47 protein-coding genes (1 of these 47 cut by a window edge) are annotated in these 57,671 nt (G+C 70.6%); 15 read left to right on the top strand and 32 right to left on the bottom strand.

Going from position 1 to position 57,671, the window contains the following annotated elements; genetic code table 11:
* On the bottom strand, positions 1-274 hold the beginning of the coding sequence (locus LRS74_RS13215) for an MFS transporter (RefSeq protein WP_347178196.1). Its footprint begins 1,205 nt before the window's first position; the window shows 274 of its 1,479 coding nt (coding positions 1-274); its start codon is at positions 272-274; its stop codon lies off the left edge, out of view.
* Positions 275-412: 138 nt separating this feature from the next.
* Here LRS74_RS13215 and LRS74_RS13220 point away from each other — a divergent pair, with 138 nt between their 5' ends.
* The 4 genes from LRS74_RS13220 to LRS74_RS13235 all read left to right on the top strand — a co-directional run bounded on the left by LRS74_RS13220 (position 413) and on the right by LRS74_RS13235 (position 4,742).
* The gene (locus tag LRS74_RS13220) at positions 413-1,273 is read left to right on the top strand and encodes a TetR/AcrR family transcriptional regulator (RefSeq protein ID WP_277741201.1); all 861 of its coding nucleotides are present in this window, start codon (positions 413-415) and stop codon (positions 1,271-1,273) included.
* A gap of 126 nt (positions 1,274-1,399) precedes the next feature.
* Positions 1,400-1,804 carry a hypothetical protein gene (locus tag LRS74_RS13225; RefSeq protein WP_277741202.1) on the top strand — a complete coding sequence of 135 codons (405 nt, stop codon included), beginning with the start codon at positions 1,400-1,402 and terminating at the stop codon, positions 1,802-1,804.
* 11 nt (positions 1,805-1,815) lie between these two features.
* Positions 1,816-4,122, top strand: a complete 2,307-nt coding sequence (locus LRS74_RS13230; RefSeq protein ID WP_277741203.1) for a DUF6571 family protein — start codon at positions 1,816-1,818, stop codon at positions 4,120-4,122.
* 26 nt (positions 4,123-4,148) lie between these two features.
* A complete protein-coding gene (locus LRS74_RS13235) occupies positions 4,149-4,742 on the top strand; it encodes a hypothetical protein (RefSeq protein WP_277741204.1) in 594 nt (197 codons plus the stop codon).
* Between the two features lie 489 nt (positions 4,743-5,231).
* Here the strand turns inward: LRS74_RS13235 and LRS74_RS13240 are convergent, their stop codons facing one another.
* Positions 5,232-5,867, bottom strand: a complete 636-nt coding sequence (locus LRS74_RS13240) for a hypothetical protein (RefSeq protein ID WP_277741205.1) — start codon at positions 5,865-5,867, stop codon at positions 5,232-5,234.
* A gap of 475 nt (positions 5,868-6,342) precedes the next feature.
* Here LRS74_RS13240 and LRS74_RS13245 point away from each other — a divergent pair, with 475 nt between their 5' ends.
* Both LRS74_RS13245 and LRS74_RS13250 read left to right on the top strand, forming a co-directional pair.
* The gene (locus LRS74_RS13245) at positions 6,343-7,536 is read left to right on the top strand and encodes an XRE family transcriptional regulator (protein WP_277741206.1); all 1,194 of its coding nucleotides are present in this window, start codon (positions 6,343-6,345) and stop codon (positions 7,534-7,536) included.
* A 31-nt stretch (positions 7,537-7,567) separates the two neighbouring features.
* A complete protein-coding gene (locus tag LRS74_RS13250) occupies positions 7,568-8,470 on the top strand; it encodes a phosphotransferase (protein ID WP_277741207.1) in 903 nt (300 codons plus the stop codon).
* A gap of 277 nt (positions 8,471-8,747) precedes the next feature.
* On the opposite strand, the gene LRS74_RS13255 is transcribed toward LRS74_RS13250, so the two are convergent.
* From LRS74_RS13255 to tsaB, 7 genes are all read right to left on the bottom strand, one after another.
* Positions 8,748-10,190, bottom strand: a complete 1,443-nt coding sequence (locus tag LRS74_RS13255; RefSeq protein ID WP_277741208.1) for a hypothetical protein — start codon at positions 10,188-10,190, stop codon at positions 8,748-8,750.
* A gap of 332 nt (positions 10,191-10,522) precedes the next feature.
* The gene (locus LRS74_RS13260; RefSeq protein ID WP_277741209.1) at positions 10,523-11,041 is read right to left on the bottom strand and encodes a DUF2716 domain-containing protein; all 519 of its coding nucleotides are present in this window, start codon (positions 11,039-11,041) and stop codon (positions 10,523-10,525) included.
* 55 nt (positions 11,042-11,096) lie between these two features.
* Entirely contained in the window at positions 11,097-11,930 is an 834-nt protein-coding gene (locus tag LRS74_RS13265) for a hypothetical protein (RefSeq protein WP_277741210.1), read from the bottom strand.
* A gap of 1 nt (position 11,931) precedes the next feature.
* Entirely contained in the window at positions 11,932-12,204 is a 273-nt protein-coding gene (locus LRS74_RS13270) for a hypothetical protein (protein ID WP_277741211.1), read from the bottom strand.
* Complete coding sequence (gene tsaD / locus LRS74_RS13275; protein WP_277741212.1) at positions 12,201-13,379, bottom strand: tRNA (adenosine(37)-N6)-threonylcarbamoyltransferase complex transferase subunit TsaD; 1,179 nt, start codon at positions 13,377-13,379, stop codon at positions 12,201-12,203. Before tsaD ends, LRS74_RS13270 begins: the two co-directional genes overlap by 4 nt.
* Complete coding sequence (gene rimI, locus LRS74_RS13280) at positions 13,372-13,881, bottom strand: ribosomal protein S18-alanine N-acetyltransferase (protein WP_277744738.1); 510 nt, start codon at positions 13,879-13,881, stop codon at positions 13,372-13,374. The genes tsaD and rimI overlap by 8 nt, the downstream gene beginning before the upstream one ends.
* 23 nt (positions 13,882-13,904) lie before the next feature.
* Positions 13,905-14,588 carry a tRNA (adenosine(37)-N6)-threonylcarbamoyltransferase complex dimerization subunit type 1 TsaB gene (gene tsaB, locus LRS74_RS13285; protein WP_277741213.1) on the bottom strand — a complete coding sequence of 228 codons (684 nt, stop codon included), beginning with the start codon at positions 14,586-14,588 and terminating at the stop codon, positions 13,905-13,907.
* Positions 14,589-14,853: 265 nt separating this feature from the next.
* Here tsaB and LRS74_RS13290 point away from each other — a divergent pair, with 265 nt between their 5' ends.
* A complete protein-coding gene (locus LRS74_RS13290) occupies positions 14,854-15,420 on the top strand; it encodes a hypothetical protein (RefSeq protein ID WP_277741214.1) in 567 nt (188 codons plus the stop codon).
* A gap of 389 nt (positions 15,421-15,809) precedes the next feature.
* Here the strand turns inward: LRS74_RS13290 and LRS74_RS13295 are convergent, their stop codons facing one another.
* The 4 genes from LRS74_RS13295 to alr form a co-directional block, all read right to left on the bottom strand.
* Positions 15,810-16,016 (bottom strand): hypothetical protein, encoded by a 207-nt coding sequence (locus LRS74_RS13295; protein ID WP_277741215.1) that lies wholly within the window; start codon positions 16,014-16,016, stop codon positions 15,810-15,812.
* Between the two features lie 329 nt (positions 16,017-16,345).
* The gene (gene tsaE, locus LRS74_RS13300) at positions 16,346-16,882 is read right to left on the bottom strand and encodes a tRNA (adenosine(37)-N6)-threonylcarbamoyltransferase complex ATPase subunit type 1 TsaE (RefSeq protein WP_277741216.1); all 537 of its coding nucleotides are present in this window, start codon (positions 16,880-16,882) and stop codon (positions 16,346-16,348) included.
* A 328-nt stretch (positions 16,883-17,210) separates the two neighbouring features.
* Positions 17,211-18,509 carry an alpha/beta hydrolase gene (locus LRS74_RS13305; protein ID WP_277741217.1) on the bottom strand — a complete coding sequence of 433 codons (1,299 nt, stop codon included), beginning with the start codon at positions 18,507-18,509 and terminating at the stop codon, positions 17,211-17,213.
* A gap of 32 nt (positions 18,510-18,541) precedes the next feature.
* Entirely contained in the window at positions 18,542-19,714 is a 1,173-nt protein-coding gene (alr, locus tag LRS74_RS13310; protein ID WP_277741218.1) for an alanine racemase, read from the bottom strand.
* Between the two features lie 1,046 nt (positions 19,715-20,760).
* Between alr and LRS74_RS13315 the strand changes: the two genes are divergently transcribed.
* Positions 20,761-22,203: an NAD(P)H-hydrate dehydratase gene (locus LRS74_RS13315; RefSeq protein ID WP_277741219.1), complete on the top strand. Its 1,443-nt coding sequence runs from the start codon at positions 20,761-20,763 to the stop codon at positions 22,201-22,203.
* A 213-nt stretch (positions 22,204-22,416) separates the two neighbouring features.
* Here LRS74_RS13315 and LRS74_RS13320 read toward each other — a convergent pair whose 3' ends face one another.
* Both LRS74_RS13320 and glmS read right to left on the bottom strand, forming a co-directional pair.
* Positions 22,417-22,785, bottom strand: a complete 369-nt coding sequence (locus LRS74_RS13320) for a holo-ACP synthase (protein WP_144380986.1) — start codon at positions 22,783-22,785, stop codon at positions 22,417-22,419.
* 49 nt (positions 22,786-22,834) lie between these two features.
* The gene (gene glmS, locus LRS74_RS13325) at positions 22,835-24,682 is read right to left on the bottom strand and encodes a glutamine--fructose-6-phosphate transaminase (isomerizing) (protein WP_277741220.1); all 1,848 of its coding nucleotides are present in this window, start codon (positions 24,680-24,682) and stop codon (positions 22,835-22,837) included.
* A gap of 181 nt (positions 24,683-24,863) precedes the next feature.
* Here glmS and LRS74_RS13330 point away from each other — a divergent pair, with 181 nt between their 5' ends.
* The 3 genes from LRS74_RS13330 to LRS74_RS13340 all read left to right on the top strand — a co-directional run bounded on the left by LRS74_RS13330 (position 24,864) and on the right by LRS74_RS13340 (position 27,914).
* Positions 24,864-25,838 carry an LppX_LprAFG lipoprotein gene (locus LRS74_RS13330; protein ID WP_277741221.1) on the top strand — a complete coding sequence of 325 codons (975 nt, stop codon included), beginning with the start codon at positions 24,864-24,866 and terminating at the stop codon, positions 25,836-25,838.
* A gap of 116 nt (positions 25,839-25,954) precedes the next feature.
* Positions 25,955-26,947, top strand: a complete 993-nt coding sequence (gene coaA / locus LRS74_RS13335; protein WP_277741222.1) for a type I pantothenate kinase — start codon at positions 25,955-25,957, stop codon at positions 26,945-26,947.
* Between the two features lie 28 nt (positions 26,948-26,975).
* Positions 26,976-27,914 (top strand): DUF389 domain-containing protein, encoded by a 939-nt coding sequence (locus tag LRS74_RS13340; RefSeq protein ID WP_277741223.1) that lies wholly within the window; start codon positions 26,976-26,978, stop codon positions 27,912-27,914.
* A 119-nt stretch (positions 27,915-28,033) separates the two neighbouring features.
* Here the strand turns inward: LRS74_RS13340 and glmM are convergent, their stop codons facing one another.
* The 4 genes from glmM to LRS74_RS13360 all read right to left on the bottom strand — a co-directional run bounded on the left by glmM (position 28,034) and on the right by LRS74_RS13360 (position 32,642).
* Positions 28,034-29,392: a phosphoglucosamine mutase gene (gene glmM, locus LRS74_RS13345; protein ID WP_277741224.1), complete on the bottom strand. Its 1,359-nt coding sequence runs from the start codon at positions 29,390-29,392 to the stop codon at positions 28,034-28,036.
* A 232-nt stretch (positions 29,393-29,624) separates the two neighbouring features.
* Positions 29,625-30,134, bottom strand: a complete 510-nt coding sequence (rpsI, locus tag LRS74_RS13350) for a 30S ribosomal protein S9 (protein WP_277741225.1) — start codon at positions 30,132-30,134, stop codon at positions 29,625-29,627.
* A 41-nt stretch (positions 30,135-30,175) separates the two neighbouring features.
* Positions 30,176-30,619, bottom strand: coding sequence for a 50S ribosomal protein L13 (rplM, locus tag LRS74_RS13355; RefSeq protein WP_144380975.1), 444 nt, complete (start codon positions 30,617-30,619; stop codon positions 30,176-30,178).
* Positions 30,620-31,022: 403 nt separating this feature from the next.
* Positions 31,023-32,642: an ATP-binding cassette domain-containing protein gene (locus tag LRS74_RS13360; protein ID WP_277741226.1), complete on the bottom strand. Its 1,620-nt coding sequence runs from the start codon at positions 32,640-32,642 to the stop codon at positions 31,023-31,025.
* Positions 32,643-32,919: 277 nt separating this feature from the next.
* Between LRS74_RS13360 and LRS74_RS13365 the strand changes: the two genes are divergently transcribed.
* Positions 32,920-33,636 (top strand): hypothetical protein, encoded by a 717-nt coding sequence (locus LRS74_RS13365; RefSeq protein ID WP_347178130.1) that lies wholly within the window; start codon positions 32,920-32,922, stop codon positions 33,634-33,636.
* 106 nt (positions 33,637-33,742) lie between these two features.
* Here LRS74_RS13365 and LRS74_RS13370 read toward each other — a convergent pair whose 3' ends face one another.
* The 3 genes from LRS74_RS13370 to LRS74_RS13380 form a co-directional block, all read right to left on the bottom strand.
* The gene (locus tag LRS74_RS13370) at positions 33,743-34,018 is read right to left on the bottom strand and encodes a hypothetical protein (RefSeq protein WP_277741228.1); all 276 of its coding nucleotides are present in this window, start codon (positions 34,016-34,018) and stop codon (positions 33,743-33,745) included.
* Complete coding sequence (locus LRS74_RS13375; protein ID WP_277744739.1) at positions 34,011-34,352, bottom strand: hypothetical protein; 342 nt, start codon at positions 34,350-34,352, stop codon at positions 34,011-34,013. Before LRS74_RS13375 ends, LRS74_RS13370 begins: the two co-directional genes overlap by 8 nt.
* 155 nt (positions 34,353-34,507) lie before the next feature.
* Complete coding sequence (locus tag LRS74_RS13380) at positions 34,508-35,755, bottom strand: helix-turn-helix transcriptional regulator (RefSeq protein WP_277741229.1); 1,248 nt, start codon at positions 35,753-35,755, stop codon at positions 34,508-34,510.
* A 168-nt stretch (positions 35,756-35,923) separates the two neighbouring features.
* Between LRS74_RS13380 and LRS74_RS13385 the strand changes: the two genes are divergently transcribed.
* Entirely contained in the window at positions 35,924-36,073 is a 150-nt protein-coding gene (locus LRS74_RS13385; protein ID WP_277741230.1) for an integrase, read from the top strand.
* A 436-nt stretch (positions 36,074-36,509) separates the two neighbouring features.
* Here the strand turns inward: LRS74_RS13385 and LRS74_RS13390 are convergent, their stop codons facing one another.
* The 3 genes from LRS74_RS13390 to LRS74_RS13400 all read right to left on the bottom strand — a co-directional run bounded on the left by LRS74_RS13390 (position 36,510) and on the right by LRS74_RS13400 (position 48,310).
* The gene (locus LRS74_RS13390) at positions 36,510-36,932 is read right to left on the bottom strand and encodes a hypothetical protein (RefSeq protein ID WP_277741231.1); all 423 of its coding nucleotides are present in this window, start codon (positions 36,930-36,932) and stop codon (positions 36,510-36,512) included.
* 12 nt (positions 36,933-36,944) lie between these two features.
* Positions 36,945-43,409: a polymorphic toxin-type HINT domain-containing protein gene (locus tag LRS74_RS13395; RefSeq protein ID WP_277741232.1), complete on the bottom strand. Its 6,465-nt coding sequence runs from the start codon at positions 43,407-43,409 to the stop codon at positions 36,945-36,947.
* Positions 43,410-43,966: 557 nt separating this feature from the next.
* On the bottom strand, positions 43,967-48,310 hold the full coding sequence (locus LRS74_RS13400; RefSeq protein WP_347178131.1) for a LamG-like jellyroll fold domain-containing protein: 4,344 nt from the start codon (positions 48,308-48,310) through the stop codon (positions 43,967-43,969).
* 455 nt (positions 48,311-48,765) lie between these two features.
* Between LRS74_RS13400 and LRS74_RS13405 the strand changes: the two genes are divergently transcribed.
* Together LRS74_RS13405 and LRS74_RS13410 are read left to right on the top strand one after the other, a co-directional pair.
* Entirely contained in the window at positions 48,766-50,907 is a 2,142-nt protein-coding gene (locus tag LRS74_RS13405) for a glycosyltransferase (RefSeq protein ID WP_277741234.1), read from the top strand.
* Positions 50,908-51,181: 274 nt separating this feature from the next.
* Positions 51,182-53,386 (top strand): glycosyltransferase family 4 protein, encoded by a 2,205-nt coding sequence (locus LRS74_RS13410; RefSeq protein ID WP_277741235.1) that lies wholly within the window; start codon positions 51,182-51,184, stop codon positions 53,384-53,386.
* Between the two features lie 61 nt (positions 53,387-53,447).
* Here the strand turns inward: LRS74_RS13410 and truA are convergent, their stop codons facing one another.
* The 7 genes from truA to infA form a co-directional block, all read right to left on the bottom strand.
* Positions 53,448-54,323, bottom strand: coding sequence for a tRNA pseudouridine(38-40) synthase TruA (gene truA / locus LRS74_RS13415; RefSeq protein ID WP_277741236.1), 876 nt, complete (start codon positions 54,321-54,323; stop codon positions 53,448-53,450).
* A gap of 87 nt (positions 54,324-54,410) precedes the next feature.
* Entirely contained in the window at positions 54,411-54,908 is a 498-nt protein-coding gene (rplQ, locus tag LRS74_RS13420) for a 50S ribosomal protein L17 (RefSeq protein ID WP_144380963.1), read from the bottom strand.
* A gap of 95 nt (positions 54,909-55,003) precedes the next feature.
* Positions 55,004-56,026, bottom strand: coding sequence for a DNA-directed RNA polymerase subunit alpha (locus LRS74_RS13425; RefSeq protein ID WP_277741237.1), 1,023 nt, complete (start codon positions 56,024-56,026; stop codon positions 55,004-55,006).
* A gap of 130 nt (positions 56,027-56,156) precedes the next feature.
* Positions 56,157-56,561, bottom strand: coding sequence for a 30S ribosomal protein S11 (gene rpsK, locus LRS74_RS13430; protein ID WP_003948617.1), 405 nt, complete (start codon positions 56,559-56,561; stop codon positions 56,157-56,159).
* Between the two features lie 68 nt (positions 56,562-56,629).
* Positions 56,630-57,010: a 30S ribosomal protein S13 gene (gene rpsM / locus LRS74_RS13435; protein ID WP_144380960.1), complete on the bottom strand. Its 381-nt coding sequence runs from the start codon at positions 57,008-57,010 to the stop codon at positions 56,630-56,632.
* Between the two features lie 186 nt (positions 57,011-57,196).
* Positions 57,197-57,310, bottom strand: a complete 114-nt coding sequence (gene rpmJ / locus LRS74_RS13440; RefSeq protein ID WP_003956441.1) for a 50S ribosomal protein L36 — start codon at positions 57,308-57,310, stop codon at positions 57,197-57,199.
* A gap of 28 nt (positions 57,311-57,338) precedes the next feature.
* Complete coding sequence (gene infA / locus LRS74_RS13445; RefSeq protein ID WP_003956442.1) at positions 57,339-57,560, bottom strand: translation initiation factor IF-1; 222 nt, start codon at positions 57,558-57,560, stop codon at positions 57,339-57,341.
* Positions 57,561-57,671: the final 111 nt, after the last annotated feature.

Raw genomic sequence — 57,671 nt, forward strand, 5'->3', positions numbered from 1 at the left:
CGCCCACCCCCTGCAGCGCCCGGGCGGCGACCAGGCCGCTCGCCGCATCCACCAGTCCGCCGACCAGGCTGGCTCCGCCGAAGATCACCAGCCCGCCGACCAGGGTGCGGCGACGGCCGATGATGTCCGCCAGCCGCCCGCCGAGCATCAGCAGCCCGCCGAAGGCGAGCGCGTAGGCGTTGACCACCCACAGCAGGCTCTCCTCGCTGAAGCCGAGGTCCGCGCGGATGTCGGGCAGCGCGACGTTCACCACCGACATGTCCAGCGCCACCATGAACTGCACGGTGAGCGCCACCGCCAGCAGCCAACGCGCCTGTTTCACCTGGTCGTTCACGGGTTTCGCATCCCCTCTCCGCCATTTGTGTACGCGTACACCAAGAAAGTGTACGCGTACACAAACGACAATGGGGCGGTGACGACGAAGACTGAGGGCGCGCCGGACAGGCGGCGAGGGCGAAGCGGGACGGGTGGCGCGGGCGCGACCGCGGGATCGGGCAGGTCGCCGGGCGGGCGGCCGGCGCGCCTGGAGCTGGAGACGATCGTCGACACCGCGCGCCGCATCCTCGAGACGGAGGGCGTCGAGGCCCTGAGCATGCGGCGGCTGGCCAAGGAGGTCGGCTCCACGCCGATGGCGCTCTACCGCCACGTCCGCGACAAGGACGAGCTGCTCGCCCGCGTGCTGTCCGGAACGGCCGCCGCGCTCCCCCGGCCCGAACTGCCCCGGGACCCGCGCGAGCGACTGCTCGCGGTCTGCCTGCACATGCACGACCTCCTCAAGGCGCAGCCGTGGGTGGTGCAGGTGCTCAGCCTCGGCGACCTCACCGACAAGGGCGCGCTGTGGATGACGGAGGAGATCATCGACACCTCGATGGCCTGCGGGCTGAGCGAGCGCGACGCGCTGCACGCCTACCGCACCATCTGGCACTACGTGCTCGGCACCCTGATCTACCAGGCCGCCGTGGCCCGCCGCGCCGAGGACCCCGAGCGGCACCGCGCCTACCTGGACATGCTCGCGGGGGTGGACCCGGCCGAGATGCCACGGATGGCCGCGCTCGGCGGCCGCTGGGAGGAGCTGGCCGCGTCCTACGACGTCGCGAGCGGGCTGCGGGCGGTGATCGCGGGACTGCTGGCACAGGGAGGGGCTCGGGCGCAGGGAGAGGCTCTGGCACCGGGAGAGGCTCTGGCACAGGGAGAGGCTCTGGCACCGGGAGAGGCTCTGGCACCGGGTGCCGACACACCGGCGCGAAAGGCCGCACCGAGAGGCCACCCGTAGTAGTTTCACTCCCCACCGAGAGCCAGCCAACCAGCTTTTCCTATGGGGCAGTTGAGGCCCCGGGATGGGGTGAACGTGTCGTTGGACGCGCGATGGTCCGGCCGTCGGACCGAATCCGATCCTCGTATGCGCCTCAACCACGCCGATGGGGTGACGGCGGGCGGCGGCTCGGAAGGGTTGGTGGTGTACCAGGACGACCTGGGACAGGTCGGCCACGAGGCCCACACGCTGCACACCCGGCTCAGGAAGGCCGGCGACGTCGCCCAGGGATCCGAGGGCGACGGCTCGACGGCGAAGGCGGCGGCGACGCTGACCTCGCACGGCTTCGCGATGGGCGGCGCCCTGACCACCACCGCCTTCGTGTGGCGGCGCCAGGTCGAGACCCTGCTTCAGGCGTGCGCCCACATCTCCAACCACCTGGACTACACGAAGCAGTCGACGGCGCGGGAGGACGCGAAGATCGCCGCCTCCCTTCGCTACCGCGACGGCAGCACCGAGCCCGTCTCCGAGATCCTCACCCACTTCCGATAAGGGACCGTGCCATGACGGGACTGACCTTCGACAGCCTCTACCACGTCTCCTTATCCAGCCTCGCCTCCTCGGTCCATGACTGGCAGGCGATGATGAAGCAGCTCGACACCCTCGCGACCGACGCCTCCGAAGGGATGGCACGAAAGGCGGAGGCCGCCCGCTGGGAGGGCGTGAACTCCGATGTCACCAGGCCCTTCATCCGCAAGACGGCCAAGGAGTTCCGCGACGCCCACACCGAGGCGACCAGCATCTGGGCCGTCCTCAGGGACGCGCACGCCGACCTCGCGGAACTCCAGAAGACGCTGAAGAAGCTCATCGACGAGGACGCGAAGACGGCCGGCATCCGCGTGATCGGCAGGGACGACGGCACCGTGTCGTGCGCCCTGCTGCGCGAGGCCGGGCAGAACGACGACCCCAGCCCGGCGGACCGCGACAAGCTGGGGCAGTGGGAAGGCCGCATCAACCGCCTGATCGCCGAGGCCCAGGAGATCGACGACTCCGTGGTGCGGGCTCTCAGGAAGAGCCATGGCCGCGACAACCACAACTTCGGCCACGCGAGGTACGACTCCCTGGACGACGCCCAGGCGGAGCAGGCGATCCACCTCGCCAGGAAGAGCCTCGCCGCATACGAGAACGGCGAGAAACCCACCCGGAAAGAGCTCACCCGACTCCGGGACCTGCTCGCCCACAACCACGACGACCCCGAGTTCGCGGTCGACTTCTACAAGACCCTCGGCCCCAGGGACGCCCTGCTCTTCGAAGCCCAGATCGCCAGCGACGCCTCGGCCCACGGCGACGCGACACAGCTCAAGCTGGCGCGAAGCATCCAGGACGGCATGGGCGAAACCCTCGCGACCGCCACCCGACCGCACACGGAGGACAGGAGCACGTCCTTCCGCGAGAGCAAGGACTACCTCGGCAGGCCCTGGCTGACCGAACTCCAGCGCGTCGGCCGCGAACGACTCAACCCGGCCGTCTGGCACGGCCAGGCCAGGGTCACGGGCTACCAGGTCCTGGCGACGCTGCTGCGGCACGGCGAGTACGACAAGCGATTCCTCGTCCCCCTCGGCCGGGACATGGTCACGTTCGAACGCGAACAGGACGGCCGATGGCCCGTCCCCGACAGCAACTCCGGCGGCCGAACCCGCTTCGACCTCAACCTCGACAAGGAGGGTGGCCCCGGCTGGGACCCGATGACCGGCCTCCTGGAAGCGCTCGGCCACAGCCCCGAGGCGTCGACCGCCTTCTTCCACGGCTCCACCGGCGGAGGCGACAGCGACCTCGAAAAGATCAGCAACCTCGACTACTTCCTGGGCGACGCCGACGGGGAGGGCGGGCGCGACTGGATCTCGGACAAGTTCAACGGCCTGCAACAGCCGGACGAGGAGAGCAAGGTCCCCGCGAAGGACGCGCTGGGGCACGCCTTGGAATCCGCGGTTTCCGGCCGCCCGTACGGCAGCGGCGGCCCCCTGCTGAACCACACCGATGAGCAGGCGGAGCTGTTCCGGTCGGTGGTGGAGAGGCTGGGAGACAACTCCGACCTCATCAAACCGGACGGCGAACTGGCGCCGATCGCCGACAGCCTGGGCAATATGTCGGCGGAGTACGTTCGGGATATCGACCGAGTGTTTGCGGGTGGGGACGACAATGACTACTTCTGGCATGACGGGGCGATCGCCGATCTGAGCGACCTCGGTGGAAAAAGGGGCGAGCTTCATGAGTTCCTGCACGCGGTCGCCCAGGATCCCAACGCGTACTCGTCCATCACTCACGCCCAGCAGGCTGTGGCCACCGAGGCCATGCAGAAGGCGATCGTCACCCGAGAGGACGTGGATCTCAACGACGTTGCGCCGGTGGCCGGAAAACCGGTCGCAACACTCTATGGAATCGTCGCCGACGGCCGCGCCGACGCGATCGCGGCATCCGATAACAGCGTGGAGAAAATCAGGGAGTACAACGAGAAGCTGGGGACTGGAAGCGAATGGGCGGCGTTCATCCTGGAGAGGGCGGCGGAGCCTATCGCTCAACGAACACCGATCGTCGGCGAGGCCATGGGGTGGACCATCGGCGCCGTCAAGGATGCGGTCGTCGGACATTACTCCATGAATGAGGAGCAGGCAGCTAAGGAAATCGAGAGGGATCGAGTCAAATTCGTGAACTGGCAGGGCGAGGAGCTTGCACAGGCCACGAAGCAGGCTTTCCTGAATGCGGCCGAACGGGAAGGTCTTGACCTGGAGAGCCGTGCTGTGGAGACCGCGGCCGCCGACGTATACCAGGAAGCAGTCGACAGCTACACGAACGGCAAGGGCCGAGTATGAAGCTTTCGTGGACCCGCGGGAGAATCATGGGCACCGGCCTCGCCTTACTCCTCCTCGGCGCAGGGACTTGGTGGGCAGCGGACCGGAAACTATCGAACGATGAAGCCGTCGAGCTCCCCAAGAAAGTCTGCAACGGCCGAATCTCAGCGAAGAGCCTTACCCCACTCGTCCCCACAAAGGGGAAAAAGCTCTCGGAAAGCGCATTCAAGTTCGATGAGCCCCAGGATCACGGGTACTGCCTCCTGGAGGCCGGCGGAGAAAGCGCATCCATCACCTACACCGAAGCGCCATCGAACGACTTACCACGCAAATGGATCCAAAAGCATGGCCGCCCGGCCACCCTAGGAGATCAATACGGGTACGTTTCGGAAGCCGGGGAAGTCTTCATATACCTGCAGTGCACTACCAAATCACAAGCCGTGGAAGAAAGACTGAAATCGGGCGTTGTCATATCCGCCTCGGCTAGCACAGTGGATGGCGATGATCTCAAAGGATCGAATGAACAACTTCGGAATCTCGCCGAGTTCGTCGCACAGGCCGCCCGCGACCTCCACGGCTGGTACGGATGCGACGGCCCCACCCTCGCTGACGGCCCCGTGACCATCGACTGGAGCAAGTAGCCCTCGGGAGCCCTGCGCCCTCAACGGTCCGCCGCTGTGGACGGTCGTCTGTGCCTGCACCCGCCATAGCGGCGGACGCGGGTCAACGTCGGAGCCCGTACGGCGCCGCAGGTCTCGCAACAGCACCGCCAGGGGGCGTTCACCCTGCCGGGGTACGGCTCCAATGGGTCGTACCCGGCCTGACGAATCTCCCACTCGGCCCGCTCGGCGGCGGCTGCCACGTCCCAGCGGGGCGGCCGCCGCTCGCAGGGTGGGAGGCCCTCCGACGCGGGGACGGCGGCGGAGTGGCCGCCGAGGAGTAACCCGAGGCTGACCCAACGCCCGGTCACGGGGCCTTGACCCTGGTCGCCCGGCGGTGCGCCTGCACGAGCCGTCGCCCGGCCTCGCACGGCACGGGGGCGGAGCGGCAGGCCGCGCACTCTGCGAGGTGATCGAGGACCGCACGCCAGGTCCTCTCGGCCACGGAAGCCTTCGTGTCCCCCGTGCTCATCAGGCCCGCCCGTCCCGCAAGGCCCGCCGAGTGGCGGCGAGCTCAGCGAGCGGGTCGCGCCGCCGGGGGAAGGACGGGGCGCACGCCGCGCAGGCGTAGAAGGTACGGCCCGCCCCGCTGGCCCCGTGCACGTCCGCAACGGCAACGGGGTCGGCGGTCAGCCGCTCACAGCGCTGGCAATGCTTCACGGTCGTCATAGCGGCCAGCAGCGCGGTGTGCAGCCGTGCGGCGTCGGTGACGTGGCGATCGGGGGTGCACGGGACGCGCCAGTGCGGCCCGGGGCCGTACGTCCGCGACAGAGGCGGCACAGCCACGTACGCGCCCGCGCTCAGCACCCGCTGGAGCGTCCAGTCCGCGGCCGCGCCGAGAGGGACAAGCCAGTACCAGACCGCGCCGTAGGTGTCCTCGATGACCGCCCCGCTCTCCCCGCCGAGCAGCACCAGCGCACGTTCGCCGATGAGCGTGGGCACCCGCACGGCGTCCCACCAGCGGCCGGCGGGCTGCGCCTCGATGTCCGATCCAGCGGGCGGCCGCCATACACGATGCGCTGTCGTAAGCCCCTGCGCGCTCATGGGGCGGTTCGCTCCACCGCGGCGGAGCGGATGGGGACCTTCGATCGCAGGAATCTCCACCATGGGCTCTGCTCCTCATGTGGTGAACGGTCGGACACCTGTGTCCCTACAGACACAAGGCCCGCCATGGCTCGTCACGGAGGGAACAAGGTGACGGCTGACGCAGCAAGTCGGCCATCCTGGGATGTCACGAGTTCTGCTCCAACCCGAAACCCCCACCCGACGACCGTGGGTTTCCGCGAAAGTCCGGAGTTCTCTCCGCAGAGTGACCGGATGGTCACTACGCTCGCTCGTCACGGGACGCGCACTTGCGGAGGTAAGGGCCATGCCAGCACAGCATCGTCCGTCTTGCGCCAAGAACTGGCGGGAGCGAGCGGTCGCAGGCAAGTGGCCGGTCGAACAGACCGTCGCGGAGATCCACGCGTGCTGCGGAGTCAGCAAGCTCCGAGCTCAGCGCCTGGCGCGCGGGTGGACCCTGGCGACAGCTGTGGCTGAGTACGCCGCAGAGTGCGCGCAAGAACTCTCGAAAGCTCCCAAGTTGAGCCTCGACCAGTTGGCCCAGTGTGAAGTGGGAACGCTCAGCCCCAAGGCGGTCATGGTCGATCTATTGTGCCGCCTGTACCGAACGGACGCTCAGGGCCTGGGACTGGCTGGTGACTACCGCCAGAGCCACCTCCCCCAGGTCAGCCACCTCGCCCCGGCCGCCGAGTGGGCATACGCCGCACCAGCACCCGATCAGCTCCCCGTACCCGCACGCCAGGACGAGAGCCCGTTCGACCAGCTGATGGAATCCGCCCGCCGCTCCGTGGACCGTACCTTGGCATCCGCCACGGTGAGCGCCGCCCAACTCGATCTCCTCGACGAGCGCATCCTGGGCCTGCGACAGCAGTACTTCTACACACCTCCACGACCGATGCTGACGATGCTGTTAACCGATCTGAGGGAGGTGCGGGAACTGGCCGCCGAGCGGCAGCCGGCCGCAGCACAGGTTCGGCTGTCAGAAATGACAGCCCTGCTGGCCACGCTCGTGGCCGACGCTCTGATGAAGTTGGGCACCCTTCGCCATGCACGGGCGTGGTACGCCACCGCACGCCTCGCTGCTGACGACAGCGGAAACGTGGAACTGCGCGCACGGGTCCGCGCCCAGGCCGCCATGCTCCCTTACTACTACGGGCCGTTGGAGACCGCGGTCGCCCTGGCTCGTGAGGCCCGCCTGCTACTGCACAACCGTCCTTGTGCCAGCGGCGCCTTCGCCGCGGCCGCCGAGGCCCGAGCTCTCGCCCGTCTCGGGGACGCCGCGGGAGCCGAGAGTGCCATCCGCGCCGCGCTCACCGTCTTCGAGAAGACCGACAATGGGCCGGATGACGACGCGTTCGCCTTTCCCCAGCGTCGTCTGTTGATGTATCTCAGTGGTGCCTTCACGTCTCTCGGTCGCAGCCGCAAGGCCCGTGAAGCGCGGAAGCAGGCACTGAGCCTCTACCCTGGTCGCACGGGTATCGACCCCGCACTCCTCCGGCTGGAAGAAGCCATCTGCCTCGCTCAGGACCGGAGCCCCAGCGAAGCGTGCCAACTCGCCGAAGCCGTTTACCTCCAGGTGCCCGAACCTCACCGGACTCCGATCCTCGGAGCCCGGGCGCGGCACGTCATCGACGTACTGCCACCAGCGATGAGGAGCGGGCGCGCGGCCCGGAATCTCAATGATCTCTTGGCTCTGACGCCGGGAACCATGTGACAGACCGCTTCGCGTGGGTCAGCCTTAGTCCATGACGGATTTGGTACAGCTCCATGGCGGATTCGACGAGGCGGAGATGCACCATGTGCTGGACCGAGCCTGCGCGCAGGCCGGCCTCGACAGCGGTGGGGCGACGCTCCTACGCGGTCATACCAACGCCGTAGTACGCCTGGCCAGCGCGCCGGTGGTAGTGAAGATCGCCCGGCGAGGAGCGGCCCAAGAGGGCGTTCGACGTACCGTCGCATTCGTACGGTGGCTGATGGAGCGGGGCTTCCCCACCGTCTCACTCCATTCGGTGCAGCAGCCCATCGTCGTAGACGGTCACCCCGTGACCTTCTGGACCTATCTGCCCCAGCCCGAGCACCCCGTCTCCGCCGCTCAGCTCGCCGCTCCACTACATGCCTTGCACCACCTTCCCCTTCCGCCAGTGCCGCTCAGGACGCTGGACAACGGCGCGGCGATCCGCACCTCGCTGGGTGCCACGACCTCGCTCTCGAAGGAGACCCTGAGGTTCCTCACCCAGCGTGCCGAGAGGCTGGTGGACGAGCTCGGCAAGGTCGGCTTCAAGCTGCCGCACGCCGTAGTGCAGGGCGACCCCCAGCACCGCAACGCGCTCCACGACGGCGACCGCGTCGTGTTGTGCGACTGGGACACCGCCGCCCAGGGGCAGCCCGAATGGGATCTGGTGACCGTCGAGATCCACTGTCGACGCTTCGGCCATGGCCGGGCGCACTACCAACAGTTCGCCGATGCCTACGGCTTCGACGTCACCCAGTGGTCCGGGTACCAGGTCCTGCGCGACCTCCGTGAACTACGCATGATCACCACCAACGCCCGGAAGGCGACGCACACGCTTGGCACGCTGGCCGAAGTGGAGCGCCGCATCGCCGGCCTGCGGAGCGAAGACGCCGAATTGCGCTGGCACATCCTGTGACCCGCGCCGGAGGCGCCCGGCGATCACACGGAGAGCGTCCCCGGTTGCGGGCCAGCTGCCCCAACGTGGTCAGCTTCCCGGGCTCCCCTCAACACCCGGGCGTCCCCGGCGGACGGCCCCCGCCCCGGGCGGGGTCGGCGTCGCGTGGTGGAGTTCGGTGACGGTGATCGCCGTGTCGAAGCCGAGGACGGGGTCGGACCAGGCCGGAAGGCTCCTGAGCGCCACGTGGCCGGGCCACCGTTCCCAGGGGGTTCGGTGGCCCGGGCGGTAGGGCTGGTCAGTCGACGCAGCCGGGGACGCTGCTCGGTGGGGCGCAGTTGTTCGGCTTGTTGCGTTTGACGAGGGTGTCGTTCAGCGTGACCGTGCCGGACTCCTCGTAGATGCCGCCTCCGTCGCCGGCCCTGTTGCCCGTGACGGTGCCGTTGTTCAGGGTGGTGGGACCGACGGCGTTGAAGAGGCCGCCGCCCAGGGCGGTGCCGCCGCCGGAGGCGCGGACCGTGTTGTCGCGGAGGTGTGAGTCATCGGCCGTCACGGTCCCGCCGAGACCGTTGATGAGGCCGCCGCCCAGGGCGGTGCCCCCGTCCGGGGCACTGGCGGTGTTGCCGTGGACGTCCGTGCTGTCGAGGGTGAGCTGCGCGACGGCTCCGAGACTGATGCCACCGCCTCTGGCGACGCCGTTCCTGGAGATGGCGTAGTTGTCGATGACGCGACTGTGGGTGATCGACAGCACGCCTCCGTTCCCGACTCCGCCGCCGAGGACGGTGCCGTCCGAAGCGCTGGAGACGTTGGCGCGGATGACGGTCTCGTTGACGGTCATCGTGTTCGGTGGCGACGTGGAGTTGGTCAGGGCGCCGCGCACCGTGCCGCCCGGGGCGCTGGTGTGGTTATGGCTGATGCTGGTGCCCTCGATCTCCACCTGGGCGAAGCTGGTGATGCCGGCGCCGGAGGCGACGCTGTCGGTGCCCGCGGTGACATGGACGGCGTTGTCGTGCACACGGCTGTCCTTGACCGTCAGGGGGCCGTCGTTGGCGATCCCGCCGGCAGCGGCGGCGCTCGGGGCGAGGCCGGTGTAGTCGGCGGTGTTGCCGCTGACCTCGGTGTCGTACACGGTCGCCGCGCTGCCGTCGGTGTCGATGCCGCCCCCTTCGGCGTAGACGGTGGAGGTGGCGACGTTGTCGATCACCCGGCTGTGGTTCACCGTCAGGCTGCCCTGGTTGTTGATGCCGCCGCCGCAGACGATGCCCGGAGGGAAGGGAGGGGCGGGGGCACCGGGACAGTCGGTCGCCCGGCCGCCCTTGATCGTGATCTTCTCGAGCGTCAGGCTGCCTGCGCTCTCCACGAGGAGGATGCGGAAGGCCGGGGCCGAGCGGGCGCGCGCGATCGTCGCGCCGTTGCCTTCGATGGTGATCTCGCTGGTGATGGCCGGCAGACCGTTGGCGGGATTCGCCACGTCCGGGACCGTCAGCTTGTACGTGCACCGGCGGGCGAGGCGGAGGGTGTCGGCGCCCGGGGAGCCGTTGGCCGCGTCGATCGCCGCGACGAGGTCGGGGACCGAGCACCGCACGTTCACGACGCCGGCGGGGTGGGCCGGCGGGGCCGGAAACATCATCGCGGCGACCGCCGTCACCCCGGCCGCGGCGCACAGCCGGCCCGCGGACCGGCCCCGGCCACCGGGCCCCTGGCCCCTCCTTCGGCGGCTCCGCCAGGACATCAAGGACATCGGGGACTCCTCTCCCATCCACACGAAGGCGCCCCGCGGGGCACCCCCGCGAGCACGCTTCGGCCAGCGGCCCCGTCCGCCCGAGAGAAGTCGGTGGGCCGGCACCGGAACCCCAGCCGATCACGTTCCCCCGCCACCGGCCCCCCGGCGTGACCCGTACGAGCGAGCCCCGGTTGGCCGCGCCGTGGTGGAACCGCGCCGTCCCGGCGCGGAAGGCGCGGAAGGCGCGGAAGGCGCGGAAGGCGCGGAGGAGGCGGCCGGCTCGGCTCGGCTCGGCTCGACGAGGTGCGCATCGCGTGCCCCGACGTCACCGAAACCCTCGACCTCGGGGTTCAGGCGGTGCCCACCGCCGTGCCGGACCTGCGGATCGGCGGGCCGAGAACCGCCTCGACCTCGGTTGCCACGGCGGCCAGGAGGTCCTCGCCGAACAGGCAGATGGACTCTTCCCACGGGTGGCCGAAGCTGCCCGTGCGGAAGTCCTCCGACAGGAAGATGAAGTAGTCCCCGTCGGGGCAGGGGCTCAGCGGCCAAGCCGGCTGCCCGGGACCGCCGACCTCGTGCGGGGCGAAGCGGTACGACGTGTGTTGCCAGTCGAGCGCGAACAGCGTGCCCCGCGGGCCGACGCAGGAGGTCAGCCCCTGCTGGACCACCTCGACCAAGCGGTCCAGACGCGCGTGTTCCGGGTCGTCGTCCAGCGCGGCAAGGCTCCAGGTGGCCGACGCGACCGGTTCCTTGATGGCCGGCCAGGTGAACGGGCTCATCCCCGGCCGGAAGCGGAAACCCGCGGAGAAGCGGTCCCAGACGCGTCGGTGCTCGGCTTCTGCCAGGACGGTCACGGGATCTTCCCTCATCCGTTGACCCTATCGACGCCGGTCCCGACGATCACCGGGCGCGGAACGGGCGGCGCTAGAGCCTCCCCGCGTCCTCCACCTCATCCGCGCCATCCGACGGGCCGAGTTCCCGTCGCACCAGGCGGTAGTAGTCGACCGCCTTGAACATGCCCAGCGCCCCCGCCGCGGCGAGGGTGCCCGCCATGCCGAGGACGGCGGGGTGGCCCGGGCCGTCGGCGTCGGAGAGGGCGGTGGAGCCGCCCAACACCACGCCGGCGCAGCCGAGTACCAGCGAGGGCAGCAGCCACAGCAGGGCGCGGCCGGGGGCGTGCCACAGCGGGACGGTCCGCGGGGCGTGTCCGACGGCCGCCCGGTCGTGCAGCTCCTCGCGCAGTTCGATGTCCTGGTGCACGCCGAAGGCGACGGCCAGGACCGAGGGGACGACGAAGAGCAGGGCCAGGACCAGGAAGAGGCCGCCGGCCACGCGGTCGAAGAGCTCTCCCGCCGTCACGAAGCGGAAGCCCGGTATGGCCAGGGTCCAGCCGACCAGCACCAGTCCGGTCAGCAGCCACAGCCACAGCACCCGTCGCAGCGCCAGATAGCGGCGGGCCAGGCCGCGGAGCGCGGCGGTACGGTCGTCACCGAGGGTGGGGGCGGGGTCGTCACCGACGGTCGGGGCAGCGGGGGCGTCACCGACGGTAGGAGTGGCGGGGGCACCACCGGCGGTGGGGGCGGCAGGGGCGGTGGATATGCCGTCGACGCCGTCGTCATCCGCGGCGGTGGGGACGGATATGCCCTCGACGCCGTCGTCACCCGAGGCGGAGTCGGCCACACCGTCGGCGGCCGCCTCGGTGGGCTCGGGTATGGCCTCGGTGGGCTCGGATATGTGGGGCCCTGACTCCCGGCTCATCTCATTCCTCGACCGACTCGGACGTGAAGCGCCAGCGATGGACCGCGCGGCGCACCAGGTCGTCCGCCGGTTCGGGGAGTTCGGGGAGTTCGGGCAGCTCCGCCGCGTCTTCCGGGGCGTCCCACCAGGTGATCACCAGGACGCGGTCGCCCGGTGCCCGGAAGGTCTCGCGGCGCAGCGGCCGCGCCGCGAGCTCCTGCCGCCGCGCCCACTCCAGCAGCTCGGCACCCCGCCCCGCGGCGGCGGCCGCCTCCCACATCAACGCGACGGTCATGAGTACAGGTTGTCCTTGCTCAGCTCGTGGAAGTGGTCGTGGTCGTGGCTGTGCCCGTGCCCCTGCCCGTGCGCATGGCCGTGACCGTGATCATCACCGTGGTCGTGACCGTGGGCGTCCTCGGCCCGCTGCTCGCCCGGCACGTGCGGGTCCGTCACCGGCAGCGAGGAGTCCGCCGAGAGGTCCCAGCTGGAGGCGGGCCGGTTCCGGGCCACCATCTCGGCGCCCAGGGCCGCCACCATGGCGCCGTTGTCCGTGCACAGCTTGGGCCGCGGTACGCGGAGGATGATGCCCGCGTCCTCGCACCGCCGCTCGGCCAGCGCGCGCAGCCGGGAGTTGGCCGCCACGCCGCCGCCGATCATCAGGTGGTCGACGCCGTGGTCCTTGCACGCGCGCACCGCCTTGCGGGTCAGCACGTCGACGACCGCCTCCTGGAAGGAGGCCGAGACATCCGCGACCGGGACGTCCTCGCCCGCCGCCCGCTTGGCCTCGATCCAGCGCGCCACGGCGGTCTTGAGGCCGGAGAAGGAGAAGTCGTACGCGGCGTCGCGCGGGCCGGTCAGACCGCGCGGGAAGGCGATCGCGGCGGGGTCGCCCTCGCGCGCGATCCGGTCGATGACCGGACCGCCGGGGAAGCCCAGGTTGAGCACGCGGGCGATCTTGTCGAACGCCTCACCCGCCGCGTCGTCGATGGTCGAGCCCAGCGGGCGGACGTCGGAGGTGATGTCCGGCGCCAGCAGCAGGGACGAGTGGCCGCCGCTGACCAGCAGCGCCATCGTCGGCTCGGGCAGCGCGCCGTGCTCCAACTGGTCGACGCAGATGTGCGAGGCGAGGTGGTTGACGCCGTACAGCGGCTTGCCCAGGGCGTAGGCGTACGCCTTGGCCGCCGAGACGCCGACCAGCAGCGCTCCGGCGAGGCCGGGGCCGGCCGTGACCGCGATGCCGTCCAGGTCGCCGGCGGTGACGCCGGCCTCCTTCAGGGCGCGCTGGATGGTGGGGACCATCGCCTCCAGGTGGGCGCGGCTGGCGACCTCGGGAACGACGCCGCCGAAGCGCGCGTGCTCGTCGACGCTGGACGCGACCGCGTCGGCGAGCAGGGTGTGGCCGCGGACGATGCCGACGCCGGTCTCGTCGCAGGAGGTCTCGATGCCGAGGACGAGAGGTTCGTCAGCCATGGGTCTCAGTTCCTTGTGCGGGTCCCGGTGCCTGTCCCGGCACGCTGGACGGATCGGTCAGGGACGGGTCGGTCAGTCTCATCACGAGGGCGTCGACGTTGCCGGGCTGGTAGTAGCCCCTGCGGAAGCCGATGGGTTCGAAGCCGAAGCGCTCGTAGAGGCGCTGCGCGCGGGTGTTGTCGACGCGCACCTCCAGCAGCACCTCCCGGCACTCGAAGGCGGTGGCGGCGGCGAGCAGGTCGGTCAGCAGCCGGGCGCCGAGCCCGGTGCCCCACTGGTCGCGGACGACGGCGATGGTCTGCACGTCGCCGGTGCCGTCGATCGCGGCGAGCCCGGCGTAGCCGACCAGCCGGCCGTCCGCCTCGGCCACCACGTAGTGCCGGGTGGCGTGCGGGCCGCGCGCGTGCGCGAGCTCCGACCAGAACATCCCGCGCGACCAGGCGTCCTCGGGGAACAGTTCACGCTCGAGCTCCAGCACCCGCTCGATGTCCCACCAGCGCATCTCGCGCAAGGCGACGGCGGCGCTCACTTCGGGGTGACCACCTTGTAGTTCTTGGGCACCTGCGCGTCGGGGCGGCGCAGATACAGCGGCCGGTCCGGCAGGAAGCCCCCGGTCTCCACCGACTCGCCGGCGGCGAGCTTCTCGGCGGCGAGCGAGGCCAGCGCGGCGGCCGACTGGTGCTCGGGCATGCCCGGCGGCACCTCCCCGAAGGAGTCGGGGTACAGCAGCGCGCCCGCGCCGACGGCCGGCAGCCCGGCGACCCGCTCCTCGATGTCGGCGGGCCGGTCCACCGCGGCCTCGGTGACCCGGCTACGGGCGTCGTCGTAGCGCGCCCAGTAGACCTCCTTGCGCCGCGCGTCCGTGGCGACGACGAAGGGCCCGGTCAGCCCCGCCTGCCCGGCGGCGTAGGCGAGTCCGTCCAGCGTGCACAGCCCGTACACCGGGATGTCCAGCGTCGCGCCGAAGGTGGCCGCGGTGACCAGGCCGACCCGCAGCCCGGTGTACGGACCGGGGCCCACGCCGACGACGAGACCGGTGACGGCGTCGAGCCGGTGACCGGACGCTGTCAGCACCCGATCGACGGCGGGCAGCAGCAGTTCGCCGTGGCGCCGCGCGTCGACCTGGTTCGACTCGGCGAGCACTCTCGTGCCGTCGTGCAGGGCGACGGTGACGGCGGGCGTGGCGGTATCAAGGGCGAGCAGCAGCACAAGAACAGCGTACGGCGCGCCGCACCCGGCTCCGTCCCCCGGCGGCCGCGGACGACGGCTCCCGGCCGCGGCCGTGGCTCCCCCGGCCCGCCCGTCGGGCCGCGCGGCCGGTCAGGCGTTCGCCGCGCGGGGTGGCGCCACCCGCGCGGAGGCGCCGGTCACGACATGGTGACCGTACAAACACACTGTCAGCTTCCCGAGTGCTACGGTCGCCCGTGACGGGAGAGATCGGCCGGAAGTACGGTCGTACGAAAGGTGACGCAGCGTGGCGCGCAGTAGCACCGGAACGGCCGTGGCGGCTCTCACCGCCGCGGCGCTCGCCGGGGTCGGCTTCCTCGCGTACCAGGCCGACGCAACCGCTCCCGACCACCCCACCGTCGCCCGCGCGGACGGCAGCGGCGACCGCGGCAAGGACGACGCCGAGGACAAGCGTAAGGACAAGGCGTCGGCGAAGAAGCTGCCCGCGGACTCGGGCAACGGCCGCCGCGTCGTCTACGACCTCGACGCCAAGCGGGTGTGGCTGGTCGGCGCCGACGAGCGGGTGATGCGCTCCTATCGGGTCTCCCCCAGCTCCGTGAACCCGGATCCGGACACCTACGCGGTCAGCTCACGCGCCCAGGGCCTCGTCGGCTCGGACGGGGTGCAGATCGAGCACGTGGTGGTCTTCCATCAGGAGAACGGCGTGGTCTTCGGCTTCAGCGCGGCGGTGGACGGCTCGACGCCCAACCCGGACTCGCCCAAGAAGACGGGCGGCATCCGGGCGGCGCGCGAGGACGGCTCCGCGCTGTGGGACTTCGCGGTGACGGAGACCAAGGTGGTCGTCGTCCCGTAGTCCGGCGGCGCGTGGCGTCCCGGAGTCCGGCGACGCGTGGCACTCCGGCGCCCCGCGGCCCTGTGGCCCGTGGCCTGGGGCGCTCCGGCGACCTGCGTGATCCCGTGGCCGCGCGGCGCCCCGGCGTCTCGTACGCTTCGGCGTCGCGTAGCGCTCCGGCGCGGGGCGCACGACATCACCGTCTGGTCACGTACGCGCCCTCGGCGCAGGGCGTTCGCCTCGCACGCGCCGGCGCTCGCGGCATCTTCCGGCATCTCGCCGCAGCCGGAGCACTCGACGCACACCCCTGAGCCGCTTGCGCCTTCGCACTCCCGGAAACGCTCCCACGCGCCGACGGCCCGCGGGTCATGTACGCCCGCCTGGATGACCGATGTCGGGGGGCGGCTGACCTACGCCGCGTCCCGCCCCTCGCTCCGTTCGCCGTCGTCCGGACGGCGCCGCGCCGACGCTCCCGGCGCGGCCTGCCGCACCAGCTCCGTGGGCTGCTCGGGCGGGGTGGAGACCGCGCTCGCGGCCGCGCAGGACGCCAGCAGATCACTCATCGACGGCCGCTTGTCGCGCCTGGTCGCCACGGCAGGGGGCTCGTGTGTCGGCATGGACGCCTCCTGGGTCCTGGGGCGGACTGCTGGGTTAGGCACACCTAACCAAGGCTCTACCCCCCATGTGACCACGCCCGGCACCAGGCGCGCAACATCTTCCCGACGCCTTGTCGGAATACGGTGAAGGACGGAACAGCGGCGGAACACGACGGCCACAGCAGAACACAGCGGAACACGGCCGAACACGGCGGCGAGGGCGGCCGGGCGCCGAGGGGCCGGCACCGATAGGCCGCGCACCGACGGGCCCCGCACCGCCCGCAGGGAGTCGCCATGGGATCCAGGAGCCGGGGGTCGCGGGGTCGCGGGGTCGCGGGGCCGCCGAGGAGTCAGCCGGCCAGCGCCGAAAGATCGGCCTGGGCCCAACGCCGCCCGATCCCGGTCACCGCGACCTCGCGCACGTCGTCGGCGCTCGGGTCGGTCACATGCGCCGCGTCCGCGCCCACCGCGCGGTGGATGACGACGTGCAGCCGGTCGTCCGACAGGTCCTCGACCTTCCCGTCGCCCCACTCCACCGCGACGATGGAGTCCGGCAGCGACACGTCGAGGTCCAGGTCCTCCATCTCGTCCAGTCCGCCGCCCAGCCGGTAGGCGTCCACGTGGACCAGTGGCGGGCCGTCGCCCAGGGAGGGGTGGACACGGGCGATGACGAACGTCGGCGAGGTCACCGCGCCGCGCACGCCCAGGCCCTCGCCCAGGCCGCGGGTCAGCGTCGTCTTGCCCGCGCCGAGCTCGCCGCTGAGCAGGAGCAGGTCTCCGGGACGCAGCAGCTTCGCGAGTCTGCGCCCGAGCTCCCGCATCTCGTCGGCGGTCGTGACGGTCAGCCTGGCCACGGTGTCACCGGGCCCCACGCGCGGGTCGTTCATACCGGCCGATGGTACGCGGCCGGCCGCCCCGAGGCCGCCTCGCGCGGGCCCGCCCATCCACGGCCGCGCTCCGCGCGGGGACCGGTATCCGCCCGCCCGCTCCGGCCCTCCGCGCGTGGGCGGCCGGTACGGCCATTCCGCGGGATCGCCGCCCGCGCGGAGGGTTTCGCCCGTTCGTGCGAGGGGGCGTTTGCGTTCACGCGTCCGCCGTCCAGGTCGATGCCGGCCCCCGCCTGTGCCCGCCCCCGCAGGTGCCGTCCCCCGTCCGCCACGGTCCTGCCGCTGCCGCCGCCGTCCTGCCGCCGTCCCGTCCGGTACGGGCGGCGGGTCAGCGGGCGGAGCGGCTGCCGGGGGCGGCGTCGGGATCGGTGGCGTCGCCCGTCCGCGGCGGGACGACCGTACGCGGGGGGACCGCCGGGATCGGCGAGGCCGCCGGGCGCGAGGGGTCGGCCGGGAGCGCGGGGTCGGCCACCCCCGCCTGGGCCAGCAGCTCGGCCAGGGCGGCGTTGACGGTGTCCGGGTGCTCCATCAGCACCAGATGGCCGGCGTCCGGCACGATGAGCAACTCCGCGTCGGGGAGCGCCTCCGCGATGGCCTCGCTGTGCTCGGCGGGGGTGATCAGATCCTTGTCCCCGGCCAGGACCAGCACCGGCAGCCCGTGGAAGGCGGCCAGAGCGTCCGTCTCGTCGTGGTCCACGAAGGCCGGGTAGAACTCGGCGACCACGTCGATGGGGGTCGACTCGATGAGCCGCTCCGCGAACCGCGCGACGCCCGGGTCCACGTCCCGGGAGCCGAAGGAGTAGCGCTTCACGAGCCCGGCGAAGAGGTCGGCGGTCGCCCGCCGGCCGCGCTCCACCAGCTCCGCCTGCGCGCCCAGGGCGCGCAGCACCCCGGGCAGGACGCGCCGTACGGCCTTCATCCCGGCCACGGGGAGACCGAAGCTGACCTCGTTGAGCCGCCCGGCGGAGGTGGCTATGAGTGCCGTGCCGACGACCCGGTCCCGGATCAGCTCCGGGTACCGCGCGGCCAACGCCATCACCGTCATGCCGCCCATCGAGTGCCCGACCAGCACCAGCGGCCCCTCGGGCGCGGCGGCGTCGAGCACCGCCTTCAGGTCGCGGCCGAGTTGGTCGATGGTGACCGGGGCCCGCTCGTCGAGCTGCGCGTGGCCCCGCGCGGAGCGGCCGTGGCTGCGCTGGTCCCAGTAGACGGCGCGGACGGCGCCGCGCAGCGCCGCGCGCTGGAAGTGCCAGGAGTCCTGGGCGAGGCAGTAGCCGTGGCTGAAGACCACGGTGACGGGCGGGGCGGCGGCCGGGGCCGTCGAGCGCCGCCCGAAGAGCCGCGCGGCGAGCGTGGCCGGGGCGGGGTCGGGCGACGGGGCCGCGGCCTCCTCGACCTCGTAGTAGAGCTCCGTACCGTCGTCGGCGACCGCGCGGCCCGGGGTGCCGCGCAGGGTGCCGTAGGGGCCCTCGGCGTCCAGGGCGAGCCGCGCCTTGCGACGCACACCACGGCCGACCGTCAGCCGCTCGATGGCGACCCCGGCCGCCGCGCCCGCCGCGACCACGCCGATCGCGGCGCCGGCCACCCCGGCCCCGCGGCGCCAGCCGCCGGCCCCCGTCTCGCCCATGCCCGATTCCCCGTCAGTCCGCGTAGGCGCTGTCAGCGCTGGTTGAGATAGACGCGCGGAACCCGCGCGCCGATCCGGGTGACGATCTCGTACGCGATCGTACCGACGGCCTGCGCCCAGTCCTCGGCGGTCGGCTCGCCCCGGTCGCCGGGCCCGAACAGCACCGCCTCGTCGCCCGCCTCGGCGAGGTCCCCGCCCAGGTCGACGACGAACTGGTCCATGGCCACCCGGCCGGCGACGGTGCGCCACTTGCCGGCGACCAGCACCGGGCCGGTGTTGGAGGCGTGCCGCGGGATGCCGTCCGCGTAGCCGACGGGGACCAGGGCGAGGGTGGTCTCGCCGGGGGTCGTGTAGTGGTGGCCGTAGGAGACACCGTGGCCGCCCGGCACCTGCTTGACCAGGGCCAGCGAGGCGGTGAGCGTCATGACGGGGCGCAGCCCGAAGTCGTCGGGGGTGCCGAGCTCGGGGCTGGGCGAGATGCCGTAGGCGGCGATGCCGGCGCGCACCAGGTCGAAGTGGGTCTCGGGGAGCGTCAGGGCGGCCGCGGAGTTGGCGATGTGCCGCACCTCGGGGGTGAGGCCCTGCTCCTCGGCGTACGCCACGAGCTCGCGGAAGGCCGTCAGCTGGGCCTCGATGGAGGGGTGGCCGGGCTCGTCCGCACAGGCGAAGTGCGACCACAGGCCAGTCACCCGAACGGTGCCTTCCGCCTCGGCCGCGCGGGCGGCGGCGACCAACTCGGGCCAGTCGGCGGGCTGACAGCCGCTGCGGCCCAGACCAGTGTCGGCCTTCAGCTGCACCCGCGCGGTGCGGCCGCAGGCGCGTGCGGCGTCGGTGACCTCGTGCAGCGCCCACATGCCGCTGACCGAGACGTCGATGTCGGCCTCGACCGCCTCCCGCCACGGCCCGCCCGGAGTCCACAGCCAGCACATCAGCCGCCCCCGGTCGCCGGCCGCGCGGAGCGCGAGCGCCTCCTGCGGCGTGGCCGTGCCCAGCCAGCCGGCCCCCGCCTCGCGTGCCGCGCGGGCGCACGGTACGGCGCCGTGGCCGTACGCGTCGGACTTCACCACGACCATCAGCTCGGCCCCGGGCGCACGCTCCCGCAGCACGCGCACATTGGCGCGCACCGCGGCCAGATCGATCACGGCGTGGGCGCGAACGGGCCGCGCGGCGGGGCTGGACGCTGTCACTCCGGATTTCTCAGTCACCCCGCCAGTGTCTCAGGGCCCCCTGAGCGCCCCGCTCCCGGCACCGGGGCGCGACGCGGAGCGTGGAGCGGACCGGGGCCCCGCGAGCGCCCACGGACGGCCTGCGGACGGCCCGGGGACCGGCTCGTGGACGGCCCGCGGGCCCAGCTTGTGGAGGGCCCGTGGACGACCTCGCGAACCGGTGTGTGGGCGGCCCGTGGACCGGAGTGGTGGATGACCCGTAAACCAGCGTGGCGGCGCCCCGTGGCCCCCTCGCGGGCGGGCCCTACCGACCCACCCGCCGGCCCCGCTGGACCAGCCCATGGCCCGAGCAGACGAACGACCCCGTGGACCGGCCTGCGGACCGGCACCCGAGCACCCGAACGATCCGTGGCCGGGCGCCGGACGGGCAGCGGGCCACCGCGGACGGGCGCCGAACGAGCGGCGCACGATACGTCAGCGGGCGGCGGAGGGCGGTGCACGAAACGCAGGCGGGGCGGGCGATGAACGCCCGCGTGGCCGGGCCTCGCACCGCCCGTCGCCACACCGCGCACCGCCCGTCGCCACACCGCGGACCACCCATCGCCACACCGCGCACCCCGTTGCCGCCCCACCCACCGCCCGCGGCCAGCGCCTCGCACCGCCGTCGGGCGACCCCGCGCGGTCGCCCGCGGACGGCCGGGCCACGCACCGCCCGTTGCCGCCCCGCGGACGCCCGCGGCCGGCGCCTCGCACCGCCGTGGGACGGCCCCGCGCGGTCGCCCGTGGACGGCCGGGCCACGCACCGCCCGTCGCCACACCGCGCACCGCCCATCGCCACACCGCGCACCCCGTGGCCGCCCCACCCACCGCCCGCGGCCAGCGCCTCGCACCGCCGTCGGACGGCCGGGCCACGCACCCCCCGTCGCCACACCGCGCACCGTCCGTCGCCACGCCGCGCACCGCCCGCGGCCGGCGCCTCGCACCGCCGTCGGACGGCCCCACGCGGTCGCCCGTGGACGGCCGATTCGCGCACCCGTTCCGTCTCTCGATGCGCCCCGCGCACGGGCGTTGGGGACACTGGGTCCATGAGGACTGGCTACAGCGTGGAGACCGTACGGGCCGCCGAGAAGGCGTTGATGGCGCGGTTGCCGGAGGGGGCGTTGATGCAGCGGGCGGCCGCCGGACTGGCCGCGGCCTGCTCGGACCTGCTGGGGAAGGTGTACGGGGCGCGGGTCGCGCTGCTGGTGGGCAGCGGGGACAACGGCGGGGACGCGCTGTACGCGGGCGCCCGGCTGGCCCGCCGAGGCGCGGGGGTCACCGCCGTACTGCTCGCCCCCGAGCGGGCGCACACGGGCGGGCTGGCGGCGCTGCGGGCCGCCGGGGGCCGCGCGGTGGCGGCGGAGCCGGGCATGGCGGGCACGGCGGCGCTCGCCCGCGCGGACCTCGTCGTGGACGGCGTCACCGGTATCGGGGGCCGGGGCGGGCTCCGCGCGGAGGCCGAGCGGCTGATCGAGGCGGTCCGCGCGCCGGTCGTCGCCGTCGACCTGCCCAGCGGCGTGGACGCCGACACCGGGGAGGTGCACGGCGCGGCCGTGCGCGCCGACGCGACCGTCACCTTCGGCACGTACAAGCCGGGGCTGTTCATCGACCCCGCGCGGGAGCACGCGGGCGCGCTGCGGCTGGTCGACATCGGGCTAGGGCCGTGGCTGCCGCCCGTGCCCGACGTCGAGGCGCTGCAGCACGCGGACGTGGCGGCGCTGCTGCCGCGGCCGGCGGCGGAGAGCGACAAGTACCGGCGCGGGGTGGTGGGCGTGATCGCCGGCTCCGCCCGCTACCCGGGCGCGGCGGTGCTGGCCGTGGCGGGCGCGCTGCGCGGCGGCGCGGGCGCCGTGCGGTATGTGGGTCCGGCCGCCGACGCCGTCATCGCCCGCTTCCCCGAGACGCTGGTGCACGCCGGCCCGCCCGGCAGGGCGGGCCGGGTGCAGGCGTGGGTGGTCGGCCCCGGGCTCGGCGACGGCGCGGAGGGCCGGCAGGCGCTGGACGAGGTCCTCGGCTCCGACGTCCCGGTGCTGGTGGACGCCGACGGGCTGCGGCTGATGCCCCGCGAACCCCGCCGGGAGGCGCCCACCCTGCTCACCCCGCACGCCGGCGAGGCGGCCGCCCTGCTCGGCACGTCCCGCGAGGAGGTCGAGGGCGCGCGGATGGCGTCCGCACGCGCCTTGGCCGAGCGCTACGGCGCCACGGTGCTCCTCAAGGGCTCCACGACCCTCGTGGCGAACGCCACGGGCCCGGTGCGGGCCAACCCCACCGGCAGCCCCTGGCTCGCCACCGCCGGCAGCGGCGACGTGCTCTCCGGGCTGACCGGCTCGCTGCTCGCCGCGGGCCTCTCCCCCCGCGACGCCGCCTCCGCCGGCGCCTACCTCCACGGCCTGGCGGCCCGCCGGGCCACCGGCCCCACCGGCGCCCCCATCACCTCCTACGAGGTCGCCAACGCCCTCCCCGACGCCTGGGCCGACGTCACCGCCTGACCGCCCGCCGCCCGGCCTCGCCTCCGCCCCTGCCTCCGGAGGGACCGGCCTCCGCCTCCGGAGGGACCGCCGAGAGCCGGGCGCCGGCCCCCACCACGCAAACCCGCCGAGGCCGGGACAGACCCGCCGAGGCCGGACCGAGCCGGCGGGACGGTCTGCCGGCGGTGGTCCGTCAGCAAGACCCCGACGGTCCCTCACGCTGGCCGGTCCGGGCTACCCCTCCGCGATGACCACCGCGGAGGCGACCCCCGCGTCATGGCTGAGGGAGATGTGCCAGCCGCGTACGCCCAGCTCCGCCGCCTTGGCGGCGACCGTGCCACGGACCGTCAGGCGTGGCTGGCCGCTGTCCTCGGTGACCACCTCGGCGTCGGTCCAGCGCAGACCGGGCGGCGCGCCGAGCGCCTTGGCCAGGGCCTCCTTGGCGGCGAAGCGGGCGGCGAGCGAGGCGATGCCGCGCCGCTCGCCGCTGGGAAGGTAGAGCTCCTGCTCCACGAAGAGGCGCTCGGCCATGTGCGGCGTGCGTTCCATGGCGTCCGCGAACCGGCTGATCTCGGCGACGTCGATCCCCACCCCGATGATCACGCGCTCACCTCGACGCCGGCCGGACGCGGGCCGTCCTCGACGAACCGGCTCATTCCACGGTCACCGACTTCGCCAGGTTCCGCGGCTGGTCCACCTCGTTGCCCCGCGCGGTCGCCAGTTCGCAGGCGAAGACCTGGAGCGGGACGGTGGCGACGAGCGGCTGGAGCAGGGTCGGGGTGGGCGGGATCTCGATGAGGTGGTCGGCGTACGGGGCCACCGCGGTGTCGCCCCGCTCGGCGATGACGATGGTGCGGGCGCCGCGGGCCCGGATCTCCTGGATGTTCGAGACGATCTTGTCGTGCAGCACCGAGCGACCGCGCGGGGACGGCACCACGACCACCACCGGCAGATCGTCCTCGATCAGCGCGATCGGCCCGTGCTTGAGCTCGCCGGCCGCGAAGCCCTCGGCGTGCATGTACGCCAGCTCCTTGAGCTTGAGCGCGCCCTCCAGGGCCACCGGGTAGCCCACATGGCGGCCCAGGAACAGCACGGTGTTCTTGTTCGCGAGGGTGCGGGCCAGCTCCCGTACCGGCTCCATGGTCTCCAGCACCTGCTCCACCTGGGTGCCGATGGCGGACAGCTCCCGGATCACCGAGTGGATCTCGTCGCCCCACTTGGTGCCGCGCACCTGCCCCAGGTACAGCGCCACCAGGTAGCAGGCGACCAGCTGGGTCAGAAACGCCTTGGTGGAGGCGACGGCGACCTCCGGACCGGCGTGCGTGTAGAGCACCGCGTCCGACTCGCGCGGGATCGTGGAGCCGTTGGTGTTGCAGATCGCGAGCACCTTCGCACCCTGCTCGCGCGCGTGCCGCAGCGCCATCAGGGTGTCCATGGTCTCGCCGGACTGGGAGATCGCGATGACCAGGGTGCGCGGGTCCAGGATCGGGTCCCGGTAGCGGAACTCCGAGGCCAGCTCGGTCTCGCAGGGGATGCGGGTCCAGTGCTCGATCGCGTACTTGGCGATCATCCCGGCGTGGAAGGCGGTCCCGCAGGCCACGATCACGACCTTGTCGATCTCGCGCAGCACCGAGGCGGGGATGCGCACCTCGTCCAGCGACAGCACCCCGCTGGCGTCGATCCGACCCAGCAGCGTGTCGGCGACCGCCTTGGGCTGCTCGGCGATCTCCTTGAGCATGAAGTAGTCGTAGCCGCCCTTCTCGGCGGCCGAGGCGTCCCAGTCGACGTGGTACGTCCGCACGTCGGCCGGCGCGCCGTCGAAGTCGGTGACGCTCACCCCGTCCCGGCGCAGCTCCACCACCTGGTCCTGGCCCAGCTCGATGGCCTCGCGGGTGTGCGCGATGAAGGCGGCCACGTCGGAGGCGAGGAACGCCTCGTCCTCGCCGACGCCCACCACCAGCGGCGAGTTGCGGCGCGCGCCGACGACCACGTCGGGCGCGTCCGCGTGCACCGCGACGAGGGTGAAGGCGCCCTCCAGCAGACGGCACACCTGCCGCATCGCCTCGGCCAGGTCGCCGCAGGAGGAGAAGGACTCGGCCAGCAGATGGGCCACGACCTCGGTGTCGGTCTCCGAGGCCAGTTCGTGGCCACGGTCGGTCAGCTCGGCGCGCAGCGTGGCGAAGTTCTCGATGATGCCGTTGTGGACGACCGCGACCCGGCCCGAGTTGTCCAGGTGGGGATGGGCGTTGGCGTCCGTCGGCCCGCCGTGGGTGGCCCAGCGGGTGTGCCCGATGCCGGTGCTGCCGGTGGGCAGCGGACGGTCCGCCAGTTCCTTGTCCAGGTTGGCGAGCTTGCCCGCCTTCTTGGCGGCGGCCAGCCCGCCGTCGGCGAGCACGGCGACCCCGGCCGAGTCATAGCCGCGGTACTCGAGCCGCTTGAGGCCGGCGAGGACGACGTCGAGGGCGGACTGCCCTCCCACATAACCAACGATTCCGCACATGGACGCAGCGTACGACCCGTGTGCCGCGGGCGTACCACCGCCGCTGTGCCATCCGTGGGGCGCACCGGGCGGGTGTGACGCACGAGCGGGTCGCGCCGGGGGCGCTCCGCGGGGCGCACGAGGTGCATAATGCGCCGGAGCGGCCGGGGGCCGCAGCCGACCGACGTTTCTGGGGGGATCCGTGCGCCGCTCCACCGTCAGCCGCTCCACCGTCAGCCACTCCGCCGTCGCCCGCGCCGCCGTCGCCGCCGACGCCCGCGCCGCCACCGGCCGCTCGGCCACGGGCCGCGCCGCCACCGTCCGCTCCGCTGTCCGTCGCTCCGCCGTCAGCCGCTCCGCCCGCACCGCCACCACCGGCGTCCTGCTCGTCACCGCCCTGCTGGCCTCCGCCACCGCCTGCGGCTCCTCGGACCCGGACGACTCCAAGGGCGGCAAGGGCAAGTCCGCCGGGGACGACGGCTGGCTGGAGGTGCCGAAGACGCCGGTGAGCAGGGCCGTGGAGAAGATCGGGAAGACCAGCGCCCGGATCGAGGAGAAGGTCGAGCTCACCGACCGGGGCAAGACCTACCCGATCACCATCACCGGCTCGTTCGACCTGGGCGGGGACAAGGGCCGGCTGTCGGTCGACTTCCCCAGCGGCGAGATCAAGCACATGGAGGAGGTCTTCGACGGCGACCGGGTCTACCTGACCCCCATCGGCAACGTGAAGAAGGGCCGCTGGGGCCAGGTCGACCGGCGGAAGGCCGAGGCGCACCACCTGCTGCGCGCCCCGGTCAACGACCCGGAACACCTGCTGCTCCAGATCTCCACCATGCGAGGGGCGAAGAAGCGCGGCACGGAGACCGTCGACGGCCGCCCCGCCACCCACTACTCGGGCACGCTCGACCGCGACACCCTCTCGCTGCGGCTGGCGGAGCGCGTCCGCACCGACATGGACGCCCTCATCGCCAAGCTGGGCGAGCTGCCGGTGACCGCGGACGCCTGGGTGGACGGCGAGGGCCGGCTGGTGCGGGCCCGGATCAGCTGCGACATGGGCGGAAACGCCGTGAAGATCACCATGAACCTGTCCGATTTCGGGCGGAAGGTCACCGCTCCGGTGCCACCCGCCGGCTCCGTGCAGAAGATCGACGTCGCCGCCGGAATCCTCCCCGGCTGATCGCGGAAGCTGTCCCTCCGGCCGCCGAGATCGCCTTCCCTTGACAAAACCCCAGGTCACCGGGCGTGACCGACCCCACGCTCACCGCACGGCCGGACAGCCCCGACAATGAACCTGTGATCACGTCTCCAGCGCGCCCCCCGCATCAGCGGCGCACCGAGTCGAGTCCCTACGTGGACCTGTCGCGCGCCGAATGGAGCGCCCTGCGCGAGAAGACCCCGCTGCCGCTGAGCGCCGAGGAGGTCGAGCGGCTGCGCGGACTCGGCGACGTCATAGACCTCGACGAGGTGCGGGACGTCTATCTGCCGCTGTCTCGGCTGCTGAACCTCTACGTGGCCGCGACCGGCAGTCTGCGCGGCGCCCTGAACACCTTCCTCGGCGACACCAAGAACGGCTTCGGCGCCCAGCCCGGCACCCCCTTCGTCATCGGGGTGGCGGGCAGCGTCGCGGTCGGCAAGTCGACCACCGCCCGCCTCCTCCAGGCGCTGCTGGCCCGCTGGCCCGAGCACCCGCGCGTGGAGCTGGTCACCACCGACGGCTTCCTCTACCCCAACGCCGAGCTGCACCGGCGCGGGCTGATGTCCCGCAAGGGCTTCCCCGAGTCCTACGACCGCCGGGCCCTGACCCGCTTCGTCGCGGACGTGAAGGCGGGCAAGGAGGAGGTCTCGGCCCCGGTCTACTCCCACCTGATCTACGACATCGTGCCCGGCGAGCGGCTGACCGTGCACCGCCCCGACATCCTCATCGTCGAGGGCCTCAACGTGCTCCAGCCGGCGCTCCCGGGGCAGGACGGCCGCACCCGCGTCGGCCTCGCCGACTTCTTCGACTTCAGCGTGTACGTCGACGCCCGCAGCGAGGACATCGAGCGCTGGTACCTCGGCCGCTTCCGCAAGCTGCGCGAGACCGCGTTCCAGAACCCCTTCTCGTACTTCCGCCGGTACACCCAGGTCTCGGAGGAGGAGGCGCTGGACTACGCCCGGATGATCTGGCGCACCGTCAACCGTCCCAACCTGGAGCAGAACGTGGCCCCCACCCGCGGCCGGGCCACCCTGGTGCTGCGCAAGGGCGCGGACCACAAGGTGCAGCGACTGAGCCTGCGCAAGCTCTGACCCGCCACGACGCGGCTAGTCTGCCCTCATGCTGCACCTGAGAATGATCACTCCGGCCGACCGCACCGAGGACGTCATACGGATCGTGGAGCGGACGGTCGGGGCGACCCATCTCGCCGTGCTCACCGATGCCGCGCGCAACCCTCGGGGCGACATCGTGCTCTGCGACGTGGCCCGCGAGGCGGCGGACGGGCTGCTGGCGCGGCTGCGCGAGGCGGGCATCGACAGGACCGGCTCGATCTCCGTGGAGACCATCGACCTGTCGCTGTCCAAGCGCGCCGAGAAGGCCGAGGAGGAGGCGCCCGGCGAGGGCGCCGACGCCGTGCTGTGGGAGCACCTGGCGGAGTCGACGCACGAGGAGTCCACGCTCAGCGTCACCTATGTGGCCTTCCTCGCCGTCGCCACCATGCTGGCGGCCTGCGGGGTGATGCTGGACAACGCGATCCTGATCGTGGGCGCGATGGCGGTCGGGCCGGAGTTCGGCCCGCTGGCGGGCATCTCCACCGCGCTGGTGCAGCGCGCCCCGACCCTGGTGTGGCGGTCGCTCAACGCGCTGCTGGTCGGCTTCGCCGCGGCGATGCTGCTCACCGCCGGGTTCGGCTCTCTGATGGACGTCTTCGGGCTCTTCGAACGCTCGATGGTCGAGGCGGCCCGCCCCAACACCGCCTTCATCTGGCAGCCGGACTGGATGTCCTTCGTGGTCGCCTTCCTCGCCGGCATCGCCGGAACGCTCTCGCTGACCTCGGCGAAGTCCGGGGCGCTGATCGGCGTGGCGATCTCGGTCACCACCGTGCCGGCGGCCGCCAACGCCGCGGTCGCCCTCAGCTACGGCGACTACGGCCAGACCTGGGGCTCGGCGGGCCAGCTGCTGGCCAACCTGGGTGGCATCGTCCTGGCCGGCACGCTCACGCTGCTCGTCCAGAAGCTGTTCTGGGCGCGCCACCACCAGCGGGTGAAGGTGTACTGACGGCCGCCGGCGCGCGAAAGGCCGGCGCCCCGTCCCGGGTGGGCCGGGACGGGCCCCCGAACAGGCCGGGCGTCCTCGGGGTCGGACCCCGAGGACGCCCTCGCCGTTCTCGCCGGGCTCTAGCCCAGCGCGGACTTCACCGCGTCCGCGAGCCGCCCGGCGACCGAGCGGGCCTGCTCGATGTCGGCGGCCTCGACCATGACCCGCACCAGCGGCTCGGTGCCGGAGGGGCGCAGCAGCACCCGGCCGGTGGTGCCCAGCTCGCGCTCCGCCTCCGCGACCGCGGTGGAGACCTCGGCGCTGGAGCCGACCCGCGACTTGTCCACGTCCCGGACGTTGATCAGCACCTGCGGCAGCCGCTCCATGACGCTCGCCAGGTCGGCGAGGGTGCGCCCGGTGGCGGCGACGCGGGCGGCCAGCATCAGACCGGTGAGGGTGCCGTCGCCGGTGGTGGCGTGGTCCAGCACGATGACGTGGCCGGACTGCTCGCCGCCGAGGGCGTAGCCGTGCTCCTTCATCTCCTCCAGGACGTAGCGGTCGCCGACCGCGGTCTGGACCAGCTGGACGCCCTCGCGCTCCATGGCCAGCTTGAAGCCGAGGTTGGACATGACGGTGCCGACGACGGTGTCCTTGCGCAGGCCGCCCGCCTCGCGCAGGGCGAGCGCCAGCACGGCGAGGATCTGGTCGCCGTCGACCTCCTGACCGGCCGCGTCCACGGCCAGGCAGCGGTCCGCGTCACCGTCGTGCGCGACGCCCAGGTCGGCGCCGTGCTCGACCACGGCGGCCTTGAGCCGGTCCAGGTGGGTGGAGCCGTAACCGTCGTTGATGTTGAGCCCGTCCGGGTCGGTGCCGATGGTGATCACCTCGGCGCCGGCGCGGGCGAAGGCCTCCGGGGAGACCCGGGCGGCGGCGCCGTGCGCGCCGTCGATGACGACCTTGACGCCGTCCAGGCGGTTCGGGAGCACACCGATGAGGTGGGCGACGTAGTTGTCGAAGCCCTCGTCGTAGGTGCGCACCCGACCGACGCCGGCACCGGTCGGGCGGTCCCACGGCTCACCGGAGGCGTGCGCGCGGTAGGTCTCCTCGATGCGGTCCTCCAGCTCGTCGGCGAGCTTGTGGCCGCCACGGGCGAAGAACTTGACACCGTTGTCCGGCATCGGGTTGTGGCTGGCGCTGAGCATCACGCCCAGATCGGCGCCGAGCGCGCCGGTCAGGTACGCCACCGCCGGGGTCGGCAGCACGCCGACCCGGAGCACGTCGACGCCCGCGCTGGCGAGCCCCGCCACCACGGCGGCCTCCAGGAACTCCCCGGACGCGCGCGGATCACGGCCGACCACCGCCACCGGCCGATGGCCCTCGAACGTGCCCGCTTCGGCCAGCACATGCGCCGCCGCGACCGACAGGCCGAGCGCCAGCTCCGCCGTCAGGTCCGCGTTGGCGACGCCGCGCACACCGTCCGTACCGAAGAGTCGTCCCACTGGTGTCCTCCGAATTGCCCGGGGCGCGGCTCCGTCGCCCCCTGGAAGAGAAAGGTGTCCTGGAAAAAGCTGTCCAGTTTGAAGAAAAGGTAGAGAGCCGGAGTCCAGACGCCGACGTCAGGGTGTACGTCCGACCCCGGGCTCCGATAGCCGAACGCCCCGGCAGCACGGATAGTGCCGCCGGGGCGTCGGCGTGGCGCGTGGAGCGCGCGGCGATACAGCCGGGGCGCGATTAGCGCTTGCTGTACTGCGGCGCCTTGCGGGCCTTCTTCAGACCGGCCTTCTTACGCTCGGTGGCGCGGTCGTCACGGGTCAGGAAGCCGGCCTTCTTCAGCGGGCCGCGGTTGTTGTCCACGTCCGCCTCGTTCAGCGCACGGGCGACACCCAGGCGCAGGGCACCGGCCTGACCGGAGACGCCGCCACCCGAGATGCGGGCGATGACGTCGTAGCGGTCGTCCAGCTCCAGAACCTTGAACGGCTCGTTGACTTCCTGCTGGTGCACCTTGTTGGGGAAGTAGTCCTCAAGGGTGCGACCGTTGATCTTCCACTGGCCGCTGCCCGGCACGATGCGGACGCGGGCCACGGCGTTCTTGCGGCGGCCGGTGCCGGCGGCCGGCTGCGGGTCGCCGAAGCGAGACGCGAGCGACTCGCTGGTGTACTCGGTCTCCTCGGACTCGAAGGTCGCGGTGCCCTCGAAGACCTCGGTCTCCTCGATCGGCGTCTCGGCGGTGGTCTCAGCCACGATTCTCCTCAGATTCTTTTCGTCTTAGGGGGTGGCCGGAACTACTGCGCGACCTGGGTGATCTCGAACGGGGTCGGCTGCTGAGCGCCGTGCGGGTGCTGGTCGCCCGCGTAGACCTTCAGCTTCGAGAGCATCTGACGGCCCAGGGTGTTCTTCGGGAGCATGCCCTTGACGGCCTTCTCGACCGCCTTCTCCGGGTTCTTGGCGAGCAGCTCGTCGTAGCGGACAGAACGCAGACCGCCCGGGAAACCGGAGTGGCGGTAGGCGAGCTTCTGGGTCCGCTTGTTGCCGGACAGGTGCACCTTGTCGGCGTTGATGATGATGACGAAGTCACCAGTGTCAACGTGAGGCGCGTACACCGGCTTGTGCTTGCCCCGCAGGAGGGAAGCGGCCGTGGAGGCCAGACGGCCCAGGACAACGTCCTGCGCGTCAATGACGTGCCACTGGCGCTGAACGTCGCCGGGCTTGGGGCTGTACGTACGCACGGTCGTAGCCTTCGCTTCTTCAGTGAGATGGGTACTGACAAGGCCACCCAGACGATCACGACAGCCCTGGCAACACATCGGTGACGCAAACCGTGTGCTTGCCGCTGGTCATCGGCCCGGTGGACCGGCGTAACGGCCTCTCACGTGAGAACGAGCAAGCCAATACGCATAACGAACCAGCAGAATACCGGGCCGCCGGGGACGGGTCAAAACGGCTGCCGCCGCCGCGGCCGACTGAGGGCCCTTCCCACCGTACCGAGCCCGCCGGCGCCCCGCGCCCCCGGCCCGCGCCCCGGACGGCCTCGCACCGGGGAAAGCCGGTGGTCACGACCGGTGCGACACCGATCACCCGACGCCACGTTCACCGGACGCCACCGCCCGGGCCCCAGGGGGCCTGCCGGGGTCAGCGGGCCCGTGCCACCCGGCCCTCGTCCCACACCGGCTCCGGCACCTCCCGCACCCGCCCGTCCGCGCCGAAGACGAGACAGCGGTCGAAGGAGCGGGCGAACCAGCGGTCGTGGGTGACGGCGAGCACCGTGCCCTCGTAGCGCTCCAGCCCCTCCTGGAGGGCCTCGGCGCTCTCCAGGTCGAGGTTGTCGGTCGGCTCGTCGAGCAGCAGCGCGGTGGTGCCGGCCAGCTCCAGCAGCAGGATCTGGAAGCGGGCCTGCTGCCCGCCGGAGAGCTTCTCGAAGGGCTGGTCGCCCTGGCGCTCCAGCTCGTACCGGCGCAGCGCGCTCATCGCGGCGCCCCGGTCCTTGGCGTGCTCGGTCCACAGGATGTCCACCAGGGTGCGGCCGAGCAGCTCCGGGTGGGCGTGGGTCTGCGCGAAGTGACCGGGCACCACGCGGGCGCCGAGCTTCCACTCCCCGGTGTGGGCGACGTCCTCTCCGGCCAGCAACCGGAGGAAGTGGGACTTGCCGGAGCCGTTGCTGCCCAGGACCGCGACCCGCTCCCCGTAGAAGACCTCCAGGTCGAAGGGGCGCATCAGCCCGGTCAGCTCCAGGCCCCGGCAGGTGACCGCCCGCACGCCGGTGCGCCCGCCGCGCAGCCGCATCCGGATGTCCTGCTCCCGCGGCGGCTCCTGCGGCGGCCCGGCCTCCTCGAACTTCCGCAGCCGGGTCTGGGCGGCCTGGTAGCGGGAGGCCATGCCGTCGTTGTAGGCGGCCTTCTGCTTCAGGGTGAACACCAGCTTCTTCAGCCGCGCGTGCTCCTCGTCCCAGCGGCGCCGCAGCTCCTCGAAGCGGGCGAAGCGCTCCTTGCGGGCCTGGTGGTAGGTGGCGAAGCCGCCGCCGTGCACCCAGACGTCGCTGCCGGCCGGGCTCGGCTCCACGCTGATGATCTTCTCGGCGGAGCGGGCGAGCAGCTCGCGGTCGTGCGAGACGAAGAGCACGGTCTTGCGGGTCTCCCGGAGCCGCTCCTCCAGCCACCGCTTGCCGGGGACGTCGAGATAGTTGTCCGGCTCGTCCAGCAGCAGCACCTGGTCGGTGCCGCGCAGCAGCGACTCCAGGACCAGCCGCTTCTGCTCGCCCCCGGAGAGCGTGCGCACCTGCCGCCACTGGGCCCGCTCGTACGGGACGCCGAGCGCGGCCATGGTGCACATGTCCCAGGTCGTCTCGGCCTCGTACCCCCGGACCTCGGCCCAGTCGGCGAGCGCCTGCGCGTACTGGAGCTGGGCGGCCTCGTCGTCGACCGTCATGATCGCGTGCTCGGCGCGGTCGACGGCGGCCGCGGCGGCCCGGATCCGCGGCTGGGCCACGGAGACGAGCAGGTCGCGCACGGTCCGCTCGTCCCGTACGGACCCCACGAACTGCGGCATCACCCCGAGCCCGCCGCTGACCGTGACCGAGCCGCCGTGCGGCTGGAGCTCCCCCGCGATGAGCCGCAACAGGGTGGTCTTGCCGGCGCCGTTCGCCCCGACGAGCGCCACCGCCGCGCCCTCGCCCACCCGGAACGACACGTCGCCGAGCAGCACCCGGCCGTCCGGAAGGTAGTACTCCAGGTGTCCCGCCTCCACATGCCCCATAGAACGGGATTGTGATGGTGCGCCGTAGTCCCCACCAACAGGTTTTAAGATGCGCGCCATGAGCTTTGGGCATGGGGGGCCGTACGGGCCTGGAGGTTCTCAGCCGCATTCGCAACCGCCGGGGATGCCGCCGTCACCGGGCGCACCGGCACCGGGGACGCCGTCGTCGGGGTCACCGTCATCGGGGACACCGTCGGGGACACCCGACTGGGCCGCTCTCGCGGACGACACCGAGCGCCGCGGCCGGCGCAGGCGCTGGCTGACGGTCGGCGGGGGCGTGCTGGCGGCGGGCGCGGTGGCGGCGATCGTCGCCACCGCGATCGTGGCCAGCGGCGACGACAAGGACACGACCGGCTCGTCGGCGGGCCCGACCGCACCCGCCAAGGAGCTCCCCGCCGAATCCCCCACCCCCGAGCCGACCTTCTCCAACGTCGCCCCGCCGGCCCCGCTGGAGCCGCTCGACATCATCTCCGACAAGAAGCTCGACAAGGCGCCGCTCCGCGCGGCGTCCCTGTTCCCCGAGAAGAAGGCCGCGTCCAACGGCCGCGCCTACATCAGGGGCGCCACGGCCGCCACGACGAACTGCGCCTCGGCCGCCCGCGGCGGCCTGGGCCCCGCCCTGACGAACAACGGCTGCCGCCACCTTCTCCGCGCCACCTACGAGAAGGACGGCGTGGCGGTGACGGTCGGCATCGCCGTCTTCGACACCCCGGCCGCCGCCGAGAAGGCCAAGTCCCAGGCGACCCCGGGCGTGATCTCCCTCCCCGGCGAGGGAGTCCCCGACTTCTGCCGCGGCCCGGCCTGCCGCTCCAGCGCCAACGCCATCGGCCGCTACGCCTACTTCACCACCACGGGCTACACCAACGGCAAGGCCGTCACCACCAAGGACACAGCCCCCCTGGAGGCGGGCCGCGACCTGTCCGACTACGCCTTCCGCCGCATCCTGGCCCGAGGAGAGAGCCAGGCCCGAGCGGCGGCTTCGGCGGGGGCGTAGGGGGCGGACGCGGGGCCAGGCCTATGGAAGAGTCTCCCAGCGCTGATCCGTGGTTGTTGCCGTCGCTACTGCCGTCAGGAGACGCGGCCAGCGGCGCGAAGGCCTGCTACTGCCATGCGCCGGCTTCCGCGCGGAGGGTGGCACGGGTGGTGCGGTGGTAGAAGTCGTGGCCGGTCTGGGCGCAGTGTTCGGCGATCCAGCGTGTCAGTTCATCCTCGGTGTGCACTTCGCCGGAGGTGGCGCCGCAGTCATGGTCTTCGCCGGTGACGCAGACGGCCTCGAAGGTGGGCAGGGTCATGGGGTCCACGACGGCGGTTACGTGGTACTCGCGAAAGCGGTAGCGCCTCCGGGACGGCGCACTGGTGCTGGTGACGTCAGGCATGCTCGGCCGCCTCTTCCTGTGGGTCCGGGATGCGCTGTCCGCGCGACTCAGCCACCTGGAGGGCGTCAGTGAGGGCCTCGGCCAGCCGGGAGGCCAGCCAGCGGTACTCGGTGGCCGACAGTGCTCGTGCGCCGGGGGCCAGGACTTCGCGGGCGCGTTCCAGGAGTTCCTCGCCCATGCCGAGTTGGACGGCTTCGATGCTGTCGGCGAGCGTGGACAGGTAGCCCCTGCCGTCGGTGCTCAGGTAGCAGGGGCGCCCGTCCGGCGTGGTCCACGGCAGTAAGCGGGGGCCGGCCAAGCCCATCGCCGCGTCGTACAGTTCGCGGCGTCGCATGCTGTCCGCGTCGCTCCTGGGCTTGGTCACCGTGCACCCCCGGCTGGGTCGCTGACAGGACACGGTGACCGTAGCCGTCTGGGTGTTCGTCACTCCACGTGAGGAACACGGCAGTTCCCGACGCTTGGCCTGCGAACTACCACGCTGCGTGGCGGCTATCCGACGACGTCGAGGAAGGCGGCCATGTCCCGCATCTCGGACGTCAGGGTGCGCTTGCGCATGCTCAAGATCTCCTGCATGGTCTCGGCAGCCGAGTTCTGGTGCCTGAGCCATTCAGGGGCGGCTGCTCGGACGCGGGTCAGTTCGTCCATCGCCGCTGACAGGTCCCCGGTGCGGGTGTGTGCCCGCGCGACGTCGAGAGTGAAGCGGTTCCCGTCGTTCGTACTGGGCCTGCCCAGGCGCTTCCACGCCCTGGGCGACAGAGCCTCTTCTTCGTCTACCTTGCGTAGTACTGCGCGGGCGTCCCCGATGACCATGGAGTCTTCGAGTGCCTTCATGGCTGCGGTGACTGGTCCGAAGACGGACCAGTGCTGGGAGATGTTGCAATGCGCGGTGCCGACGGCGGTTGCCGCCACCCGCGCCGCCTTGCGGTACTCCTTGGCTTCGTCAGGGCGGTTGTTCCGGGCAGCTGCGGCTGCGGCCTCCATCGCCAGACCGCCCCACACCGCGTAGTGGTCCGGCTCGGCCCCAGTGATCGCCGGCTCGATCGCGTCCATGCTCTCGGCAGCGATCCGTTCCGCCTCGTCCAGCCGGCCCTGACGCAGCAGCAGAAAGCACATGCCGCCGACGCCCGAGCCTGCCGCGAGCATGCCCCCGCCTTGCTTGGCATCCGCGATGGCACCGCTCAGGGCCACATACGCGATGTCGTACTGCCTCACCTGCGTGAGATAGGTGCCAGCCGCACGCAGCGCCTCGGCCCGGGCAAGCAGGGCTTGTCGGTGCTCGTCTCCGCTGCCGTAGTAGGCCACGGCCAGGGAGGCATCGCGCAGCAGGCCCGGAAGCTGGGCGGCAACGCTCTTGTAGCTGTCGGAGAAGTACAGCTCCCGCACGTCTCGTACCGCTCGACTGAAGGAACGTAGGTTCGGTTCATCGCCTGCGACTTCGGCGTCCTGGTCCGCGAGCCCGACGGCTGGGGTGAGCACGGCGCGAAGCTGGATCAGATTGCGCCGGTTCGGCTCCTCGCTCCGCCCTATGGGCTCCGGGGCATCTGACGCCACCAGCGTTGCCGTGGTCACGTCCAGTGCACGGGCGAGGGTGTGCAGCGTCTCCATGCGGACTGTTCCGCCCTGCTCCACCTTGCGCACCGTGCCCGGTGACACGCCTGCGGCGTGGGCCAGTTCCTCCTGGCTCAGCCCGGCCCGACGCCGGTACTTGCGGACGTTGTCGGCCAGCTCCGTAGTCATCCGCTCACCACCTCCAGCGCCACGGTACGCCGGACGGGCGCATCAATCGGTGGCTATCCGGCAGGTACCCGCCAGGGAGCGATCGCATCCGGTTCCACGACCTCCGCCATTCGACCGCCATCCTCCTCCTGGAACAAGACGTTCGACCTTGTCGCGGTCAAGGAGCTGTTGGGCCACCCCCATATCAGCGTCACCGCCACCGTGTGCATCCACGTCCGGCTCCACCTCCCGCGTCAAGCCATCAACGCCCTGGGCGACGCTCTCGGCCCGAACGGCAACAGGCCCGAGGACCCGCCCGTCGCGGCGACCGTCCGCTGACGTTGCCGTCACCGTTGCCATCAAACGCCTCTGGGGCCCACCGCAAGCGGTGGGCCCCAGAGGCGTTTGGCCCAGAATGAAAGCCGCAGACTTTGCGAATCCAAGCAACCCATGCGGCGAATCGCGGACCCGTCAAGAGTTGCCCCGCGCCTTAATCCATGCGCGCTCAAATTCTTCTGAGTCGACCAGCTCAGCGCCGAATTCTTACTGACTGGAAATTCCTCGAGTGACCGAACTGGAATCTCCGAGAGTCCAACGTTCGCAGTTTCGTGACTTTCATCGGCCACTCGGACCAGGCCATCCCGATAGAGCTACATCTTCCGGGTCTCGCAGCCTTCGCCGCCAAGCTCACTGAGATGCAGCACGGGATCATCGGCCAAGTCGCGTTCCCACGTGAACTTGAAGCACCTCACCCATAACCCCTCCCGGAGCTTAGCTAAGTGCCGACTCGATCCAAAACATCCAAGTCACCCTCGAAGGAGACCACCACAATCCACGCCCGATCCTCTGCGAGGAAGTAGTGATGCTCCGGCACCTCAAGAAGTGCAGCCGTAACCGAAGCAGCCTCACCCTCAGTAAAACGCACACCGTAGGGCGAAAGCCCGTCTCCCACATGCTCGACTGCAGAGCCTGGCCTGATTCGTGCACAGATTTCTCTGGATGCACTCACTGCGAGCAGCTGCTCATCATCGATTCTCCAATGCTTATGCATCCCACTCGCGCGACGCCAATCGATCTTCCCTCCCGCGAAAGGGAAATGGAGCTCCAGCCAATCGAATACATCTGACGCGCTTGTTTTGCCCAGGCCAGCTAGAGGCGGCACGGAAAATACCTCCTCTTCCCAGTAATCACCAGACAAACCATTCCTCCATCAACCGCATCCGTGCAGACCCTGAAGCTTCGTCACGGTCGCCTCGGTGGCATTGAACTGGAAGTGCGGACCCTTCTCCTTGCCTGCCCACACATTGATGTGAGCCCCACTTCGATCGTCGAATTCGATCCGGAATCCCGCCTTTCCGTTAGCCGTCTGCATGCCGACGGGCTTACCTCTGATCGTCCCGAACTTGCCCAGCGTCACCTTTTCAGCTTTGAATCCGCGAGAAATCAGCCAATCCAGAGCCTGATTCCGCGCCTGATTGAAGTCATCGGTGACAGGCTCGCCGCCATCATTGTGCACCAGTACTGGCGTAGCCCCAGCCAACACATAGTACGTGTGAAGGTCATCGACGGTCAGATTGTGCGTACGCTGCCGCTTCTCGAAGTGGCGCGCCCCCTTGACGCTGACGGTATCGCCCTCAGAGGTCCGCAGCGTCATGCCCGGCTCGAGGTCGCCGGCGTCCACCCACTCACCCGCGGACGGGCTCCAGAAGGGGTGGTGGTCGGTGGCGATGATGGAGGCTTCACCGGATTCGGTGGCGATCGTGAGATCCGTGAAGTCTTTGTCGTCTTCGGTGACGATGGTCGCCACGACTTCGCGAGTTGTGGTCTCGCCGGTTTCCGGATCGGTGGCGGTGACCTTGTCGCCTACCTCGACATCCTCGATGTTCTTACGGGTGCCGCCAGCGAGAAGGACATCGGCACCGGGTAGGAAGCTGTCGCACGAACCTCTCTTCTTGCTCCGGCCGGTGGCCGCGTCGGCTGCGGCGCCGATGCCACGGGCCGCGAGTCTCGCCTTGTTGAGCCCGACCATGTCGACGCCGGCCTGAGCACAAGCGTCTCCGCTGCGGGTGCTGTAACAGTCGGCGATGCTCATGAGCGGTATGGCCGCCTTGAACGTAGCCTTGGCGACGGCCATCCACGCGGGGTCGTCCTTGTAGGCGTTTTCCCGGGTCCGCTCCTCGGCCAGCGCGTCGACATCGGCTCCGTAGCCCAGCGACATTTTGCCGCCTCTAAGGCCACTCCGATATTCCATCCTGGCGAGTTCCCCGGCATCGGGGGCGAGCTTCTTCGCCTTTCCCTGAACACTCGCCGAGATACTCCGCTGACTGAGCCATATGGACGTCTGCGGATGGTACGCGACATAGCGCACCACCTTCGAAGCCGCGCGAGTCGCCCTCTCGAAGCCAGCCTTGGCCCGATCGAATATGCCGCCTAGACCGCCACCGAAAAGCAATCCAGTCGGATCCGAGAAAGTGAGCGGATTGTTGTTGCTGTAGGCATAACCGTTGACCTGCTGCGGATCGGCGACATCCAGAACCGGATCGACGGAGATGAATCGACCGATCCCGGGGTCGTACTCACGGGCTCCGAGATGGGTCAGACCGGTGGTGGTGTCGATGGTCCCCCCGACGAATCCCTTCATGCCGGGCCAGGTCTTCGGTTGATCTCCCCGCGTCGCGCCGAACGGCGCGGTTCGTCGCTGGGACAGCTCGAACGACGGACCGTCGACGGCGAGCTGGGCGGTGCCGTGGTGGTCAGCGAGGGTGAGCGAGACCTTGTCGTCGTCGCCGCGCACGGCCTGGTTGCCGCCGCCGAGATCGGCGTAGCGCGTTGCCTTCGGCTTGGTGGCGCCCTTGGCGAGAGTGAGCTCGGTGTGGCCGAGGTAGAGAGTGGTCTCGGTGGGGGTCCGGCCGATGAGGCGGGTGCCGTCCGCGTCGTAGAGGTAGGACGTCGTCGTGGTGGTGCCGCCCGCCTTCTTGGTCACCTTCGCCAGGTGGCCCTCCACGTCCCAGGAGAGGTCTTCCTGATCGCCACCCATCGTCCGGGTCTTCGTGTTGCCGACCTCGTCGTAGGTGTACCTGTCCAGGGCGTCACCAGCAGGTCCCCGCGTCGTCACCGAGCTCAGAGCGTGCGGCTTCGGCTTACCCGCTGGCGGGTAGTCGTACGTCCGCACCGTGTTCTTGGCGGTGTCGCCCGAAGGGTCGTGGTGCGTTTCGGTGCGGCGGTTGCCGACCTTGTCGTAGGTGTACGAGAGCCAGTACGGGGCGGGGCCGCCGATCCCGTCGGCGGGAGGTGCGCTGGAGCAGGTCTTCGTCGGCTGGGTCCAGGCTTCCGTGAGACGCCGCAGATAGTCGTAGGCGAAACACTGGGTGTCGGTGCCTGAGCGGGAGGTGTCGGAGACCGAAGTGACGTTGCCGATCTGGTCGTAGCCGTAGGTGGCGAACTGGTCGACGCCCGGAACGTCCTGGCGGTCCACACGACTCGTCGACAGCCGCTGAGTGCCCCACTCGTAGGTGTTGGTCACCCAGGTCTTCCTGCCGCCCATGCTGGTGCCGCCGAGTTCGTACTGCAGCGGCTTGCCGGTCAGGCTGTAGGCGGTGGTGGCCGTCATCCCGTCACCGTCGGTGACCTTGATGGGGCGCTGGGTCCTGTCCTCGTACTCGTAGCCGAGGCCGCCACCGGCCAGGGAGCCCGCCGCGGAGTACTCGGTGCCCCGCACCAGTCCGTTGGCGTAGTAGTCGCTTCCGGCCTTGTACGTACCCGCCAGCGCGCCTTCCTTCTCGGGGATGACGATCGCCGTCTTCGTGGGACGGTACAGCCGGTCGTACTCCGTGATCTGGCTGCTGTACGCGGCTCCGTCCACATAGCGGATGGCCTCCGTCAGTTGCCCCTTCGCCCCGTTGACGGTGTCGTAGACCCACTTCGCGCGCGGCTTGCCGCTCGGCTCCCCGTCACGCGCTTCCGTGCGTCGACCCAGGTCGTCGTAGACGTAGGCGACAGAGGAGTCGCGCGCGTCGGAGGTGAGGGTCAGCTCTCCCCGGTCGTTGTACGTGCTGCTCGTCGTGCCCCTGTCCGGGTCGCGCTGTTCGATCTGACGACCCAGCTGGTCGTAGGAGAACGCCCAGAAGTTGCCATCCGGGTCGGTGACCTTCTCCAACTGGCCGGCGGCCGTGTAGTCGTAGGAGGTCTTGTCGTAGGCCGATCCGATGTCGTCGCCGTGGTACTGCCGGAGCTCCGTGGTGCGACCGCGTCCGTCGGTGAGGGTGGTGGTGACCGTACCGCCCCTCGGCGGGATGACCGTGGTCCGGTCACCGCCGTACACCGTGCGGGTCACCGCCAGGACCTGACCCCCGTCGCCGTTTCCGGAGATCTGCTTGGCTTCCGTCTCACGTCCGAGGCCGTCGTAGGTGTGGCGGCTCTGGGTCTCGACACTGAGCGCGTCCTCCGGCTTGAAGAGGAGCTCACCGGGGGTTCCCGCGGTGTAGTACGCGGCGAACCTCCGGGAGGTCAGACCGCGCTCGTCATAGAAGGTGTCGGTCAGAATCCGGCCGCCGCCGGGGCCGGGCGTCTGCGTCTGGCGCTGGCGCAGCAATCCGTCGTAGAGGGTGTAGGAGGCGACCTGTCCACTACCCCCGGTGTCCAGGGTCAGTGTGCGGACCGCGACCGGCTGCCCTTCCTTGACGGTGTAGCCGAACTCGTAGCTCGGAAGCTGGGTGGACCGCCGGTCGGCGAGCCAGACCTTGGTGGACCTGCCCAGTGCGTCGTAGGCGAACTCGGTCCGCTTGCCGTTGGTATCCACCTCCGCGGTCGGCATCCCGCGCAGTGTCTCCAGTTCCGTGGTGGTCGTCTGCTCGGTGGACTTGTCACCCCTCTTGGCCGGCGGTGTGGTCACCGTGCTCCTGGTCGGGAAGCCGGTCGCGGGGGTGTAGACGGTCGTGGTCGTACGGCTGTCGTTCCGGGCGGTACGGGACGGGGCGCCATCGCCCGCCACCGTGACGGTGGTGGTCAGGTCCGTAGCGGTCAGTTGGCGGCCGTAGGAGTCGTAGGTGGTGCCGGACTCCAGATACGTGGCCTTCGTCCCGTCGTGCTCCTTGAGCGTCGCCGTCGCGGTGACGTCACCCTTCGTCGGCGCGTCCCCGTAGCCGCCGCCGTCATAGGCGGTTCTGACGTCGGAGATGACCTCGTTCTTGCGGGCGGGATCCAGCTCGCACCTGACCGCGACGGTCTCCACCTGGGACACCAGCGTCAGGAGGTTGGCGCCCGCGTTGTCCGCGTACGTCGTGCGGGTGCACCGGTCGTCCTTGGCGGTGGAGTCGTCGCCGAGATCGTCGACCCGGGTGACCCGTCCCGCCACCGTGTCATGGCTCGTGGCCGTGCTGTTGGTGCGCCATTTGTCCCCGGCACCGTCGTCCAGTGACGTGAACGTCCTGGTGTGGGATGCACCGGTCAGGTTCGCGGTGAGAGTGCCCCAGGACCGCTCCCGTTTGGCGGTCTCGTGGTGCCACGGGCGGCTGACCTCCTTGGCCAGCGCCTTTCCACCCGGCGCCGAGTAGCTCACGGTCTTGTAGGCGAAGCCTGCCGTCGACTCGTGATCGGTGATCGGTGCGCCCTCGCCCTCGCCGAGCGAGACCTGCACCTCCTTGGTGCCGTCCTCCTTCGACGTCCCCTTCCGGTCGCCGTGCATACCGCGCAGGAAGTAGGTGTCCTCCTGCGACTTCATCGCGTTGGTGCCCTGACCGCCGGTCTGGACCCGTACATGGCCGTAGCCGCGCCACTGCGACCAGGTCTTGTGCTTCTCCTTGGTCAGCCCCTCGTCGTCGTCGAAGTGCCAGGCCGCTCCACCGAGGTACGAGTAGCGGGTCACCTGGTCGGGCGAACCGCCCGTCCGATCGGTGGTCGTGACCGAGTCGACGACGTACTTGTTGAACCACTGACGGGTCGGGTCGTCCGACGCGTCCCCGCCGATGTACTGCGGGAAACACCGGGTGGTGTTCGACTGCGGGGTGGGCAGGTCGTCCCTGGAGCAGGCCGCTCCCGAGTAGGCGACGTCGATCTGGCCGCCGGCCTCATCGGCGACCGTTGCGACGCGTGCCTTGACGAATGGCGCCATGCCGTCGCCGGTCTTGTCGAGCCGGTTGGTCAACGAGGTGTAGGCGAAGGTGGTCGGCGGGAGCGTGATGGGCGCGGTGCCGGTGTGCCCGGTGTGCTGGATCGAATCGAGCAGCAGCTGGTAGTCGACGTCGGCCATGCCCCAGCGATGGCCCAGCTTCCAGGAGTCGACCTTGGCGTAGGCGCCGTCCTTGAGGACCTGGGTGGTGACCTCGGTCAGCCGCTTCCGGGTCCAGAACGTCGGCGACAAACGTCCCCGGTCGCACTTTGTCCCGGCCTTGCAGTTCAGGTCCCACGGTGTGTCGTACCAGTACTGAGCCTTGCCGTCGATGGTGTCCGCGGCGCAGGTCACGCCTGACTGCGGCAGGCATCGTTCCGCGTTGGTGAAGGTGACCTTCGCCAACGGCTTGTTCGCGTACAGGTCGGTGTACTGCAGCCCGTACTCGATCCGGTCGAGGTGCCCGCCGCGCGTGTAGGGGGTGTCGTCCTCGCTTTTGAGGTTGCGACCGTAGGAGTTGGCCTCCTTGTCGTAGTAGTACGCCATGGCGTTGCCATGGGTGTCCACGACGTAGTCGAGGTTCCAGCGCCATGCCTGTTGGCACCAGGAGCCGCTGAAGCTCCCCGCATTGCAGGGCTCCCCGGAGTCGTCGCCGTACACCGGCACGGTCCAGACCGAGTCCGTCGCCGGTTTGCCCGCGGTCCAGCCGTTCAGCTTGTGGTAGCCGAAGTAGTACTTGGTGCCGTCGGGATCGGTCACCCGCCAGTACTCGTTGTCATTGTCGCCGTTACCGCGAGCGCTGCCGGAGAGGCGCTTGACCTTGGTGCCGTCGTCCTGCTTCAGCTTCCACTCGTCCTTGCCCGCCGGTACGAGCTCGCCGCTCTTGCCGTTGAAGGACATGTAGGCGTTCTCATAGCCCCAGCACAGGTCCCCGGGCTTGGTACCGTCGCCGTTCTTCACCCCGTCATCGGCACAGGGCTTGTAGCGGCGCTCGATGAAGCCCTGACCCAGGTCGAATCCGTCGCCGACCCACGAGGCCTGGTTGTTGGTCCCACCTGTGCGGCCGTCGATCGAGCCGGACGAGTACGACAGCCCGACCTTCGGTATCAGGCTGCCCGGTACCGCCGGCGCCGGCATCTCGTACGACCAGCCGAAGTCGCCCGTGTTGAGGTCCGTCTCCCACGCGGCCGCGGGGGAGAGTGAGGTGGCCTTGTAGTCGCCCTTCTCACTCTGCTCACCTGCTGCCGCCGCCAGGACCGTGACCCGGCTGGTATGCAGCGGGACGGCGGCGGCGGTCAGTGTCCGCTTCTCCTGGTCGTTGACGGTCGGCACCGGCTTCCCGTTACGGCACTCCGCCTTGTCAGGTGTGGTCAACGCGCACGAGGGCAGCTCCATGAGTCGCAGCCGGGACGCGTAGCCGCCACCGAACGCCTCCTCGAAGGCGGAGTAGTCGACGCTCACCGCGGTCCGGTCGCCAGCCGCCGGACGCTCCTTGTCCTGAGCCTGGGGAGTGAGAGTGAACAGCAGACCGTCTACACCGGCTCGTGCCGTGTCCTTGCGGTCGAGCATGCGTACTTTGACACGCTGGGACGCGCTGGTGGCTCCGGAGGCACTTCCCGCGGTGCCCCTCTTGGTCCCATGGGCCGGGGCCAGAGAAATCGGCAGACCCGCTGCCCCGTTCGGCTTGTCCGCCCCCTTCGTCGAGCCCTTCGCCGACACCTGGACGGTGGCTGAGCCGGCCTTCGTCCAGTCGGCCCTCGGGGTTCGTGGGGGAACTCTCGGCCCCCTCTCCACGGCCCGGGGCCTGCCTTTTCCGACCACCTCGCCAGGGATCGGCTGCTCGGCGACCGGGATGTCAGGGCGTCCCTTGCCGTCGTCCGCCGAACTCCGCGGAGCCGTCACCGCTTGGAGAAGGGTGCCTATCAACACGGTGGAGACGGCCACCGCGATGCGGGGTCGCACCGCTTCAACGCCCCAGATTTTCGGTCTGCCTTTCATCCCTGTTCAATCCTCACTGCAAGCACCGGCCTGTTCGGAGGGTCTCAGCCCTCGACGAACGTCTTGGATGAGCACGCCGCCGGTGACGGCGGCGTGCTCTGAAGGTCCTCCTGGCACGCGATATCGCGCTATTCGATATCCGGGACCTGCGTCTTGAGATCCAGCGTGTGTGAACTCAGATAGCGAACCTGACTGCCCGACAGGGCGCCCTGAAAAGCCCAGACGTCATCGATGGCGCCGGGCCAGTGTTCGCTCGAAGACCACGGCAGGACACTCGCACGGCCGATCTGCAACGACCTGCCGGACTTCGCGGTCAGCACGTCGTCCGCCCATGAATTCTGCCCGGCGCAATCGGGCTCGCTTGACCCGTCGCCCCCGACCACGTCGGAACAGGCGATCTTCTGCAGCTCCCCGTTCACATACAGGCGCGCCTCTTTTTCGAAGCCGTCGTACGCAAGGGCGATATGATTCCATTCCCGCACGTCGAAGAACTGGTCATTCTCCACATGCGTCACGGATATCGGGAACTCATCCCTGTCCTGCAGAGAGACGCGCCAACGGCCCGCACCGTCCGGTTTCTTTCCATCGGGCACATATCTCAAGACGATGCTGTTCAGATAGGAAGCCGGCGCACTGATGACCGCGGCGTCCTGCTGCGGCGTAGCTGCCGCCCGCACCCATGCCGTCATGGTGAAGCTTCCGCCGGTGTCCACCGGAACGCTGTCCACGGCGGCGTAGTCATCGACTCCGTCCAGTTCCAGGCCGTGATCGCCAGAGTTGCCGGCACCGATCTTGGCGCCCTCGTGCAGCTTCGCCGGGTGGCCTTTGGGCACGGAGTTGGGCGAGGTTGCCGCGGGAGCACCATGCGAGCTCTCGAAGTTCCACCGCGCCTTGACCACCGGACGCTGCCGGAACAACTGCTGGACCTCTCCACCCGAGAGAGGACGGTCGAAGAGCCGCACGTCATCGATCTGCCCGGGGAAGAAGTTTCCGGGCTTCTGGCCGTAAGAGCCGGCGCCGATGAACATCGGCCCCGTCGCGTACCAGGCACCGGCGAGTTTCGCCGAGCCGGCCGCCCTACCGTTGACGTACAGGGTCAGGCTGTCAGCGACCGTGTCATGCACTCCGACCAGGTGTGTCCATGTGTCGGCGTACGCGGTGCACCCGGAAGTGGGAATCGGATTCCCCTTGGAGTCCTTTTCGCATTCGGGCTGCATGGCTCGGACAGACCCTGCGTCGGCGGCATCCGACGTGTGCTGGTTGAGCACCCATCGGTCGTAGGCCGACGAGTAGTACAGCTCAAAGCCCGCCTTCTCGTTCCCGCTTTGACTGATGGCAACGGCGGTACGTCCCGGCTTCTCCTCTGGAAGCCTCGCCCACAGCGACACGGCGAAGCTGCGCGACGAGTTGACGAGCGGCGCACCGATGCGCGCGTAGTCGTCGGTACCGTCCAGCGAGACGGCCTGGCCGACCACGCCCGGCTCTCCCGTCTTCACTCCACCGTGCAATCGCGCCGGGAGCACTCCGGCGGAACCGCTGGTCTTCCTCTCGCTCTCGTCCTCATCGAACTCGAAGATGGCCTTGGCCGGTCGTCCTGGATCGCCGATGCGCTCCTTGGCATACAGCCGCTCGACCTCTTCCAAGGCCATCTGCTTGTCGAAGATCTGTAGCTCGTCGATGGTGCCGGGGAAGAAGGAGACCGGCTTACCGCTGTCGGAGCCTGCGCCGATCTGCAGTCCGCGACGCGCGTTCCACGCGTCGGGACAGGGGGAGTCGGCGACCTGCTTGCCATCGACGAAGAGCTTCAGCCGCTGTGCCCCCGAGTCGTACGAGCCCACCAGGTGTGTCCACTGGCCCGCCTTCACACCGCCCGGTTGAGCAGCCATCGCGCGCACGGTGCCGGCATCTGGGCTGTCCGATGCCGCCTGGGCGAAGACCCAGCGGTTGTAGGACGAGGAGTAGTAGAGCTCGAAGCCGGGGCGGTGGTTACCGAGCTGCGCGGCGACGGACATCGCGTGGTTCGGAACCTCCGACAGCTTCACCCACGCTGAGACGGTGAATCCGCGGTCGGTATCGACGACGGGCCGGTCGGTCCCGGCGTAGCCCGTGGTGCCGTCCAGCTTCAAAGCGGACTTGATCACGCCGGGGGCGCCCAGCACTGCGCCACCCTGCAGGTCGGCGATGCGAGGCGGGGCCGTACCCACGGCCTCGGCAGCGCCCGCGCCCTCGTCCATCTGCCACATCGCCCGCTCGGGCTGCCCGCTCTTGACTCGGAACTGGTAAGTCCGGATCTCGGAGGCGTTCCCGGCATCGTCGAATGCCTGGGCCGTGACGTAGTTCAGACCGGGCTTCGACGGCAGTACCTTCACCACCTTGGGGGCACCGCCGGATGTCTTGATCTCGTTCTGCGCCGAGGGGCTTCCGTTGACGCCGTAGCGGTAGCGTTCGACGTCCGTGGAAGAAGAGTCGATCGTGAATTCGCCATACTTGCCGATCCCGTCGATCCACGGATCGTTCGGATCCTCCGGATCGGAAGCGGGGTACTCACGGGACGACAGGCCCGGCGCCTTCGGTACGTTCTTGTCGTAGACGAAATAGCAGCTGGTCGCCGACCCGGCGGAGGACCAGGGAGAGTAGCTCTCGCCGTCCCAGGAGCGGACGTACCAGGAGATGGTCTTGCCCGAAGGAATGGTGGAGGGGAGCGAGATGGAGAAGTCCGAGCCTGATTTCTTGGCCGACGTGCGCCCCGGTTTCCACCGAGCGATGGTTCCCCGACCGTCTCCGGAGTCCCATGCCGCCTCGAACTGGACCGCGACCCTGTCCCCATCCGGGTCCGTCACGTTGTTCGCGTGCATCTTGTCGAGAGTCCGGACGCGTGGTGCGTCGCCGGGCTTCGCGCATCCGCCCGCATAGTCCATGAAGAGCTGACTCTTCTTGATCTGGCCGGGCGGGCGGTTGTACGTGACCCGCAGATGGGCCTTGTCGGCGAACCGTTTCCACGCATAGCGGTCCGACTCGTTCGACGCTCGTAGCCCGAAGGTCATGGTCGGCTGCTTCTTGTTCGCGGCCTCCTGCACCGCGCCCCGCACATCGAACTCAGCGTCGCCGTCGGCGCAGCCCTCGAAGCCGTAGGCGAAGGACCGCGTTGCGAGCTTGTCGAGCCAGAATCCCGAGTCATCCTGCGAGTTCCAGGTCGTGGACGCGCTGATGTCCTTGGTGCGCCATAGCTGCACCTGGCGGTCCGCACACGACGCCGACCAGGTGTTCCGCACCACGAACTCGGCCGAGACGATGCGCGTGCCGACATAGGTCGAGGTAGGGATGCGATAGAAGAGCCGCTTGGTGTCGTACGGGTTGCAGTAAGACCACTCGCAGAAACCCAGGCCCTCGTCGGACTTGCCGTTGAACTTCCACTGAGGCGAGTTGGCCCAGTACTTCGACACCATCGTCCACGCGGTGGAACGCGCCGTGTGCCACTGCGGGTCGATGTAGACCGGGTAGACCGTGTCCCGCCCCTTGAGGACCTCACGGTCGGGCGTGAGCACCAGCTCCTCGCCGTCGGCGGGCAGCTCCACGCCGATGGACGCCAGCTTGCCCGACTCCCCCGCACCCGGTTCCCGCGTCGCGTTTCCGGGTTCGGCCGCCTCCCGGGCCTTCCGCGTCTCAGCCTTGGGCGCCACCACCTTGAGCGCCACCGCCTTGAGCCCCGACGCCTTGAGCGCCGCGGCATCGAGCGCCGCCTTCGGTGCCGCGGCACTCGAGTCCCACATCAACGGCGCCGACGCCTCGAACACCGCCGTCTTCGCGCCCTCGTCGATGGCTTCGAGGCCACCCTGCACGGTCTCCTGGACCTGCACCCCACCGGCACCCAGCTTCAGCCGCAGCCTCTCCAACTCCGGGTTGGCCGCCGCCTTGGCCGACTTCACCACCAGGAGCTGCGAGAAGCCGTCGACCTCCGCGGACAGCCGCAGATCCACGCCCGGCAGCACCTCCGCGTACGTCGCGGTCTCGCCCTCCAGCGTCGGCGTGGGCAACTTGCTCGGCCAGGACAGGGACAACTCGCGCCCCGCCCGCTTCATCCGCACCATCGGGGCGTCGCCCCCGGCGGAGAACGCCACATCCGCCGTCGCGACCTTCGGCGTGACCATGCCGTCGGCGGTCCTGGCCAGGTCCGTGTCGACCGGCTTCCACTCGCCACCGACCCGTGCCCGCACCGGTCGCAGGTGTTCGATCGCCTCTAACCGGCCGTCGGGGGTGGCGTAGACCTCACGGGCCTCGCCTCTCAGCGACTCGACCTCGATCTTCTTGCCGGAACGCTTGGCCCGGGCCAGCGCCTCGTCCTCCGGGGCCGTCTCCGACGTCCCCGTGTCGTCGACCCCCGGCCCCGACACCGCCGAGGGCACGGCCCTCACCGCCGTCTCCGCCGCGGCCTCACTCAACCCACCGGGCAGCAAGCCCAACGACAGGCTCACCCCCAGCCCACCGACGGCCATACGAAGCCGGCCGCGTCTGCGCGCATGACGAAACATCCCCCGGGCCCTCCCCAAGCCCATATGGCCACATTGTGAAGATCAAGTGGCCAGGTCGAGGACAGAACGTAGAGCAGTGGTGACGCTCTGGTCTATGCCAGTAAACGAAAAATAAAGGACAGATCAGCCTTTATCCCGCTCAAGTTCTCATGTGACATACGTCGCTGTTTAGTGCCCAAGGAAACCGATTCGGACAGTTTTCGCTCATGAGGGCCACGGCGGCTCAGAGTCGGATGCGTCCCCTATGACCGTGATCACACTTCGCGACCGCCACGCAACCACCCCACGCCCACAACGACTCCCACATACGGGCGCACTCCGCCATAATCGCGGCGCCCCTAGGCGACCACGGCCGTGCGCAAACCCCGCGCAGGCCCCGTGACCTGGGGAAACGACAAGTGAAGATCAGCTTCCTGATTTACAACGCGTATGGGATCGGCGGGACGATCCGATCGACCGTCAACCTCTCCCGCGCGCTGTCCGAACGTCACACGGTCGAGATCGCCAGCGTGTACCAGCCCGCGGACGCGCCCCAGTTGGACATCGCCGCGAGCGTGCGGCTCGTGCCGCTCATCGACTGGCGGCCCGAGTCGGCCGGTTACGACGGGGAGGACCCGGCCGCGAAGGACCCGAGCGCGATGTGGCAGGACACCGGGGTCGCCTTCGGTCCCATGCCGCCGTCGCGGCTCACCGACGAGCGCGTCGCGGCGTATCTGCGGTCCACCGACGCCGACGTGGTCATCGCGACGCGGCCCATCCTCAACGGCTACCTCGCCCGGTACGGCGACGAGCGGGTGGTGCGGATCGGGCAGGAGCATCTGACGTTCAACTCGCATGTGGAGCGGATGCGCGAGGACCAGAACGCCGCGCTCGCCGAGCTCGACGCCTTCGTCACCGTGTCGGAGGCGGACGCCGGGATCTACCGGAACGCGCTGCCGCGGGTGTCGACGCGGATCCTGTGCATACCCAACGGCGTGCCGTCGCCCGCCGTCGAGCCGTCCGACAACGCCTCGAAGGTGATCGTGGCCGCCGGGCGGCTGGTGGAGGTCAAGCGGTACGACCGGCTGATCGACGCCTTCGCCAAGGTGGCGGCGGAGCGCCCGGACTGGAGCCTGCGGATCTACGGGCGGGGCAAGCAGAAGAACGCCCTGCGCAAGCGCATCGACCGGCTGGGGCTGTACAACCGGGTGCGGCTGATGGGGGCCGTCTCCCCCATCGAGACCGAGTGGGCCAAGGGCGCGATCGCCGCCGTCTCCTCGGACGCCGAGTCCTTCGGCATGACGATCGTCGAGGCCATGCACTGCGGGGTGCCGGTGGTCGCCACCGACTGCCCGTACGGGCCGGGCGAGATCATCACCAACGGGGAGGACGGCGTGCTCGTCCCCCTGGACGGCGGCGTCGACGCCTACGCCGCCGCGCTGCTCCGGCTGATCGACGACCGGGACACGCTCCTTCGTATGGCGGCCAAGGCCCGCACGACGGCGGCGACCTACGACCCCGCCGTCATCGCCGGCCGCTACGAGCGCCTCATCGAGGAACTCCGCGCGGGCCGCCAGCAGGCCCAGGAGCAGCCGCGGCCGGCCGGGTTGCTGCGCCGGATGCGGTCCAGCCTGCGGCGGGCCCTGCCCGACACCACCCCCGCCCCGCAGGTCGAGGAGGCCCCGGAGGCCGCCCCGGCCGCCCCGGCCGCCCCCGCAGTCACCCGCGCGCACGCCCGCGCCACCGCCCAGGGCGGGGTCACCGTGCGGCTGCGCACCGCCGAACTGCCCGACGGACCGCTGGACTTCGTCGCCCGGCTGCGCCGCGACCCGGAGAAGCGCGAGATACGGCTGCCGCTGTTGACGACGGACGAGACGGGCGCCTGGACCACCGTCACGCTGCAGCGCGCCGAGCACGTGCTGCCCGAGGGGCGCTGGGACTGCTACGTCGCGGCGCGCGGCACCGACAAGCGGCGCCGGCTCACCGCCGAGTTGGTGGAGCAGGCGCGGCTGGTGACGCTGCCGCTGGCCATCGGCTCCCGCGGCGTCTCCTCCCTCGTCCCCTACACCACCAGCGACGGCTACCTCGCCCTGCGGGCCTGGCTGCGGCCGGCCCACGCCGAGGTGGAGGAGGTGGTGGTCGGTCAGGGCGCCTTCACCGCCACCGTGGCGCTGCACCGCGCCACCACCGCGCCGGCGGCCGAGCTGACCTCGGAGGCGGTGGTCGTCGCCAGCTCCCGGCAGGACCGCGCGTACGACATCGTCATGCCGGCCCGTCCACTGGACGCCACCCGCTTCGAGTTCACCCTGCCCTACCCCAACGCCCTCGCCCGACGCAGCGTCGAGCAGGACCTGTGGGACCTGCGGCTGCTCACCGCGCCCGACGCCAGGCCGATCCCCATCGGCCGCATCGCCGGGGACGTGCCGGACCGGAAGTCGACCGACGTCCACCCGGCCACCGTCATGGACCACCCCGAGCGGGGGGCGACCCGGTTCCGGCCGTACTTCAACGCCGGCAACAACCTCACGCTCAGCGCCCGCGACCACGAAACCGAGGACTAGGGGCAACTCTTCTCCGCCGCAACGGAGTTCCGCGGAATCCCGACTACCGGGGCCTGATGACAGAACTCCGTCAAAGGTTGCCTCCCTTCCGCCCATGTGGCTCATCCCCCATCACTTCCCCCAAAAGCAACCTTTCCTCCGCTCACCAGCTCTTATTCACCAGCCGGTCCGCATCCTGCCCCCGCGGGCCGGCTCCTATCACCAGAGGGAATCCGCGGAGCGTACGGCGGAGGGGAGGGCGTCGCGGCCGCGGGGGCGCCGCGCGCACACCACCATGAGGATTGCGTTTCTGCTGCAGAACGCCTACGGCATCGGCGGCACCATCCGGGCGACCTTCAACGCGGCGAACGCCCTCGCCGCCCGTCATGACGTCGAGATCGTGACCGTGTGGCGAACCCAGGACGAACCCCGGCTGCCGCTCAGCCGGAAGGTCCGGCTGACCCCTCTGATCGACAAGCGCGAGGGGGTCGCGGGCAGTGACTTCGGGCATGAGCTGATCGGCAAGCCGACCTCCCTGGTGCCGCCGGTGGAGGCCAACGGGGCCAGCTTCGACCAGCTCACCGACGAGCGCGTCGCCCGGTATCTGAAGACCACCGACGCGGAGGTCGTGGTCGCCACCCGGCCCGGACTGGTGATGTACCTGGCCGAGTTCGGCATCCCCGGCCGCTATCTGCGGATCGGTCAGGAGCACCGCATCTACGGCACCCACGAGCCGAGGATCCGGGCCGCGCAGGACGCCGCCATCCCCAAGCTGGACGCGCACACCACCGTCTCGGAGGCGGACGCGGTCACCCACCGGGAGCGGTTCCCGCACGCCACGACGCGCATCATGTGCATCCCCAACGCCTCCCCGGCCGCCCCTGTCGAACCCTCCGACGGCAACGCCAAGCTGGTCGTCGCCGCCGGCCGGCTGATCCCGGTGAAGCGGTACGACCTGCTGGTGGACGCCTTCCACCAGGTGGTCGCCGAGCGGCCGGACTGGAAGCTGCGGATCTACGGACGCGGACCGGAGCGCGCCAAGCTGCGCGCCCAGATCGACCGCCTCGGCCTCAGCGACCACGTCTTCCTGATGGGCCCCTACTCCCCCATCGAGGCCGAGTGGGCCAAGGGCTCGATCGCCGCCGTCACCTCCCGCGAGGAGTCCTTCGGCATGACGATCGTGGAGTCCATGCAGTGCGGCACCCCGGTGGTCGCCACCGACTGCCCGCACGGGCCCGGCGAGATCATCGACCACGGCAAGGACGGCCTGCTGGTCCCGGTCGGCGACGTCGACGCCATCGCCAAGGGGCTGCTGACCCTCATCGCGGACGACCGGCTGCGCCACGCCATGGGCGCCGCCGCCCAGGTGAACGTGCAGCGGTACGCCCCCCAGAGCATCGCCAAGCTCTACGAGCAGTTGGTCGCCGAGCTGCGCGGGGAGGAGGAGGTCGCCGCCACGCCCACCGTCCAGCGGGTCCGGCCCGCCGCCCCCCGCACCCCGCTCACCCGCCGGCTGCGCCGCACCGCCGGCCGGATCGTGCGGCCGCTGCGCCGCCGGATGCACGGCACCCCGGCACCCCAGAAGCACGGGGCCCAGCCGTCCGCCACCGCCACCGCGCTCGCCGCAGTGGCCCGGCCGCTGCGGGCCAAGCCGCTGCGCCCCAAGGCGATCTGCCGGGTGGACGCCGCCGGCGACCTCGTGGTGCTGCTCAACCGCTCCGGCATGTCCGGAGAGAACCTGCTGCTCACCGCCACCCTGCGCGGCGACGACCCGCGGCAGATCGCCATCCCCATCCAGCACCCGGAGAACGACAAGAGCCCCTGGACCGCCCGAATATCCCGCCGCGAGCACCGGCTGGTCGAGGGGCGCTGGGACTTCCACGTGGTCCGGCGCGACGACAACGCCCGCCGTCGGGTCGCCTCCGAGATGGTGGAGCAGCGCGGCCTGGTGGAGCTGGCACCGCTGCCCGACGCCCCGTTCGCCTGGTGGATCCCCTACACCACCGTCAAGAACTGCCTGTCGATCCGCACCTGGCTGCGCCCCGCGCACGCCGAGGCCCGGAGCCTCAGCCTCGACGGCGGCTCCGTCACCGTCGAGGGCACCCTGCACGGCGCCCGGTTCACCGAGGCCGATCTGCCGGTCGTCGCCGCCGTGCCGCGGGTGGCCGCGAACCCCGCCTTCGACACCGACCTCACCGTGGTGGACGAGACCACCTTCCGGTTCACCCTCCCCTACACCGGCACGCTGGCCGCCGTGCGTGAGGAGAACGCGGTCTGGGACCTCTCGCTGCGGCTGGCCCCGGGCACCCAGCCGATCCGCGTCGGCCGGCTCACCGGCGACATCGTCGAGCGCAACAAGACCGACGTCTATCCGTCCGCTGACGTGCCGTCGGCGGAGGGGGCGTCAGCGGAGCAGCGGCTGGTCCGGGTGCGTCCGTACTTCACCGTCACCAACGACCTGGCCGTCAGCTCCGGACCGGTGCCGGAGCAGAGCGCGTAGCCCGCCGGCGCACGGCGCCCGCACCGCCACCGGGCGGGTGCCGTCGGTCGGTGATACGGCGTCAGCAGCAGCCCGCCGCGCCGGATCCGGCGACGACCGGCAGGGACCGCTTGTTCCGCGCCGCCTTGTTACGCTCCGCCAGCTGGTCGTCGGCCGGGTAGCCGACCTCCTCCAGGGTCAGCCCGTGCGGCCGTACGACATGCACCGCCGAGTCGCGCACCCGCGCGGCCAGCACCGTGGCCGGCCAGCGGGGCGGGCGGTGGCCGTCGCCCACGAAGAGCAGGGCGCCCACCAGGGAGCGGACCATGTTGTGGCAGAAGGCGTCGGCTCGAACCGTCGCGGTGATGACGCCGTCCGCGTCCCGCTCCCAGCTCAGCTCCTGGAGGGTGCGGATGGTCGTCGCGCCCTCGCGCCGCCGGCAGTACGCGGCGAAGTCGTGCTCGCCCAGCAGCCCGCGCGCCGCCTCGTTCATCGCGTCCACGTCCAGCGGCCAGTCGTGCCACAGCACATGGCCGCGCAGCAGCGGGTCCACCCCACCGGGGTGGTCCACCACCCGGTAGGCGTAGCGGCGCCAGATCGCGGAGAAGCGGGCGTTGAAGCCGGGCGGCGCCTCGGCGACCCGCCACACCCGCACATCGTGCGCGAGCCGGCCGGCCAGTCGGCGCAGCAGCTTGTCGCGGTGCTCGGCCCACAGCTCCACGGGCAGATCGACGTGGGCCACCTGACCGCGGGCGTGCACCCCGGCGTCGGTGCGGCCGGCCACGGTCAGCTCGTACGTCTCGGCGGACCGCGTCACCGTGCGGATCGCGTCCTCCAGCTCGCCCTGGACCGTGCGGGTGCCCTGCCCGCGCTGCTTGGCCCAGCCGGAGAACTCCTTGCCGTCGTAACTCAGGTCCAGCCGGACCCGTACGAAGCCGGGCGCCGCTTCGTCGCTCACGTCACTCTTCCTCTCACAGCGCTCTGCTGAACGGAACGGGCCCGCCCCCAGAAATGGGGGCGGGCCCGCACACCGGCCTCAGGGGGCTCAGGCGTCCTTGTTCTCCTCGGCCGGGGCCTCGGCGGCCTCGTCCTTGGTCAGGTCCGCCTTGGCCTCGGCCTCGTCGGCCTCCTTGACCGCGCGCTTGGTCGCGGCCTCGGCCTCGGCAACGGTCGCCTTCTTGGCGATCTCGCCCTCGACGAGCTCGATCACGGCCATCGGGGCGTTGTCGCCACGACGGTTGCCGATCTTGGTGATACGGGTGTAACCACCCGGACGCTCCGCGAAGCGCGGCGCGATCTCGGTGAACAGCGTGTGCACGATGCTCTTGTCCGTGATCGTCTGCAGCACCAGGCGACGGTTGTGGATGTCGCCCTTCTTCGCCTTGGTGATCAGCTTCTCCGCGACCGGACGCAGGCGGCGGGCCTTGGCCTCGGTCGTGGTGATGCGGCCGTGCTCGAACAGCGCCTTCGCGAGGTTCGCGAGAAGCAGACGCTCGTGCGCGGCGCTGCCGCCCAGACGGGCTCCCTTGGCGGGACGCGGCATGGTGTTTCTCCTCTATCTCTGCACCGGCCGTACCAGGTACCGGTGTCAGTCACCGACGAGCGAATGCCCGCCGGACGTCAGGTGAGCCGGATGGCTCAGTACTGCTCGGTCTCGACGAAACCGGCGTCCGCGTCGTCGTCGGCGCCGAAGGCGTCGGCGGCGGCGGTCGGGTCGAACCCGGGCGGGCTGTCCTTGAGGGCCAGGCCCATGCCGGCCAGCTTGGCCTTGACCTCGTCGATCGACTTCGCACCGAAGTTGCGGATGTCGAGCAGGTCCGCCTCGGAGCGGGCCACGAGCTCACCCACGGAGTGGATGCCCTCGCGCTTGAGGCAGTTGTAGGAGCGGACGGTGAGCTCCAGCTCCTCGATCGGCAGCGCCAGGTCGGCGGCGAGCGCGGCGTCCGTCGGGGACGGACCCATGTCGATGCCCTCGGCGTCGACGTTCAGCTCGCGGGCCAGACCGAACAGCTCGACCAGGGTCTTACCGGCGGACGCCATGGCGTCGCGCGGGCGCATGGCCTGCTTGGTCTCGACGTCGACGATCAGCTTGTCGAAGTCGGTGCGCTGCTCGACACGGGTCGCCTCGACCTTGTAGGTGACCTTGAGCACCGGCGAGTAGATGGAGTCGACCGGGATGCGGCCGATCTCCTGGCCCACCTGCTTGTTCTGGACGGCGGAGACGTAGCCGCGACCGCGCTCGACGGTCAGCTCCATCTCCAGCTTGCCCTTGCCGTTCAGGGTGGCGAGGACCAGGTCCGGGTTGTGCACCTCGACACCGGCCGGCGGAGCGATGTCCGCGGCGGTGACCAGGCCGGGGCCCTGCTTGCGCAGGTACATCACGACCGGCTCGTCGTGCTCGGAGGAGACGACCAGCTGCTTGATGTTGAGGATGAGGTCGGTGACGTCGTCCTTGACGCCCGGCACGGTGGTGAACTCGTGCAGGACACCGTCGATGCGGATGGACGTGACCGCCGCACCCGGGATCGAGGAGAGGAGCGTACGACGCAGGGAGTTGCCGAGGGTGTAGCCGAAGCCCGGCTCCAGCGGCTCGATCACGAACCGCGAGCGGTACTCGTCGACGACCTCTTCGGTCAGGGAGGGACGCTGAGCGATCAGCATGTGTGGATCAGATCCTTCAGTCGTGGGCGCCCGCTATTTGACGCCCCTGATACTGACGAGGGTACGGGCGGCACGGCTCGAAGGTGAGCCGTACCGCCCGTATCCGTACTGCGCGGGTGAGCGCGACGCGTCAGACGCGGCGGCGCTTCGGCGGACGGCAGCCGTTGTGCGGGGTGGGGGTGACGTCCTGGATCGAGCCCACCTCGAGGCCGGTGGCCTGGAGGGAGCGGATCGCGGTCTCACGGCCGGAGCCCGGACCCTTGACGAAGACGTCGACCTTGCGCATGCCGTGCTCCTGCGCGCGGCGAGCGGCCGACTCGGCGGCCATCTGCGCGGCGAACGGGGTGGACTTGCGCGAGCCCTTGAAGCCGACGTGGCCGGCGGAGGCCCAGGAGATCACGTTGCCGGTCGGGTCCGTGATGGACACGATCGTGTTGTTGAACGTGCTCTTGATGTGCGCGTGGCCGTGAGCGACGTTCTTCTTTTCCTTGCGGCGCACCTTCTTGGCAGCGCCCTGACGACCCTTGGGGGGCATGTCTTACTCCTGAAGGAGGGAGGTGGTCGGTCCTACAGCGAAGACCGCTGATCAGCGTCCGCTGTGGACTACTTCTTGCCCGGCTTCTTCTTGCCGGCGATCGCGCGACGCGGGCCCTTGCGGGTACGAGCGTTCGTGCTGGTGCGCTGACCGTGGACCGGCAGACCGCGACGGTGGCGGAGGCCCTGGTAGCAGCCGATCTCGACCTTGCGGCGGATGTCGGCCTGGATCTCGCGACGGAGGTCACCCTCGGTCTTGAGGTTGGCGTCCACGTACTCGCGGATCTTGACCAGGTCCTCCTCGGACAGGTCACGAACGCGGGTGTTCGGGTTCACACCAGTGGCGGCGAGAGTCGCCTGCGACTGGGTGCGGCCGATACCGAAGACGTAGGTGAGTGCGACCTCCACGCGCTTGTCGCGCGGGATGTCAACACCGGAAACGCGTGCCATTGACTGGCTCCTGTTGGTGCTCGGGGGTCTTCCGCAGAACCGCTCCTGGCCGCCGTACGAGGTACGGTCCAGGTCTCCGGCCCCCGCCGGAGGTGTCGCCAATCACTGAGCGTGACCGGGCGGGCTCTGCGTATGAACGTTTGCTATGCGTCGCGCGATGAACTGCGAGGTGCAGGTCGGTGTGCGTCAGCCCTGGCGCTGCTTGTGGCGCAGGTTGTCGCAGATGACCATGACCCGACCGTGACGGCGGATCACCTTGCACTTGTCGCAGATCTTCTTGACGCTCGGCTTGACCTTCATGGGACTGAGGCTCTCCGGGTCGTGAGATCTACTTGTAGCGGTAGACGATCCGTCCGCGGGTGAGGTCGTACGGAGACAGCTCCACGACAACCCGGTCATCGGGCAGGATGCGGATGTAGTGCATGCGCATCTTGCCGCTGATGTGCGCGAGGACCTTGTGACCGTTCTGGAGCTCCACCTTGAACATCGCGTTAGGCAGAGACTCGATCACGGTGCCCTCGATTTCGATGGCGCCTTGCTTCTTGGCCATGTCCTGCTTTCGGGATCGGCTACCTTGATCGACTTTCGGCATGCCGAAAGACATGCGTGAGCCGACGTGTCAGTCTACGTCAGGCCGGAGAGAAAGACGAATCCGGGGCAG

The organism is Streptomyces sp. LX-29, from assembly GCF_029541745.1.
Taxonomy (GTDB): domain Bacteria; phylum Actinomycetota; class Actinomycetes; order Streptomycetales; family Streptomycetaceae; genus Streptomyces.

Bases quoted from the DNA above. Each gene is read 5' to 3' on its own strand.
- LRS74_RS13225 (WP_277741202.1), top strand. From the start codon at position 1,400: ATGCGCCTCAACCACGCCGATGGGGTGACGGCGGGCGGCGGCTCGGAA.
- LRS74_RS13230 (WP_277741203.1), top strand. From the start codon at position 1,816: ATGACGGGACTGACCTTCGACAGCCTCTACCACGTCTCCTTATCCAGC.
- LRS74_RS13235 (WP_277741204.1), top strand. From the start codon at position 4,149: ATGGGCACCGGCCTCGCCTTACTCCTCCTCGGCGCAGGGACTTGGTGG.
- LRS74_RS13240 (WP_277741205.1), bottom strand. From the start codon at position 5,867: ATGGTGGAGATTCCTGCGATCGAAGGTCCCCATCCGCTCCGCCGCGGT.
- LRS74_RS13250 (WP_277741207.1), top strand. From the start codon at position 7,568: ATGACGGATTTGGTACAGCTCCATGGCGGATTCGACGAGGCGGAGATG.
- LRS74_RS13255 (WP_277741208.1), bottom strand. From the start codon at position 10,190: ATGTCCTTGATGTCCTGGCGGAGCCGCCGAAGGAGGGGCCAGGGGCCC.
- LRS74_RS13260 (WP_277741209.1), bottom strand. From the start codon at position 11,041: ATGAGGGAAGATCCCGTGACCGTCCTGGCAGAAGCCGAGCACCGACGC.
- LRS74_RS13265 (WP_277741210.1), bottom strand. From the start codon at position 11,930: ATGAGCCGGGAGTCAGGGCCCCACATATCCGAGCCCACCGAGGCCATA.
- LRS74_RS13270 (WP_277741211.1), bottom strand. From the start codon at position 12,204: ATGACCGTCGCGTTGATGTGGGAGGCGGCCGCCGCCGCGGGGCGGGGT.
- tsaD (WP_277741212.1), bottom strand. From the start codon at position 13,379: ATGGCTGACGAACCTCTCGTCCTCGGCATCGAGACCTCCTGCGACGAG.
- rimI (WP_277744738.1), bottom strand. From the start codon at position 13,881: ATGCGCTGGTGGGACATCGAGCGGGTGCTGGAGCTCGAGCGTGAACTG.
- LRS74_RS13295 (WP_277741215.1), bottom strand. From the start codon at position 16,016: ATGCCGACACACGAGCCCCCTGCCGTGGCGACCAGGCGCGACAAGCGG.
- tsaE (WP_277741216.1), bottom strand. From the start codon at position 16,882: ATGAACGACCCGCGCGTGGGGCCCGGTGACACCGTGGCCAGGCTGACC.
- LRS74_RS13305 (WP_277741217.1), bottom strand. From the start codon at position 18,509: ATGGGCGAGACGGGGGCCGGCGGCTGGCGCCGCGGGGCCGGGGTGGCC.
- LRS74_RS13315 (WP_277741219.1), top strand. From the start codon at position 20,761: ATGAGGACTGGCTACAGCGTGGAGACCGTACGGGCCGCCGAGAAGGCG.
- glmS (WP_277741220.1), bottom strand. From the start codon at position 24,682: ATGTGCGGAATCGTTGGTTATGTGGGAGGGCAGTCCGCCCTCGACGTC.
- LRS74_RS13340 (WP_277741223.1), top strand. From the start codon at position 26,976: ATGCTGCACCTGAGAATGATCACTCCGGCCGACCGCACCGAGGACGTC.
- LRS74_RS13360 (WP_277741226.1), bottom strand. From the start codon at position 32,642: ATGGGGCATGTGGAGGCGGGACACCTGGAGTACTACCTTCCGGACGGC.
- LRS74_RS13370 (WP_277741228.1), bottom strand. From the start codon at position 34,018: ATGCCTGACGTCACCAGCACCAGTGCGCCGTCCCGGAGGCGCTACCGC.
- LRS74_RS13375 (WP_277744739.1), bottom strand. From the start codon at position 34,352: ATGCGACGCCGCGAACTGTACGACGCGGCGATGGGCTTGGCCGGCCCC.
- LRS74_RS13380 (WP_277741229.1), bottom strand. From the start codon at position 35,755: ATGACTACGGAGCTGGCCGACAACGTCCGCAAGTACCGGCGTCGGGCC.
- LRS74_RS13395 (WP_277741232.1), bottom strand. From the start codon at position 43,409: ATGCTCGACCGCAAGGACACGGCACGAGCCGGTGTAGACGGTCTGCTG.
- LRS74_RS13410 (WP_277741235.1), top strand. From the start codon at position 51,182: ATGAGGATTGCGTTTCTGCTGCAGAACGCCTACGGCATCGGCGGCACC.
- rplQ (WP_144380963.1), bottom strand. From the start codon at position 54,908: ATGCCGCGTCCCGCCAAGGGAGCCCGTCTGGGCGGCAGCGCCGCGCAC.
- LRS74_RS13425 (WP_277741237.1), bottom strand. From the start codon at position 56,026: ATGCTGATCGCTCAGCGTCCCTCCCTGACCGAAGAGGTCGTCGACGAG.
- rpsK (WP_003948617.1), bottom strand. From the start codon at position 56,561: ATGCCCCCCAAGGGTCGTCAGGGCGCTGCCAAGAAGGTGCGCCGCAAG.
- rpsM (WP_144380960.1), bottom strand. From the start codon at position 57,010: ATGGCACGCGTTTCCGGTGTTGACATCCCGCGCGACAAGCGCGTGGAG.
- rpmJ (WP_003956441.1), bottom strand. From the start codon at position 57,310: ATGAAGGTCAAGCCGAGCGTCAAGAAGATCTGCGACAAGTGCAAGGTG.
- infA (WP_003956442.1), bottom strand. From the start codon at position 57,560: ATGGCCAAGAAGCAAGGCGCCATCGAAATCGAGGGCACCGTGATCGAG.